We start from the raw sequence: 56,232 nt of genomic DNA, 5'->3' as shown, positions 1-56,232 counted from the left end.
GCGGGCAGACCGCATTACGACACCTTAAGGTGACCCCGTCAGAGCCAGCCCCTAGCGTGGCAAAGGTCTCGCCTGGAGGCCCGCCCGAGGCTCTCCATGCTGCACCGACGTGACTTCCTGCTGGCCGGCGTCGGCCTGGGCCTGGCGCCCGGCGCGGCCTTGGCCGCCAAGCCGCTGGGCGCGGCCAATCCCATCGTCGACGCCTTCGTCAAGGAGCAGGGCTTCAACGGCGTGGTGATGCTGGGCAAGGCCGGCAAGCCGACCTATGCCCGCGCCTTCGGCATGGCCGATCTCGAGGCGGCCAAGCCGGCCACGGTCGACACGGTCTACGCCGTCGCCTCGATCTCCAAGTGGCTGACCTCGGTCACGGTGCTGAAGCTGGTCGAGGCGGGCAAGCTGTCGCTGGACGCGCCGATCACCACCTGGCTGCCCGACTATCGCGCCGACACCGGCGCCAAGGTCACCTTGCGCCGGCTGCTGTCGAACTCCAGCGGCGTGCCCAACGGCTTCACCCCGGCCCTGAAGGCCGATCCCAGCCTGCTGACCACCGACCTGCCGACCGGCGAGGCGGTGAAGCGGTTCTGCCAGGGCGACCTGGCGTTCGAGCCGGGAACGCGCTTCGACTACGTGCTGACCAACTGGATCCTGGTGATCGCGGTGATCGAGGCGGCGACCGGCCGTCCCTATCAGGACGCCATGCGGGAGATCACCCTGGACCGGCTGGGCCTGAAGGCAACCGACGCCAGCACGGCGACCGCGACCCTGCCCAGCGTCGCCGTGGGCTACGCCACCGCCGTCCCGCCCGCGCGGCGGCCCAACAATCGCCTGCCGTACATGGCCGCCGCCGGAGGCTATTTCAGCACCGCCTCGGACCTGATGAAGGCCGCCCACGCGATCTTCGACACCGGCTTCCTGGCGCCGGCCTCGCAGACGGCGCTGCGGACCGTCGAGGTGGCCAGCGACAACTACGCCCTGGGCGGGCGGATCCGCACCCTGTGGGTGGACGGCAAGCCCTATCCGGCCGGCTGGGAGACCGGCAACACCGCCGGCTACCGCTCGGTGCTGGGCCATCGCTTCGACACTCGGGCCACCGTGGTGATCCTCAACAACACCAGTCTGTCGCAGAAGACCCTGGACCTGTTCGCCGACAAGCTGTTCGGCGCGGTCACGCCGGCCTAGCAGGCCGGGCAGGTTCCCGACCTTGCGAGAACACGTTATCCTGGCGGCGAAATCGGGGTGCTCTCTTGATCCGTACCAAGCTTGTCCTCTTGTCGCTGTTGGCGGTCGGCCTGGCCGCTTGCGAGCGGACGCCTGAACCGCCGGCCTCCATCCTGCCGCCGCCGGGCCTGGGCGACCGCGTGCGCGTGCTCAGCGCCGACGCCCTGGTGATCGACGGCAAGCACGTGCGCCTGGCCAACGCCTATGCGCCGCAAGGCGTGCCCGACGCCCGCTGCTGGGCCGAGGCCTCGGCGGCCAAGCAGGCCACCGAATGGGTGCGGTCCCGCATGCACGAGGCGCGCGAGGTGACCGTCCAGCCGACCGGGGGCTTCGACGAGTTCCATCGCGAACTGGCCCAGGTCAGCCTCGACGGCGTCGACCTGGGTCAGCAGATGTATGAGACGGGTCTGGCCAGTCGCCGCAGCGACGGTCGTGACAACCGCTTCCCCTGGTGCGAGCCGATCAGCGCCAAGGCCAAGGACGCTCCAGAGCTGGGTTCGCTGCTCGACAGCGGCAAGCGTTAGAGCGTCAGGCGGTAGAAGACCGTATCGACCGCCATGCGCGGGAAGGCGTCCGGCAGGGCTTCGGGCTCCACGCGGTCGAAGCCGTGCTTTTCGTAGAACCGATGCGCGGCCTGGAAACGGTCGGTCGTGCCCAGCCAGATCTCGGCCACGTCGCGGGCCCGGGCATGGCCGATCGCCGTCGCCAGCAGCGGTCCGGCGACGCCCACGGCGCCGCGAGCCTCGGGGCCGACGAACATCTTGCGCAGGGCCAGCGCGCGCCTCCCATTTTCCTGGGGGCCGATGTCCCTGAGCCCGATCGTGCCGACCAGCGCGCCCTTGCGCTCGGCCACCCAGAACTGCCCCGCGCCGGTCTGGTAGAAGCCAGGCACGTCGGCCAGGTCCGGCTGGTCGGCGGCGGTGATCGCCAGGCCGAACTCGCCGCGCTGGATCGACAGGATCAGCGCCAGCACGGCCGCGGCGTCGCCCGCCGCGAACGGACGGACGACGCCTGAAGTCACAGCCGGTCGACCGGCGACAGCGTCGCCCCGTTGGCCTCGCGCGGGGTGGTCATGCGCGAGAGCTTGGGGGTCAGCCAGTGCTCGATGTCGTCGACGATCTCGTAGACCACCGGCACCAGCACCAGGGACAGCACGGTCGAGGTGATCAGCCCGCCGATCACCGCCACGGCCATCGGCTGGCGGAACTCCGAGCCGGTGCCGATGCCGAGCGCGGTGGGCAGCATGCCGGCCATCATCGCCAGGGTGGTCATGACGATCGGCCGGGCCCGTTCGTGGCAGGCGTCGACGATGGCCTCGCGCTGGCTCATGCCGGCCCGCTCCTGCTCGATGGCGTATTCGACCAGCAGGATCGAGTTCTTGGCCGCCAGACCCATCAGCATCAGGAAGCCGATCAGCGACGGCATCGACAGCGACTGGCCGGTGACCAGCAGGGCCAGGAACGCCCCGCCGATCGCCAGGGGCAGGGCCGACAGGATGGTGATCGGCTTGAAGAAGCTGCGGAACAGCAGCACCAGCACGCCGAACACCAGGCCCACGGCCGAGAGCAGGGCGATGGCGAAGCCGGTGAACAGCTCGACGAACGCCTCCTGGTCGCCGGCCGTGGCCGGGGTGACGCCGGCCGGCAGCTTCTTCATCGTGGGCAGGTTGCCGACGTCGGTCATGGCCTGGCCCAGCTGGGCGCCGTTGTTGAGGTCGGCCTCGATGGTCAGCTGACGCTTGCGCGCGAAGCGGTCGATCTTGGCCGGACCCGCCTGGAACGACAGGTCGGCCACACTATCCAATCGAGTGGTGCCGCCGCCGGCCGTGGGGATGCGCAGGGCGCCCAGGGCGTTGAGGTCGGCGCGGGTCTCGGCCGGCAGGCGCACGCGGATCGGGATCCGGCGCTCGCCCTGGGTCATCTTGGCGACGTTGGCGTCGATGTCGCCCACCGTGGCCACGCGGGCGATGGCGGCGATGTCGGCGGCGCTGACGCCCAGGCGGGCGGCCTCGTCGGCCTTGGGGCGGATGACGATCTCCGGACCGCTGGGCGGCGAGGAGGGACGGGGATCGGCGACGGTGCTCAGGCCCCGCATCTCGCGCTCGACCTGGAAGGCCGTGCGCTCGAGCAGGGGTCCGTCCTCGGCGGTCAGGATGGTCTGGACGTCCGAGGTGCCCCAGTCGCCCAGCAAGTTGACCCGGGCGTCGGGGATCTCGCGCAGGCCGGCGCGAACCACCTGCTTGATCTCGGTCACGGTCAGGTCGCGCTTGCCGTTCAGCACGATGGTGATGGTGGCGTCGCGGATGTCGGCCCCGCTCTGGCCGCCCCAGCCGCTGCCGATGTTCGACCCGACCTGGGCGAAGACGTGGGCGGTTTCCGGACGCTTGCGGAACATGGTGGTCACCGACTGGACGGTGCGGTTCATGTCGGCCGTGGTCGCGCCGGGCGGGCCCTGGACCTTCAGATAGTAGAAGTTGGCGTTGGCGGCCGGCTGGAAGGCCGTGGGAATGAGCGGGACCAGGGCAAACGAGCCCAACAGGATCAGGGTGCCGATGATGATGGCCAGGATCCGGTGGTCCAGCGACCAGTCCAGCACGCCGCGGTAGAAGCCCTTGAACGGCGGGCGCTCATGGGCGTGCTTGGCCGGCTTGAGGAAGTAGGCGGCCAGCAGCGGCGTCAGCAGGCGGGCGACCACCAGCGAGAACAGCACCGCCACGGCGACGGTCAGGCCGAATTCCTTGAAGAACTGGCCGGGCGTGCCGGGCATGTACGACACCGGCACGAACACCGCCACGATGGTGAAGGTGGTGGCCACGACGGCCAGGCCGATGGAGTCCGCCCCTTCCATCGCCGCCGCGAACGGCCTCTGGCCGCGGGCGACGCGTTTCTCGATGTTCTCGATCTCGACCACGGCGTCGTCGACCAGGATGCCGATGACCAGGGTCAGGGCCAGCAGGGTCACGACGTTGAGCGAGAAGCCCATGATCGACATGAAGGCGAAGGTCGGGATCAGCGACACCGGCATGGCGATGGCCGTGATCAGGGTGGCCCGCCATTCGCGCAGGAAGAGGAACACCACCAGCGAGGCCAGCAGCATGCCTTCCAGCAGGGTGTGCTCGGTGGCCGCGAAGCTGGCGCGGGTCTCGTCGACGGTCGAGAAGATCTTCACGAACGTCACGCCCGGCTGCTTGGCCTGCAGGGCTTCCACGGCCTTCTTGACGTTGTCCTCGACGGCGACGTCGCTGGAATCGCGGGTCTTCATCACCTGGAAGGCGACCACGGGCTTGCCGTCGAGGCGGGCGAAGCCGCGCTCTTCTTCCGAGCCCTGGCCGACCTGGGCCACGTCGGTCAGCTTCACATAGCGGCCGCCGGCGATGGGGATGGTGATCTGGCGCAGCTGCTCGACCGTGGTGGCCGCGCCCAGCACGCGCAGGGTCTGCTCGCGGCCGCCGATCTTGGCGCGGCCGCCGGGGGCGTCGACGCTGAAGCTGGCCAGGGCCTGGTTCAACTGGGGCGCGGTGACGCCGAAGCTGGCCATGCGGTCGGGATCGATGACGACGTTGATCTCGCGATCCACGCCGCCGACCCGGGCCACCTGGGCCACGCCCTTTTCGCCCTGCAGCGAGCGGGTGACGGTGTCGTCGATGAACCACGACAGCTCGGTCGCGCTCATGTTCGGGGCCGAGACGGCGTAGGTGATGATCGGGGCGCTGGTGATCTCCAGGCGCTGGACGATCGGCTCGTCGACCTCGCGGGGCAGCTGCGAGCGGGTCTGGTCGACCTTGGAGCGCACCTCGTCGGTGACCTTCTGCAGGTCTTCGCCCAGCTCGAACTCGATGGTGGTGGTCGAGGCGCCCTGGACCACCGACGAGCGGATGGTCTTGACGTTGGAGATGCTGGCGATCGCGTCCTCGATGGGACGGGTGACCTGGGTCTCCATCTCGCCGGGCGCGGCGCCGCTCTGGGTGACCGTCACGGTCACGGCCGGGAATTCGACGTTGGGGAACTGCTTGATGGGCAGGCCCATGTAGCAGCCGATCCCGGCGATGATCAGGGCGATGAACAGGACCGCGACAGGGATCGGGTTCTTGATCGCCCAGGCGGAGATCTTCAGTTCGCCAGTCTTCTCCTGGCCAGGCTTTTGCTCGCTAGCCATCAGCGGGCGGCCTGCTGGGCGGCGGCGGGACGAACGGTGTCGCCGTCCGCCACGAACGACGCGCCGCCCAGCACCACGCGGGTTCCGGCCGGCGGGCCCTGTACCAACTGAGCCCAGCCGCCGCCCTTCTGGCCGACCTTCACGGGGGTCTGGTGGGCGCGGTTGTTGCTGTCGACGGTCATGACGAACAGGCCGTCGGCCTCGTAGCGGATCGCGGCTTCGGGGATGGCCGTCACCGACGTGCCCGACGCGCCGAAGGTGGCGCGGCCGAAGCCGCCGGGGCGCAGATCGGGGCGGACCGGCAGGCGCACGCGCACCTTGCCCAGGCGGCTGGCGCTGTCGACCCGCGGACTGACCAGGCGCACGACGCCCGACACGGCCTGGCCGCTGGGCAGGCTGACCTGGGCCGGCTGGCCGGCGCGGATGCCCGCCAGGTCGGCCTCGTTGACCTCGGCGTCCAGCTCGACCAGGCCGTCGCGGGCGATGGTGAACCAGGGCGTGGTCCCGCCGCCGGCGATCTGGCCCGGCTGCACGCCGCGCTGCAGGACCAGGCCGCCGACCGGGGCGGTGATGGTCATGCGCGAGACGCGGGTGCGCAGCTCCTTCAGGGCCGCTTCCTGGGCCTTGGCCTGGTAGCGGCGGGTCTCGATCTGCTCCTGGCTGATCACGCCCTGGCCGTCGAGGCCGGCGACGCGCTTGGCCTCGGCCTGGGACTGGGCGGTGACCGCGGCCTGCTGCTCGACCTGGGCCCGCAGCAGGGTGTCGTCCAGCTGCGCCAGGGGCTGGCCGGCCCGGACATAGTCGCCCTCGTCGGCATAGAGGCGGGCGACGCGATAGCCGGAGAGCTCGGAGCCGACGGCGGCCTCCTCGCGCGGGACCAGCAGGCCCGACGCCTCGACCCCGCCGCCCAGCGGCCGGGTCTCGACCGAGCCGATGCTGACGGTGCGGGCCAGGGCGGCGGCCGGGGCCTTGGGAGCGGCTTTGTCCTTCTTCTCGCCGCAGGCGGTCAGGCCCGTCGCGGCGATCAGGATCATGGCGGCGAGCGCGGTGCGGGTCGTCATGGGGGAGGGTCTCATTTCGAGGAAACTTGGGTCGGGGCAGAGCCATTTTCGGCGAGATTTGGCGACCAGCCGCCGCCGAGCGCCTTGTAGGTCTGGACGGCGTGCAGCAGGGCGTCGGTGCGGGCGCTGGTCAGGACGGTGCGCGACAGGCGCCAGGACTGCTCGGCCTGCAGGGTGGTGGTCAGGTCGATCAGGCCCAGGCCGTAGCCCTTGCGGTTGGCCTCGTAGGCGCGCTCGGCCCGGGCCACGCCGGCGGTCAGCAGGGCTACGCGGCGCTGGTCGGCGGCCAGCTGCAGCATGGCGTTCTCGGCCTCGCCATAGGCGGTCTGGATCGCCTTTTCGTAAGCGATGGCGGCCTGCTGGGTGCGGGCGTCCTGGGCGTCGATGTCGGCCAGCAGGGCCGGGATGTTCAGCACCGGGATCGAGACGTTGGCGCCGATCGTCCAGGTGGATGTGGAGGTCGAACTGGTGCCGCTGCCTCCGCCGAAACTGGGCGACACGCTCTTCGACAGGCCGGCGCCAGGCGTGATGTTGAAGGTCGGCAGCAGGGCCAGTTCGTTGAGCTTCAGATTGCCGGAGGCGGAGGCCAGGCGGGCCTGGGCTTCGCGCACGTCCGGACGGCGGCCCAGCAGTTCGCCGGGGATCGTGGTGGGCACGGCCGGCGCCAGGTCCAGCTGGGCGTCGACCGGCAGGCTGGCCAGCGGATCGGTCCCGCGCCCGACCAGGATCAGCAGGCTGCGGCGCGCCGCGCCCAGCTGGGCTTCCAGGTTGGCGACCCGGGCCTGGGTGTCGGCCAGGTCGGCCTCGGCGCGGTCGGCTTCGGAGGTGGCGATCAGGCCGGCGTTGGCCTTCTTGGTCGAGAAGTCGCGCAGCGAGGCGTTGATGCGCTCGGTCTGGCGTGCGTCGTCCAGTTGCACGGCCAGGCCGCGCGCCTCGAAGTAGGATTGGGCGACATTGGCGGCCAGCGAGGCGCGCGCGCCTTCATAGGCGAAGCGGGCGGCGGCGAAATCGTTGTCGACCACCCTCATGCCGGCGCGCTTGCGGCCGAACAGGTCCAGCTCCCAGCTGACATCGAAGTTGGCGTTGTAGCTGTCGCTGTCGCCGCCCCTGGTGAAGGGAATGCCGCCGCTTGGAACGGTCTGGCTAAGGATTTCCGTGTGCGTGCGGCCGGCGTTGCCCGTCAAAGGCGTGCCGGGGATCCAGATCTGGCGCACCTGGCCCTTGCGGACGGCGCGCGCCTCTTCCAGCCGCGCGGCGGCGGTGCGGGCGTCGGGCGCCTTTTCCAGGGCCGTCTCGATCAGCTGGGTCAGCTGCGGATCGTTGAAGCTGGTCCACCAGTGGTCCAGGTCCGCCTGGGCCGCGCCGGCGGGCGCCTCGTAGGCGGCCGGCAACTGGGTGTTCGGCGTCGGGCGCGGGGTGTTCACGCATCCGGCCACGGCCAGGCCCGCCAGGCTCAACGCCAGCAGGGAGACCCCGGATCGGAATGGCCGAGGGCGCCCGCGCTCTCTGGTCATGGTTTCACTCATCGACAATCACCTGCAGGCGCGACCGAAGGGGGAGGACGGTCGTGGTTATTTCAACAATGGGGCCCGGGGCCCGACGACGATGGAAGGCCGGCGACGGCGCCGTAGACGTCAACCACCTGATCCAGGAAGCGCTCGATGACCTCCCGCTCGGCGGGGGCCAGGCCGGCGATGACGCCCTCCAGCCCGTCGATCATCGGCGCCAGCTGCGCGAAGGCCCGATCGATCGACGCCTCCACCGGCACGACGCAGACCTTGCGCCGATCCTGGGCCCGCCGCTCGCGCGCGACATGACCGGCCCGCTCCAGGCGGTCGACGATCTGGGTGGCGGCGGCGGTCGTCACCTTCAGATGCACGGCCAGCTGGCCGGGCGTCATCGGGCCGGTGTTCAGAAGCTGCTCCAGCGCGGCCATGTCGGTGACGTTCACGCCCAGGCTCTCGCCGATCTTGCGGCCGATCTGGCGCGTCAGCATCGAGATGGTCTTCAGGCGCTGGCCGATCGGGTCGGTGGGCACGTGCGACGTGCGCCATCGCGGCGAGCCGGGCGCTGAACTGGGATCGTGCGTCGTCATGGACGCGACCCATATTGTTAAGTGACTTAATAGTCAAATTGCTTAGCGATATGGTTGAGCGTGTTGAAGCGCTCGCCGCGCGCCGGTCCGTCAGGGCGCTCATCGCCAGATCCCCAAGAAGGCGGCCGCCCGCCTAACGCGACCGATCATCGTTCGTTCAATTGGGGACGAGGGCGGCGGGATGGAAGGGCGTGGCGGCAACGCTTTTTCTCCTGCCGGCGATTGATGACATGCGCATGCGTCCGCATCCGCCTTCTTGGGAATGACGAGCGAAGCTTCGGCTTTGCGACAGCGGCGCGGCGATTATTTCGCGGGCCCTCGCCGCCCGGCTGCCCCCGAGCGCGACGCGATGCCCGGTTGACGCGGCGTCAAAACATACCGCATCATCGAAACAGATGTTCGACTCCCAGGTCGGGCGTTCGCTCGCGCGGAATGGCGGGCATTCAGTCAAGCGTTTCCAGTACCCGGCCTAGGGGGATCCCACGGTTGTCGGCTCGCGAACACGCATCTTCAGTTTTCGAAACGCGCCGGCGTGGCGACGTGGCGGCGCCAGCCGTCGCGCCGGCTGACCGGCGCGCGAGGCGCGCCGCCGACTAGCTTTCCCGAAGCCCAAAAGACCTGCGTTCAAAAAAAGCAGCACGGGAGGGAAGACCATGAAGAAAGCGATGTTCCTGCGCGGGGCCTCGGCCTTGACGCTTACGTTTTGCGTGGCGGCCGGCGCCGCCCACGCCCAGACAAGGCCACCGGGGGATCAAGGGCCGACTACGGTCGAGGAAGTCATCGTCACAGGTTCGTTCATCAGGGGCACGCCCGAGGACGCCTCGCTGCCGGTCGACGTGATCGGCATCGAGGACCTGCAGAAGCAGGGCTCGCCCTCGACGGTGGAGATGCTGAAGGCCCTGCCGGTCTCGAACGGCGTGTTGGGCGACACCAACCAGTTCGACAGCCGGGCCCAGGGCTCGGAAGGTTCGGGCTCGGTCAACCTGCGCGGCCTGGGTTCGCAACGCACCCTGGTGCTGATGAACGGCCGGCGCCTGGCGATCAACCCGCTGGCCGCGGCCGGGGCGGGCATCGTCGACACCAACATCATTCCCAGCGCCGCCATCGGCCGGATCGAGGTGCTGAAGGACGGCGCGGCGGCGACCTACGGCTCGGACGCCATCGCCGGCGTCGTCAACTTCATCACCAAGAAGAACTTCAACGGGCTGGAAGCCGGGGCCGATTACCGGTTCATCGACGGCTCCAAGGGCGACTACGGCCTGAACGTCACCTACGGCAAGGTGTGGGACAAGGCCAACATCCTGGCCGCCATCGGCTGGCAGCATCGCTCGAAACTGGGCGTGGCCGACCGCGACTGGGCCAACCAGCCCTATCTGACCAACCCTGAGGCGGGCTGGTCGGCGGCGGGCAATCCTTCGACCTTCATCCCCGCGGCGGCCTCGACCACCGGCTTCCGCGATCCCAGCTGCACCAGCCTGGGCGGCTATGCCGGCTTCAGCGGCCTGACCCCGGTCTGCTACTGGCACTACACGCCGTTCGACAACCTGGTCGAGAAGCAGGACGCCATCCAGATGTATGGCGAGGTCAACGCCGAGCTGTCGGAAAAGACCAAGTTCCACATGGAGGCCCTGTACAGCCACACCGACGTTCCCGACTGGAACACCTCGCCGTCCTACGCCGCGCTGGCGGTGCCGACCTCCGAGGTCGCCGTCGCGCCCAGCCTGACGGGCCGCTACTACGTGCCGGCCAACAACCCGGGCCTGATCGCCTTCATGGCCGCCAACCCGACCATCGTCACCACCAGCCTGGTGACCGGCGCCCAGACCACGGTGCCGTCGGCGATCCTGGCGGGCGGGGCGATCAACGCCGCCAACCGGCCCTACGGCCTGGGCGGCAATCCCGCCTTCGGCTACGGCCCATCGATCGGGGCCCGCGCCTATGACGCCTACCGGGTGTCGGGCGACCTGTCGGGCGAGTTCGACAACGGCATCGGCTGGGACCTGGCCCTGACCTATTCGCAGGAGGTCGGGATCCGCACGGGCTACGACACCCTGGTCAACCGCTACCAGCTGGCCCTGCGCGGCCTGGGCGGTCCGCGCTGCGACACCGACGCCGCCACGCCCGGAATCCAAGGGGTGCCCGGGGTCAATGGCTGCCTGTTCTACAATCCGTTCGCCAACGCCATTCCCGGCAACGCCATCACGGGCGTGGCCAACGCGGGCTACAACCCGGCCCTGGCCAATAGCGAGGAAGTCACCCGCTGGTTCTTCCAGAAGCTGACGACCAAGCAGGCCTCGCGCCTGTTCGTCGGCGAGGCGGTGCTGAACGGCAAGACCAACATCACCCTGCCGGGCGGCGACATCGCCTGGGCGGCCGGGGTGCAGTACCGGCGCACCTACTTCAAGTCCGACTACAACGACATCTCCAACGCCCTGATCAATCCGTGCGTCAACACGCCCGACTTCGGAGTGACCAACTGCACCGGCTCGGTCCGCAACGGCCCGTTCATGTTCCTGGGCGTCAACACCCCGGCCGACAAGCAGAGCGACATCATGGCCGCCTTCGGCGAGCTGTCGGTGCCGATCACCGAAGACCTGCAGATGCAACTGGCCGCCCGCTACGAGGACTACGGCGGGGCCACGGGCTCGACCTTCAACCCGAAGGTCGCGCTGCGCTGGCAGGCCACTTCGTGGATGGCGCTGCGCGGTTCGGCCGGCTCGACCTTCCGCGGTCCGCCCGACCCGCAGCTGGTCACCTCGTCGATCACCTCGCTGCAGAGCATCCTGGGCGTGTTCCGCGCCGTCGACATCTACGGCAATCCGAACCTCCAGCCTGAAGAGGCCGACACCTTCAACGCCGGCGTCCTGTTCAACAGCGGGAACTTCAAGGCCAGCATCGACTACTTCCAGTTCGACTTCGAAAAGCCGATCGTCGCCGAGCCGGTGGCGGGGATGGTCAACGCCCTCTATCCGAACGGCGCGACCGGGGCCAACAACTGCGGAAACCCGACCTATGCGGCCCTGCAGGCGCGGTTCACCTACAGCACCAACTGCAGCACGATCTCGTCGCTGGCCCGCCTGAAGACCTATTATGTCAACGGACCGTCGATCAAGAATTCGGGCATCGACTTCTCGGCTGACTACATCTTCGAGGACGTGATCGGCGGCGACTTCCGGCTGGGCGCCAACGCCACCTACATCGCCGAATACAAGGTCGACGCCCAGACCGTCGAAGGCGTGGTGGTCAGCCCGGCGTTCGACGCGGTGGGCCTGCTCAACTACCAGACCATCGCCGTGCCGATCCCGCAGTGGAAGGGCGATATCTTCGGCGAATGGACCCGGGGGCCGCATAACGTCCGCCTGACGGTCCACTACATCGACAGCTACACCGACCAGCGCACCGCCCCGTTCGCGGCCGGGGCCTACAAGGACTCCACCGGCGCGCCGGTGCAGGTGGCGGCCGGCAAAACGATCGACACCCAGATCCTCACCGACCTGGCCTACCGGGTGTTCCTGCCCTGGGACACCACCCTGACGGCGGCGATCACCAACGTCTTCGACCAGGATCCGTCCTACGCCCGCCTGGACCTCGGCTACGACCCGTTCACCGGCGACCCGCTGGGCCGGACCTACAAGCTGGGGATCAGGAAGAAGTTCTAGGCCGCATTGGCCAGGGGGCGGCCTGGGTCGCCCCCTTCTTTATATCCGGCGTCCGCCCCAGAGGGCGAAGGCCCTGGCCGGATTGGTCTGGAGCAGGGTCTTGATATCCGCCGCGCTGAAGCCCTTGGCGCGCAGGGCCGGCGCGAATTGGGTGAAGATCAGCTCGTAGCTGCGGGCCTCGCCGCCGCCGGGCTGGCCGACATTGTACCAACCGGCGTCCTGCGACACGAGCACGTGGTCCAGCAGGCCTTCGTCGCGCATGCGGGTCACCAGCTCGACATGCCGGTCCATCGACTTGGCGTCGATCCCGTCGAACTCGATCCAGGCGCCGCGTCGCGCCGCCGCGATGTGGTTAGCGACGTCCGGTTCGTTCTGGGCGTGGATCCAGATCCAGGCGGACGGATGCACGCGTTCCTTCTCCAGGATGTCCAGCTGCTCGAACGCCGACACGGCAGGACCGGTGTGGGCGCCGATGACCAGGCCGGTCCGCTTGTGGGTCAGGGCGCCGGCGCGGATCAGCTTGCGCTCGACCTCGCTCAGCGGGCCGCCGTTGAAGCCCAGCTTGATGAGGCCGGGCCGGACGGGCGTGTTGTCGATCCCGTCCATGGCTTCCAGGAACCAGCGCTGGGCCAGGGCCTCGGCGGTTTCGGTGAACACCCAGGGCGGCAGGTGGGTGTTGCCGAAGGCGGCGTAGTTGCCGGTCACGGTCAGGATGTTGAGGCCGCTCTCGCGCGACAGGCGCTCCAGCAGGATCACGTCGCGACCCAGGTACGCCGCCGTGGCGTCGACGAAGGTCCTGCAGCCCAGCGCCTTAAGGCTCAGCAGGCGAGGCAGGATGACCTTCACCACCTCGTCGCGGTCATAGGGCAGGGGCGCCTTGGACCACTCGTCATAGGTCTGGAAATTGGCCAGGATATGCTCGTGCACCAGGGTGACGCCCATCGAGGCGGCGTTCATCCAGCCCCGAACGGTCCTGACTTCGGGATCGGGCACGACCTCGTCCCGCAAGGTCCGGGCGCTCGCGCCTGACCCGACGAACAGACCCCCGGCCGCGCCGAGGATCCCCTGAACCACGTCTCGTCTGTGCATGACCGCTCCACCCGCCGGACCACGATCGCGAGTTGAGGCTGAAAATGCGGCAACGGCAAGTCGTGGCGCGGCCTAGAGCGGTTCCCGACCTGATTGCATCAGGCCGAGGCTCCAGGTTTTTGCTTAACGCATTGTCTTCACGCGAACCGATTCCACTTCGCTCGAAAATGCTCTAGCGCGCGAACAGCCCCGTCAGCAGCGGTCGGGCGAACAGCCGGGCGGCTTCCTCGCGCTCCAGGCCGGGAACCCATATCCCCAGCGAGGCGGCGGCGTTGAGCATCGAATTGATCATGTGGGCCGCGATCATCGGGTCCACCGCCCGCACCGAGCCCTCGGCCACGCCGTCGGAGATGATCGCCGCGAAGCGTTCGGAGCCGCGGGCGTAGCCCTGGGCCATTTCGGTGCGGATCTCGATCGGCAGGGCGCCCATCGACGAGGCGCGCAGCAGCGGACCATGGTCCGACAGCTGGTAGGCGACCAGGGCCGCCGTCGCCGACGACAGCTGCTCCCAATTGTCCTTGGCCAGGTCTCGGGCGTCGATCTGGGCCTTGCGGGTGACGGCGAAGGTGCGCTCGAAGCACTCGACCACCAGGGCGTCCTTGTCCACGTGATGGTGGTAGAACGAGCCCTTGGTGACGTTCAGCTGGGCCGAGATGTCCTCGACCGAGGCCCCGCGATAGCCGCGCTGGTTGATCAGCCGGGTGGCGGCGACCAGGAAGGTCTCGCGCCATTCCTGGCCCTCGGGCGACTGCGGCGTCGGATCGGGCAGGGTCACCGGCTTCCAGGCGTCGTCTCCGGCGCCTTTCGGGGCCAGGCCGTTGACCAGGATGTCGTACATCTTGTCGCGCACGCGGCCATAGTCGTCGACGTCGTAGCGACGCAGCCACGAGCCGGACCAGAACACCTGCTCGAGCAGCAGGTGGGTGCGGGCGTTGCGGTCGCGCTTGTCCAGGTGCTCGAACTCCGGGCCCTCGAAGAAGCCGCGAACCCTACGGAACAGGTCGTTGAACGCGCCCTGCACCGAGCCGCGCAGGGGCTCCTTCAGGGCCCGCATCTCGGTGAAGCTGGTCAGGGGCGCGGCCTCGCCCAGGCGCACCCGGCGGTTCAGGTCCAGATAGAGGTCCAGGAAGGCCAGCAGGCGGCTGGGCGCGCCGGGCGCCTTGCCTGCCTCTGTGACCAGGGCGTCGAAGCGCTCCAGGCCGCGCATGAAGCAGGCGGCCGCCAGGTCGTCCTTCTTGCGGTAGTAATAGGTGACGCTGGTGGTGATCAGCCCGACCTTGGCCGCGACGTCGGCCAGGGTCATGCCCTTGACGCCCTGGCGGTTCAGGATGGCGGTCGCGGCGGCGAGGATCGCCTCTTTCTTCTTCGCGTACCGCTCGGTGGCGGGGCTCGCGATCCGGCCGTCGTCCATGTGTCGCCCCCCTCCCTGTTCGCAGCTTGGCGCGGCCTACGCGCGCGTCCCTTGGACCCGTGGGTCCAATTTAGGAAGCCCTGTCTCCACGACAAGGCGCGCGAGTCGCTTCAGCGCCGCTTTCGTGGGCGCGGAATCTTGCAGCCATGTTGCAGAATGGAGGCGGCGGCGTGGTTCGAAGGTCTAGGACGCCAGGGAAGTCGGTTCGGCCGCCGTTTCGCCGAGCACGGCGACGATGGCCTGGACCAGGGCGGCGGGCGACAGAGGCTTGGCCACCGCGCCGTTCATGCCCGCGGCGATGTAGGACGCCTGCTGGTGGGCCAGGGCGTTGGCGGTCATGGCGATGATCGGGGTCGACGCCGCCTCGCCACCCAGGTCGCGGATGCGCCGGGTGGCCTCGACGCCGTCCATGCCGGGCATCTGGATGTCCATGAAGATCAGGTCGAAGCCCTGGCCGTCGCGCTCGACGGCCTCGACGCCCAGGACGCCGTCGTCGGCGGTTTCGACGACCGCGCCCATGGCCTGCAGCAACCGGCCGGCGACCAGGCGGTTGGTGGCGTTGTCCTCGACGATCAGCACGCGCAGTCCGGCCAGCAGGGCGGTGTCGGCCGCTTCGACCGGGGCGGCGGCCTCGAAGGCGGGCGGGGCGGCGATCTCCAGCCAGAAGATCGAGCCGCCTTCCGGCGGGCTGCGGAACCCGACGTCGCCGCCCATCAGCATGGCCAGGCGCCGGGTGATGGCCAGGCCGAGGCCCGCGCCGCCGAAGCGCCGGGTGGTCGAGCCGTCGGCCTGGCTGAAGCGCTGGAACAGGCCGTCGGCCGTGGCCTCGTCGACGCCCACGCCGGTGTCCTGGATCTCGAACCGCAGGCGTTGCGCGCCCGGCGGGCCGGCTGCGGTCAGGCGCGCCTGGACGCCGCCCTCCAGGGTGAACTTCACCGCGTTGCCCAGCAGGTTGAACAGGCCCTGGCGCAGCCTCAGGGGGTCGGCCCCGACCCAGCCGATGCTGGGATCGACCGTGACCGTCAGGGTCAGGCCCTTCTGCCTGGCCTGGGGCCGCAGCAGGTCGGCGACGCTGCGCAGCAAGGCGGCCGGATCGATCGGCTCGGGATTCAGCTCCAGCTTGCCGGCCTCGATCTTCGAGAAGTCGATGATGTCGTTGAGCAGTTCCGACAGCATGGCCCCGCAGCCCAGCGCCTCGTTCAGCAGCTGGCGGCCGTCGTCCGACAGCTTCTCGCGCTTGAGCAGGTGCATCACCCCCAGCACCCCGTTCATCGGGGTGCGGATCTCGTGGCTCATATTGGCCAGGAACTGCGACTTGGCCTCGGCCGCGCCGAGGGCGGCGTCGCGGGCGGCGACCAGTTCGGTGACGTCCTGGCTGATGCCGATCACGTCCCAGGCCTTGGCGCTGGCCCCGCGCACCCCACGCCAGGCGGCCCGCATCCAGATCCAGGTTTGATGGGCCGGATCGAAATAGCGATAGGTCAGCAGGCTGTGGTCGCCGGTCGCCAGGGTCCGGCTGAACGCCTCCCAGACCATTTGCCGATCCTCGACGTGGGTCGAGAGGGTCATCTCCTCGACCGTCATCGTCCGCACCCCGCCCTGGGGCGAGGAGGGCGTCGGGATGTCCTGCTCGAAGACGTAGATCCCCTTGCGCGGATCGAACCGCCAGACATAGACGCCGGCCGTGTTGCGCAGAAGCTCGTTGGCCCGCTCGGCCTGCTGGCGCTCGAGGCGCCGTGCACGGTCCTCGCTGAAGTCCTGGAAGACGATCAGCAACGCTTCGCCCCCGAAGCCGGCCTGCAGCATCTTGGTCTGCGAGCGCACCCACAGCCAGCCGCCGCCCTTGCGGGCCAGGCGATGCTCTGACCGGGCCTGGCCCTCGGCGCGCAGGGTCTTGCCGATGCTGAGGATGGTGTCGGTGTCGTGCAGGTGGAAGAAGTCGCGGATCGGCCGGCCCAGGGTTTCGGCGGGCACCCAGCCGGTCAGGGTGGTCCAGGCCGGATTGACGCGGACGATCGCGTCGTTCTCCAGCACCACGAACATGTCGAGGCTGCTCTCGAAGAACCAGTCGGCGGCGGCCTGCTCGATGCTGGGAGCCGCCGGCGCATCGCGCGTTCCGCTGGGGGTCTTGTCGCGCAAGTGCTTGCCCATCCCCGTTCCCTAGTTTTCAATCGATATGCGCACGAACGGGTAAAGGGCGGGTTTCGACGTACCCCTTCTTCGATCGCCGCCAACAAACAGTACGCCGCCCCGCCTGCGATCCTTCAGGCGGACGGCCGCAGGAGGGATATCGTCTTGAGCACGCCTGAAGCCGTGGGTCTGTCGTCGGATCGACTGAAGCGCATCGACGCCTTCATCCAGGATCGTTATGTCGCACCCGGCAGGCTGCCCTGCGCCCTGGTGCAGGTCTGGCGTCGCGGCCAGCTGGCGCACACCACGATCCTGGGCTCGGCGGACAAGGAGCGCGGGCTTCCGCTCAAGGCCGACAGCCTGTTCCGCATCTATTCGATGACCAAGCCGATCACCTCGATCGCCTTCATGATGCTGGTCGAGGAGGGCAAGGTCGCGCTGGACGATCCGGTGCACCGCTTCATCCCCGCGTGGAAGAGCCTCGGCGTGTTCCAGGCCGGCGTGCTGGGCGCCTTCCAGACCAAGCCGGTCGACCAGCCGATGCGGATCATCGACCTGCTGCGCCATACCGCCGGTTTGACCTACGGCTTCCAGCAGCGGACCAACGTCGACGCCGCCTATCGCAAGCTGAAGCTGGATGGCGTCGACAGCGAGGGCGGGCTCAACAACTTCATCGGCAACCTGGGGACCGTGCCGCTGGAGTTTTCGCCCGGCGAGGCGTGGAACTATTCGGTGGCCACCGACGTGCTGGGCTACCTGGTCCAGCTGATCTCGGGCCAGCCGTTCGAGACCTTCCTCAAGGAACGGATCTTCAACCCGCTGAAGATGGTCGACACCGGCTTCCACGTGCCCGACGCCCAGCGCCACCGCTTCACCGCCTGCTACACACTGAACCCCAAGGGCGAGGTGGTGCTGCAGGACGACCCGACCACCAGCCAGTACCTGTCCGAACCGTCGGTGAAGTCGGGCGGCGGCGGCCTGGTCTCGACCGCCGACGACTACATGCGGTTCTGCCGCATGCTGCTGAACGGCGGCGAGCTGGACGGCGCGCGGATCGTCAGTCCCAAGACGTTGAAGCTGATGACGATGAACCACCTGCCGGGCGGCAAGGAGCTGACGGAGATGTCGCAGTCGCTGTTCAGCGAGGCGGTGTTCGAGGGGCTGGGCTTCGGCCTCGGCTTCGCCATGACCGTCGATCAGGCGCGGACCAAGAACCTGGGCTCGCTCGGCGAATACTTCTGGGGCGGCATGGCCTCGACGGCCTTCTGGATCGATCCGGTCGAGGACCTGGCGGTGGTGTTCATGACCCAGTTGATCCCGTCCTCGGCCTATCCGATCCGCCGCGAACTGCGGACGCTGGTCTATGCGGCGCTGACGGAAAGCAACGCCTAGGCGGTAAAGAAAGCGGCGCGGGAGGGGGGCTCCCGCGCCGAGTGCGCTTCACCTAAGTCGACACGCCGAGGCAGGCGCGCCGCGTGCGCGAAGATGATCGGCTTCGAAGATATGGGACGGGTGCAAGTCGCGTCCCGACGCCGACCCCCTTACGCGTACGCCCTCGACAGTCGGAGCACATTTCGGCGTATCCGCGAGGTTCGCGGGCGCTTCGTTCGGCGGCTTCCCCCCGCCCGCACGGATTGGCTCCGGCTGAAACTTATATTTTCGAATTTCGAGTATGAATGCGGCGACGTCAATGGCCGGCGCCTAAATTCCCGGCGCCCCTACGGACCTCTGGACTTCGGCGACAGGTCGTGCAGGGTTTGCTTCAAACAACCGTTCAAAAGAACGCAACCACAGACTTGAGGGTGGAAAACGCCATGGCCGCGATCAACAACGTCACGGATCTGACCGTCGAAGGCGACATCGGGGTCGTCACGCTCAACTCGCCGCCGGTCAATGCGCTGTCGGCCGCCGTGCGCGAGGGACTGTCCAAGGCGTTCGACGCCGCCATCGCCGATCCGGCGGTCAAGGCCATCGTGCTGATCTGCGAGGGCAAGACCTTCATCGCCGGCGCCGACATCACCGAGTTCGGCAAGGCCATGACCGGCCCCTCGCTGCAGGACGTGCAGAACACCATCGAGAATTCGCCCAAGCCGGTGGTCGCCGCGATCCACGGCACGGTGTTGGGCGGCGGGCTCGAAGTGGCGCTGGTCGCGCACTACCGCGTCGCCGTGCCCTCGGCCAAGGCGGGCCTGCCGGAAGTGAACATCGGCCTGCTGCCGGGGGCCGGCGGCACCCAGCGTCTGCCGCGCGTGGTCGGCGTCGAGAAGGCGCTGGAGATGGTCACCACCGGCCAGCACGTGCCGGCCAAGGCGGCGCTGGCCATGGGCCTGTTCGACTCCATCGTCGAGGAAGGCGCCCTGCGCGACGGGGCCGTCGCCTTCGCCCGCGTGGTCCTGGCCGAGGACAAGCCGCTGACCCGCATCCGCGACCAGAACGCCAAGGTCGAGGCCGCACGCGGCAAGCCCGAGATCTTCAGCGAATTCCGCAAGGCCAACGCCCGCAAGTTCCGCGGCTTCCTGGCGCCCGAGAACAACATCAAGTGCATCGAGGCGGCGGTGAACCTGCCCTTCGACGAAGGCCTCAAGGAAGAGCGCCGGCTGTTCATGGAGTTGATGACCGGCAGCCAGTCGGCCGCCCAGCGCTATGTGTTCTTCGCCGAACGCCAGGCCGCCAAGATCCCCGACGTGCCGGACGACACCCCGATCATCCCGGTCAAGAAGGTCGGCGTCATCGGGGCCGGCACCATGGGCGGCGGCATCTCGATGAACTTCCTCAATGCCGGCATCCCGGTGACGATCATCGAGGCCAAGCCGGAGAACCTGGATCGCGGCGTCGGGGTGATCCGCAAGAACTACGAGAACACCGCCAAGAAAGGCCGTCTGACCCAGGACGACGTCGAAAAGCGCATGGGCCTGCTGACGCCGTCGATGAACCTGGAGGACCTGGCCGACTGCGACCTGATCATCGAGGCCGTGTTCGAGCTGATGGAGATCAAGAAGGAGGTGTTCGGCAAGCTGGACAAGATCGCCAAGCCCGGCGCGATCCTGGCCTCCAACACCTCGTACCTCGACATCGACGTGATCGCCGCCTCGACCTCGCGGCCGGAAAGCGTGATCGGCCTGCACTTCTTCTCGCCGGCCAACGTGATGAAGCTGCTGGAGATCGTGCGCGGCGAGAAGACCGACAAGTCGGTGATCGCCACCTCGATGCAGATCGGCAAGAAGATCGGCAAGGTCGCGGTGCTGGTCGGCAACTGCCACGGCTTCGTCGGCAACCGCATGCTGGCCCAGCGCCAGCGCGAGGCCCAGAAGCTGATCCTGGAAGGGGCCATGCCCTGGGACGTCGACCGCGTGCTCTACGATTTCGGCCTGCCGATGGGCCCGTTCGCGATGAGCGACCTGGCGGGCCTGGACATCGGCTGGGACCCGGCCAAGACCAGCTCGTCCACCATCCGCGAAGTGCTGTGCGAGATGGACCGTCGCGGCCAAAAGAACGGCAAGGGCTTCTACGACTACGACGAGAACCGCGTCGCCAAGCCGTCGAAAGAAGTCGAGCAGGTGATCCTCGACTTCGCCGAGAAGCGCCAGATCCAGCGCCGCGAGATCAGCGACCAGGAAATCCTGGAGCGGTGCCTGTATCCGATGGTCAACGAAGGGGCCAAGATCCTGGAAGAGGGCAAGGCGATCCGGGCGTCCGACATCGATACCGTCTGGATCAACGGCTACGGCTGGCCGGTCTATACCGGCGGCCCGATGTTCTGGGGCGAACTCGTGGGCCTGGACAAGATCCTGGCCAGCATGAAGGCGTTCCAGGCCAAGTTCGGCGACGACTTCAAGCCGTCGGCCCTGCTGGAGCGCCTGGTGGGCGAGGGCAAGGGGTTCAAGGACGCTTAGCGTCCCTCACAAACGTCTGTCATCCCGGGCGGAGCGAAGCGCAGACCCGGGACCGACATGGAACTCAGCGCTTCGGGTCGGTCCCGGATCGGCGCGCTACGCGCTTGTCCGGGATGACAACTTCAGTGGGTGCAGCACCATGACCACCATCGCCAGCATGATGACCGCCGACTACGGCGTGATGGGCGACATCCTGCGGCAGCGGGCGGCCGAGCTGCCTGACCATCCCGCCGTGATCATGGAGACCGGCGAGGCCGTCACCTACGCGCAGTTCGACGCCCTGGCCGACCGGGTCGCCGCCGCCCTGCAGCGCGACGGCATCCGCCAAGGCGAGGCCGTCGCCGTCTGCGCCCTATCGTCGATCCCCTACACGGCGCTGTTCCTCGGCGCGCTGCGGGCCGGGGTGGCGGTCGCGCCCCTGGCCCCGTCGTCGACGCCCGAGGCCATCGCCGGCATGGTCGCCGACTGCGGGGCGCGGCTGTTCTTCATGGACGCCGGCGTGGCCGAGGCCCAGAAGCCGGCGCCGATCGCCGTGCGCTACATCGCGCTGGACGGTTCGGACTTCGGCGAGGCGTTCGACGCCTGGCTGGCCCCGCAGGGCGCGATCCCGGCCGCCGTGGCCATCGCCGCCGAGGACCCGTTCAACATCATCTATTCCAGCGGCACCACCGGCGCGCCCAAGGGCATCGTCCAGTCGCACGGCATGCGCTGGAAGCACGTGTTCCGCGGCGACGCCGTCGGCTACGGCCCCGAGGCCGTCGCCCTGCTGTCGACCCCGCTCTATTCCAACACCACCCTGGTCTGCTTCTTCCCCGCCCTGGCCGGCGGCGGCACGGTGGTGCTGATGAAGAAGTTCGACGCCGGCAAGTACCTGGAACTGGCCCAGCGGCATCGCATGACCCACACCATGCTGGTGCCGGTGCAGTACCGCCGCCTGATGGACCGGCCCGACTTCGGCGACTTCGACCTGTCGTCGACCCACATCAAGTTCTGCACCAGCGCCCCGTTCTCGGCCGAGCTGAAGGCCCAGGTGCTGGCCCGCTGGCCCGGCGGGCTGGTCGAGTATTTCGGCATGACCGAGGGCGGCGGCACCTGCATCCTGTTCGCCCACGAACATCCGGACAAGCTGCACACGGTGGGCCGTCCGGCCCCCGGCCACGACATCCGGCTGATCGACGAGGACGGCGTCCAGGTCGGACCCGGCGTGGTCGGCGAGATCGTCGGCCGCTCGGCCGGCATGATGAACGGCTATCACGGCCAGCCGGGCAAGACCGCCGAGGCGACCTGGGTCTCGCCCGAGGGCTGGAGCTTCATCCGCACCGGCGATGTCGGCCGGTTCGACGAGGAGGGCTTCCTCACCCTGATGGACCGCAAGAAGGACATGATCATCAGCGGCGGCTTCAACATCTATCCCAGCGACATCGAAGCCGAGATCGTCCAGCACCCCGACGTGGTCGAGGCGGCGGTGGTCGGGGTGCCGTCCGACGCCTGGGGCGAATCGCCGGTGGCTTTCGTGGCGGTTAAGCCTGATGCGCGAATTGACGCGGACGGGTTGAGGTCGTGGGTCAATGCTCGCCTCGGCAAGACCCAGCGGCTGGTCGACCTGAGGCTGGTCGAATCCCTGCCCCGCAGCCATATTGGCAAGGTCCTGAAGCGTGAATTGCGCGACGGCTGGACGGCTTCTGCCTAGGTCGAAGATTCCGGACACATTTTTGCCGCGACGGCGCGCCGCATCTGGGCCTGCCGAGTCAGTCGATACGTTTGCTTAACCATAAAGGCGCTGTCGTGTGACAGAGCCGGATTGTTCGGAAGCGACGTCTGATGCAAGCCCTCCCCAAAGTGTCGCCGGAAGCCCGCAAGCAGGCCAAGGCCGAAGCGGCGCTCGCGGCCGCCGGTGTCCCGCTGGATTTCGCGGCCGTGGAGAAGGTGCTCCGACAGGGTCTGACCCCCGGTCTCGACGCCAGGCTGGCCGACCGCTTCGACCGCCCCACCGCCGTCCGCGCCGTCTCCACCCGCGTGGCCGCCCTGACCGCCGCCCTGATCGCCTCGGGCGTACGTCGCGGCGGCGTCTGCATCGTTCCGGCCCTGGCCTCGGCCGCCACCCTTGAAGCCGTCGCCGGCGCCGGCCTGCGGGCCTGGCTGGTCGACGTGGATCCCTACAGCTGGATGTTCGATCCGGCCCACCTGCGCGAGCGCCTGGGCGAGGCCCCGCCACCGATCGAGGCCATCGTCCCCACCTGCGCCTTCGGCCGCGCGCCGGACATGACCGCCTGGGCCGCCTTCCAGCGCGAGACCGGCCTGCCGATCGTGGTCGACGCCACCGACGGCTTCGACGTGATCATGGACGCCCCGGTCCCCGTGGTCGTCGGCCTGCCGGGCGGGCGCGGCGTGTTCGTGGCCAGCCAGGACGCCGACTTCATCGCAAGACTTGATGCGCCGGCCTTCGCCGGCGAGGCGGGGCTCGAGGCCTGGTCCAGCCAGCGCCTGCGCCTGGCCACCGCCGCCCAGCGCCTGCGCATGCTGCTGCTGGGCGCGCCGATCGGCTTCCAGCCGGGCTGGGGCATGAGCTGGGTGTCGGACGCCTGGGTCGTCAGCGTTTCGGAGGGCGCGGCGCCGGTCGTGGCCGAGAAGCTGGCCGAGATGGGCTACGCGACCAACCCGGTCGGTCCGGGCATTGTCATCCGCGACCAGACCCCGGTGGCCGATCGCCTGGCCAAGTCGGTGCTGAGCCTGCCGTTCCATGCGGACCTGGGCATCACGGAACTGGACGAGCTGGCCGAGGCGGTTCGCAAGGCGCTCTAGCGGCTAACACTTGCCCCCTACGGGTCGCTTCGCGACCGTCTTCCCCCACAGGGGAAGAGGAGCCGGGTACGCGTCCTCCGCCCCCTATGGGGGCGGACAGACGGCGAAGCCGTCAGGTGGGGGCAAGTGGGTGAGCCGCTGCCCTACTGCGCCGCGACGTACGCGTCGATCCCCGCCACCCGCTCCGCCTTCTCCGCCTCATCCAGGAACGATCCCGTGAAGCTGTTCTTGGCCAGCGTCACCAACTCGTCTCGGGTCAGGCCGACGGCCTCGGCGGTCTGCAGATAGTTCTCCAGCAGGTACCCGCCGAAATAGGCCGGGTCGTCGGAATTGACCGTGGCCTTCAGGCCAAGCTTCAGCATGCGCTTCAGCGGGTGCGCCTTCAGGTCGCTCACGCCGCACAGCTTCAGGTTCGACAGCGGGCAGACCGTCAGGGTCGTGCCGTCCTGCACCAAGCGGGCGGTCAGGCAGTCGTCTTCCAGCGCGCGGTTGCCGTGGTCGATGCGGTCGACGTCGAGGATGTCCACCGCCTCCCAGACATAGGCCGGCGGGCCTTCCTCGCCGGCGTGGGCCACGACCTTGAGGCCCAGGTCGCGGGCCGCCTGCATCACGCGGGCGAACTTGGCGGGCGGGTGGCCGACTTCCGAGGAGTCCAGGCCCACGCCGGCGATCTTGTCGAGATAGGGCTTGGCCTGCTCCAGGGTGGCGAAGGCGGCGGCCTCGTCCAGGTGGCGCAGGAAACAGAGGATCAGCTTAGAGCTGACGCCGAGCGTCCGCTCGGCTTCGTCCATGCCCGCCGTCAGCCCGTCGATCACCGTGCCGAACGCCACGCCGCGGTCGGTGTGGGTCTGGGGATCGAAGAAGATCTCGGCGTGGGTGCCGCCGTCGGCCTTCAGCCGACGGAAATAGGCCAGGGCCAGGTCCTTGAAGTCGGCCTCGGTGAGCAGCACGCCCGCGCCCTGGTAATAGATGTCCAGGAAGTCCTGCAGGTTGGAGAAGGCGTAGGCGGCGCGGATCTCGTCCACCGTCTTGAACGGCAGGACGACGCCGTTGCGCTCGGCCAGCTCGAACATCAGCTCGGGCTCGAGGCTGCCCTCGATGTGCATGTGCAGCTCGGCCTTGGGCAGGCCGCGGACGAAGGTTTCAAGGGCGAGATCAGTCATCCCAATGTCTTCGGACCGGCGGGGCGCGGGGTCAAGAGCGGGGAGGGCGCCTGAGCCTCTTCAGGCTGGACTGCCCGCGGTTTAGAAGGGCAGCGATGAGCGACGAAGATCCGCCCTCCATGCCCGTCCGTGTTGAGGACATGGGCCCCGACATCGGGTTCGCCCAGGCGCAGGCCTCGGCGCTGTACGGCCGCGACTACCGCAAGGCCCTGGCCAGCGACGACGGCTTCCAGCGGCTGGACGCGGTGGAGCGGCTGGCCCGCGCCCGCGCCGCGCTGTCGGCCCAGGAGGTGGCGGTGATGGACATGGCCGCCGGCCGGGGCCACGCCCTGGACGAGATCGTCCGCCTGACCGGCCGCGAGGCGGCCTTCGTCGAGGCCCTGTTCCTGGGCGCCTGCGCCAGACTGGCGGCCCACTACGAAGCCGTGGGAGAAGCCGACGACGAGGTCGGGCCGGGGCCGCTCAGGCTGCCCGGACCGTTCCTCTAGCCCCTACGACATCGGCGGCGGGGGCGGAGGCGGCTCGGGCAGGGGGGTGAATTCCTGGTCGTCCAGGTCGGGCAGCTTCATGCGCTGGGCCCGCCAGTCGGCCTTGGCCTGTTCGATCCGCTCCTTGGACGAGGAGACGAAGTTCCACTCTATGAAGCGCGGGCCCACCGGCTCGCCGCCCAGCAGCATGACGGTCGAGGGCTCCAGCGCCTCGAAGGTGATCGTCTCGCCCGGCTTGAACACCGCCATCTGGCCGGCGTGCAGCACCTGGCCGGCGGCCTCGACCTTGCCGACGGCCACATAGGCGGCGCGCTCGGGATACTCGGCCGGCAGCCCGGCCTTGGCCCCGGCGGCCATTTCCCAGTGCACATAGAACAGCGGCGAGAACACCGGCACCTTGGCCTCGACGCCGAACGCCTTGCCGGCCACCAGCGCCGCCTTCAGGCCGTTGGCCTCGTAGACCGGCATCTCGTCGCGCGAATGGTGCGAGAAGGCCGGGGCGATTTCTTCCTGGCCGTCGGGCAGGGCCACCCAGGCCTGGATGCCGTGCATGGCGCCGCCGTATTCGCGCAGGGTTTCGAAGCGTTCGGAATGGGTGATGCCGCTGCCGGCCGTCATCCAGTTGACCTCGCCCGGACGGATGATCAGGTCCGAGCCGATGCTGTCCTTGTGGGTGATCTCGCCCTCGAACAGATAGGTCAGGGTCGACAGGCCGATGTGCGGGTGCGGACGCACGTCGACATTGCGCGGGAAGCCGGGCTCGAACTCCACCGGACCCATGTGGTCGAAGAAGGTGAAGGGCCCCACCATCCGCCGGCTGTGGAACGGCAGCACCCGCCCTACCTCGAACCCGCCGAGGTCCTTGCGGCGCTGGTCGATGACGAGGTCGATCATGGGGAGCTCCAGAGGTTTCGCGGGCGGAGATTACGCGCTGGTCGCGGCGGGCGTCTTGTCGAAAAGCGTGCAAGCGGGTCGGCCCTTTTTCTCACACGCCTAGAGTGTCATTCTGCCGTAAGCAACTTAGCAGGGCGGTGATGGCCGGGCTGGCGAACATGCTGAGGCGGGCGGCGGGCGGCGGGCCTCCGCCGCTGACGACCGTGCGCTCGTGGATGGGCATCTTCAGCGCCGACGTCCAGGCCGCCAAGGTCGGCACGGTCGACGAGCTGGCGGCCCTGGTGCAGGCCGGCTGCTACGCCTGCGTCGGCGGCGCCCATTCCTACAACGGCGTGCAGATCGTCCGCGACGCCACCGCCGTAACCCTGAAGGAATCGGGCCTGAAGGGCATCGCCTACGACGCGGCCACGCACGAGGTCAGCGTCGAGCCCTCGGTCACGATCCTGGAGCTGAAGCTGTTCCTGCTCGATCGCGAGCGGCGGCTGATCAGCAGCGGCAACTTCATGGCCCAGACGGTGATCGGGGCGCTGTGCACCGGCACCCACGGCTATGGCCGCGAGGCGGTGATGGCCGAGGGCGTCACGGCGCTGGAGTTCCTGGACGGGCAGGGGCGGCGGGTGGCCCTGCGCAAGGGGCAGCGCGACTTCCGCTACGCGGCTCTGTCGTTCGGGACGATCGGGCCGATCGTTTCGCTGACCATGAAGACCGCGCCGATCGAGAGCTTCGAGGCCGACACCCTCATCTGCCGCCTGTCGCAAAAGTCGGGGCATGTGACCGACGAGCACGCGGCGATGTTCGCGGTGTTCCCCTATAGCGACCGGCACGATCCGACGATCGCCCTGCAGACCATCCGTCCCGCCCGGCCTGGACAGGCGCCCCACCGGATCGCCTCGCCGCTGTTCACCCTGCGCCGGGTGTCGGAGTTCATCATCAAGCGCTACTGGGTCTTCGACAAACTGTTCCCAGCCTTGCGCCGGCCGTTCCAGCGGCTGATCAGCCGCCTGGACGTGCACTATCACAGCCGGCTGATCACCGATCCGCGCGACCTGGACTATCTCTACGATCCCACGCCCGGCCTGGAGAGCAGCCGCCAGCCCAACGTGCTGAAGTCGCTGCTGTCGCCCACCCACACCGCCTACAACCTGGCCTTCTTCGTGCGCCTGGCCGACGCGCCCGAGGTGGTGCGGTTCGTGATGTTCCAGGCCGACCAGTTCCGGACGCTGGGCTTCTATCTGAAGAGCATGATCGGGGTGCGCGAGATCGCCACGAGCTCGGACCTGCCGTTCGCCGCCAACTTCAAGGGCCCGGTAGCGGCGATCGACCTGTTCGCTGACGTGCGCGACTACGCCTGGCTGGAGCGGATCCAGCGCGAGGTGTTCGCCTACTTTCCCGACGTGCGGCCCCATTGGGGCAAGAGCGCGATCGTCGACGAGTGGGCCGACACCCTGGGCTCCAACCACATCACCGCGCTGCGTCGGCTGCACGAGAAGCACTATCCCGGCGGAACCGGGCTGCGCACGACCAGCCGGGTGCGGCGGCTGCTGGGCCTGCCGGTCGTCCCGCCGGGGACGATCACGACAGCGAAGGCCTCGCCGCCCGTCAGCCCGTCGGCATCCCCGTGAACGTCCGCTGGCCCGGCGCGACCGGGTCCCAGGCGTGGCCGCGCGCGGTGAACAGCGTCATCGACGGCGCGTAGCGCTCCGGCGCATCGAGGCTGGCGGCGTGGACGGTGAACAGCTCGGGCATGGCGGGGAAGGCCAGATAGACCGGCGCCCCGCAGGTCGGGCAGAAGGCGTGCGACTTCACCGTGCCCAGGTCGCCGGTCACCTCCCAGCGCCGCGCCTCGCCCTGCAGCGTCACCGCCGCGTCCTTGAAGGTCAGGTACGAGCCGTGGCCCGTGCCGCTCAGCTGCTGGCAGTGGCGGCATTGGCAGTCGGCCATCACCAGCGGCTCGCCGACGATGGAATAGCGCACGGCGCCGCACGCGCAGCCGCCGGTGAACGGGTCGCTCATCGAAATCTCCTGATTTTGAAGGGAGGGCCCTAGTGCTGGGTCGGGTCCTGCTCGGCCGTGAAGGTCTCGAGCCGTTGCATGACGACCTTCCAGCCCTTGCCCATGTTGTCGAAAGCGCTTTCGTTGCGCGGCAGGACGAAGCCCGAATGGACCAGGCGCACGCGCGTGCCGGCCTCGCTGGCCGTGAGGGTCCAGGTGACCACCGTCTCCAGCCGCGAGCCGTAGCCGGTGTTGGCCTCGGCGCCGCCGGTCCAGGCGTAGGTGAAGCGCTCGTTCTCGCGCACTTCCAGCACCTGGCAGTGGATCACCCCGTCCCAGTCGCCGGCCGGCGTGGTCTGGAAGGTGAAGCGATGGCCCTCGACCGGTGCGAAGCCGGTCGGCGCCATCAGCCAGCGGGCCATCAGGGCGCCGTTGGTCAGGGCCTTCCACACCACCTGGGGCGCGTGCGGGAAGACCTCGTCGACGACGATCTCCTGGGTGTCGGGTTCGAGCGCGTGGGCCGGGCTGGTCATGGGTCGATCTCCTGGAGAAGCGTGCGCAGGTCGGCGAACCGCTCGCGCCAGAACACGCCGTAGTGGGACATCCAGTCGACCAGCGGCGTCAGGCCGTCGGGCTGGGCGCGGTAATAGACGTTGCGGCCTTCGGGGCGCTCGACCACCAGGCCGGCGATCTTCAGCGACTTCAGGTGCTGGGAGACCGCGCCCTGACTGACGCCGGCCCCGCGGGTCAGCTCGCCCACGCTGATTTCCTCGGAACGCACGATCCGCTCGTAGACGGCCCGCCGGGTGGGGTCGGCCAGGGCGCGCATGACGGCGTCTATGGCGGCGGCTTCGATCATGGCAGATCAATTAGCGATGGCTAATGCATTAGTCAATACTAATTGTTTGGCGCGTGAGACGCCAAACGCCGCGACCGGCCTTTGGGCTGATCGCGGCGCTGTAGGGAGGAGGCGGGCGCAGTTCTTAGAGGGAGGCGTCGGCTTCGTTCACCGCGAGAATCCGGGTGCAGGCCTCTTCAACGATCGGATAGGCCCAAGCTTGAGCCGCATCATGCTTGAGATCTTCCCTCTCGCGCACGTCCGGATGCCAGAATGCGCGCCGATCGCCGACTGGGATGGCGTCCGTCTCGCTGGCGACGGCGACGAACGCGAGCAGAGCTTCGCGCAATGCTTCGGGCTCGACGGCGGCGTCGTGGTGGCGGCATAGGGCTATCGCCGTCTCGAGCGGCGAGGTCTTTCCGTCCAAGAAGGCCTTTGCGCCTTGGCGGACTTCTTGAAGGGCCTTGCCGTCCAGCAGTTTAGCTCAAGGGGCTGACATACGGGCTGACCAGACCCAGCGGCACGGCCGTGGAGTTCTTGACGCCGCGGATGACGATCCGGCTCTCGATGTTGCTGACCAGGCCCAGCGACAGCAGCTTGTCGCGCAGGAACTCGTCGAAGGCGCGCATGTCGCGGGTGACGATGCGCAGCTCGTAGTCGGCGGCGCCGGTCACGGTGGCGCACTGTACGACCTCGGCCCACTTGCCCACGGCTTGCTCGAACACCTCGAGGTTTTCCTTGGTCGGCAGCGACAGCTTGGCGGTGCAATAGACCTCGAAGCCGAGGCCCAGTTTTTCGCGATCGAGGATGGTCACGCGGCGCTGGATGACGCCCGCGTCCTCCAGCCTTTTGATCCGGCGCCAGCACGGGCTGGACGACAGCCCGACTCGCTCCGCGATCTCCGCGACGGACAGTCCGGCGTCGTGTTGGATGAGATCCAGGATCTTGGCATCCACGGCGTCGAGTTGTTCGGACAAGATTTCCTCCCCCCAGAGGGTGATTGGCGCGTTGATCTTGCGCAAAGCGGCCTTGAGTCGGGCACACCTTGGGCAAACAATTTCCCCGTTTCTATAAGATATTGCTGAGCGGGCAGGAAGACCCGGGAGGAATTTTTTTGCTATGCGGCACTCGGAAGTCACGCTTGACGACAAATATCTGCTCGAAGATGGCCGCGCATTCATCACTGGCGTGCAGGCGCTGATCCGAGTCCTGCTCGATCGCAAGCGTCTCGACACCCGCGCCGGACTCAACACCGCCGGCTTCCTTTCCGGCTATCGCGGCTCGCCCCTAGGCGGGCTGGACCAGCAGGCCGCGCGGATGAGCAAGCTGCTCACCGCCCACGACGTGGTCTTCAAGGAAGGCCTGAACGAGGACCTGGCCGCCACGGCGGTCTGGGGCAGCCAGCAGGCCAACCTGTTCCCGGGCGCGACTCACGACGGCGTCTTCGGCATGTGGTACGGCAAGGCGCCCGGCGTCGACCGCACCGGCGACGTCTTCAAGCACGCCAATTTCGCCGGCAGCTTCCCGACCGGCGGCGTGCTGGCGGTGGCCGGCGACGACCACGCCTGCAAGAGCTCGACCCTGCCGTCGCAGTCGGAGTTCGCCTTCCAGGACTTCGAGATGCCGGTGCTGTCGCCGGCCGACGTCCAGGAAGTGCTCGACTACGGCCTGCTGGGCATTTCCATGTCGCGCTTCTCGGGCCTGTGGACCGGCATGATCGCCCTGGCCGACACCATGGACTCCGGCGTGACCATCGACGTCTCGCTGGACCGCCACAAGCTGGTGGTCCCCGAGTTCGCGGTGCCGCCGGGCGGCCTGGGCATCCGGCTGAAGGACCAGCCGATGGAGAAGGAGCGCCGGCTCCGCCTGCACAAGATCCCCGCCGCCCTGGCCTTCGCCCGGGCCAACGGCATCGACCGCGTGGTGCTGGGCGCCTCGCACGTCCGCGTCGGCAAGGCGCGCCTGGGCATCGTCTGCCAGGGCCAGGCCTACAAGGATGTGCTGGAAGCCTTCACCGCCATGGGCATGAGCCTGGAGGAGGCCGCCGACCTGGGCGTCTCGATCTACAAGGTCGGCATGCCCTGGCCGCTGGAGCCCCTGGGCATCCGCGCCTTCGCCGCCGGCCTCGAAACCCTGATGGTCATCGAGCACAAGCGCGGCCTGATCGAACCGCAGGCCCGGGCCGCCCTTTATGACCTGCCCGCGCATGCGAGGCCGCGCATCATCGGCAAGCTGGACGAACACGGCCATCCGCTGCTGTCGGAGCTGGGTTCGCTGTCGGTGGCCGAAATCGCCCTGGCCGTCTATGACCGCCTGCCGCAAGGCCCGCACATGGAGCGGGCCCAAGCCTATCTGAACCGCGTCTCGGCCGCCGGCGTCGCCGCCGTCAGCCTGGCCGCCGACCAGGCCCGCAAGCCGTTCTTCTGCTCGGGCTGCCCGCACAACATCTCGACCAAGCTGCCGGAAGGCTCGCGCGCCCTGGCCGGCATCGGCTGCCACTACATGGCCGGCTTCAACGACCCGATGACCGACCTCAACACCCACATGGGCGGCGAGGGGCTGACCTGGGTGGGCGCGGCGCCGTTCACCACCGAGAAGCACGTCTTCCAGAACCTGGGCGACGGCACCTACAACCACTCCGGCTCGCTGGCGATCCGGGCGGCGATCGCAGCCGGGGCCAACATCACCTACAAGCTGCTGTTCAACGACGCCGTCGCCATGACCGGCGGCCAGCGCGCCGAGAGCGGCTTCACCCCGGCCCAGATCACCCGCCAGCTGGCCAGCGAAGGCGTGGCCAAGACGGTGATCGTGGTCGACGAGCTGAAGCGCTACCAGGGCGTCACCGACCTGGCCCCCGGCGTCGAGGTCTTCCCGCGCTCGGAACTGATGACCGTGCAGAAGATGCTGCGCGACACGGCCGGCACCACGGTGCTGCTCTACGACCAGACCTGCGCCACCGAAAAGCGTCGCCGCCGCAAGCGCGGCACCATGGCCAAGGCCACCAAGCGCGTCTTCATCAACCCGCTGGTCTGCGAGGGCTGCGGCGACTGCTCGATCAAGTCCAACTGCGTGTCGGTCGAGCCGCTGAACACCGAGTTCGGCCGCAAGCGCAAGATCAACCAGTCGTCCTGTAACCAGGACTACAGCTGCGTCGACGGCTTCTGCCCGTCGTTCATCACTCTGGAAGGCGCGGAAGGCGCCAAGGCCAAGAAGGCCCCGGCCTTGACCGCCGACTCCACGCCCCTGCCGGTGTTCGGCGACTTCCACGGCGTGCGCCGGATCATCTTCACCGGCGTCGGCGGCACGGGCGTCACGACCGTGGCCTCGATCCTGGCCATGGCCGCCCACGTCGACGGCCGGGCCGGCAGCGTGGTCGACATGACCGGTCTGGCCCAGAAGGGCGGCTCGGTGTTCAGCCACGTCAAGATCGGCGAGACCGAGGAGACCGTGGTCGGCGGCCGCGTGCCCGCCGCCAGCGCCGACGTGCTGATCGCCTGCGACATGCTGGTGGCCGCTTCGCCGGAAGGCCTGTCGCTGTACGCCAAGGACCGCACCAGCGCCTTCGGCAACAGCGACTTCGCCCCGACGGCCGACTTCGTCACCAGCCGCGACGTGCGCTTCGACTCGAGCGCCATGGCCCGGCGGATCAAGGGCGCGACCAAGAGCTTCGACGCCTGCCCGGCCCAGCACCTGGCCGAGACCCACTTCGGCGACGCCATCTTCGCCAACATGATCATGGTGGGCTTCGCCTGGCAGCGCGGCGTTATCCCGCTGTCCAGCCGCGCGGTCTATCGGGCGATCAAGCTGAACGGCGTGGACTACGACGCCAACCTGGCCGCCTTCGAGCTGGGCCGCCGGGTGGCGCACGATCCGGCCTCGATGGGTCCCCGCGACGCCGACGTGCCGACGCCGGAGACGATGCCGCTGGACGACCTGATCGCCAAGCGCGCCGCCGACCTGACGGCCTATCAGAACGAGGCCTACGCCAAGCGCTACCTGGCCCGGATCGAGAAGGTCGCGGCGGCGGAGGCGGCCAACGGCGGAGGGGAAGCCCTGACCCGCGCGGCGGCCGTCAATCTCTACAAGCTGATGGCCTACAAGGACGAGTACGAGGTCGCCCGGCTCTATACCGATGGCCGTTTCGCGGCCGAGCTGGCCGGGACCTTCAAGGGCGGCAAGGCCAAGGTCTGGCTGGCCCCGCCGATCATCGGCGCCAAGAACAAGGACGGCACGCCGCGCAAGATGGCCTTCGGCGGCTGGATGCTCGACTACGCCTTCCCCGTGATGGCCAAGATGAAGGGCCTGCGCGGCGGTCCGCTGGACGTGTTCGGCAATACGGAAGAGCGCCGCATGGAGCGCGGCCTGATGGCCGACTACGAGACCACCCTGGACCGCCTGGCCGGCGGCCTGACCGCCGAGCGCCTGCCGCTGGCGGCCCGCATCGCGGCGATCCCGCAGGAAATCCGCGGCTACGGCCACGTCAAGGACGCCTCGGTGGTCAAGGCCAAGGCCCAGGCCGCGACCCTGTGGAGCCAGTGGGAGGGGTAGGGACGCTTACTTCTGCACCGTCCCATCCGCGCGGTCGGGCTTGATCCCCGTCGCGCGGATGTTGGTCACCGACTGCAGGATGCCGAACCAGAACGGTGAGCCCAGCGAGACCGCCAGGCCGGTGATGGCCAGGCCCAGCAGGGTCAGGAAGATCTTCACCGTCGCGCTCCAGGCGCTGCGATAGGGCGTCGCGCAGGTGGTGTGCGGCCGCTTGCTGGGGGGCAGGGACGACAGCGGCTCGTGGACCAGGGCGCAGAGCCCCTCCTGGCTCCAGCCGATCGGCAAGGGCAGGTCCTGGGCCAGGTCGGCGGCGTTCTGGTTGCCGTCGCAGGCGCATTCGGCCGTCGGGTCCGGGATCGCGGCGTCGTCTCCGGCCGACGCGGCCGGCGCGGGCGCGGTCAGCTGGGCCTGGGCGCCGCGCACGTCGTCGGCGCCCTTGGCCGTCACCGAGGCCTGGGCCACCAGGCCGGCGCGGGCCACCGGGTCGCGCCACAGGTTGTCGATCAGCTGCAGCGAATTGACGTTGAAGGCCACCGCCACCGCGAAGCCGGCCCAGAAGGTCAGCCGATGGATCCAGCGCTTGTAGGCCCCGCTGGTGCGGTCCATGGCCCCGTCGAACCAGGTCGCCACGTTCTGCTGGAACACCTCGACCTTGCCCTCGGCCTCGTCGACCATCGGCAGCAGGGCCTTTTTCAAGGCCTCGTTGTTCTCGATGCCGGAAATGGCCGTCTTCAGCTGGGTGAAGGTCAGGTGCGCGGTCTCCGAGGGCTTCAGCGTCTCGGTCAGGGCCACGGCGAAGGTCTTGCCGGGAATGTAGGACGGCGCGTTCTTCAGCAGCGCCCCGCGCTTGGTGCAGTGGTCCTCGGCCGTCTGGTGGGATTTCAGGGCGCTGATCAGGGGGTGGTTCCACACCGAGCACATCTCGGGCGACCACTCGCCGGTCTTCTTCTCCGAGCCGTCGCCGCCCAGCAGGCTCTGCACCCGCGACAGCAGGTACTCGCTGCGCTTGTTGAGGAAGCTGGAGACGTATTCGTTCAGAGCGGTGACGAACAGGCTGACCAGCAGATAGACGAAGATCAGTCCGACCGCGACGTCGAGCGCAGCGCCGAAGTTCATGATGCCCTTCCCTGGGACGCCGGCTTGATGAGCGGCGCGTCCTCAACCTTGTCGGGTAAGGTTTCACAGCTCTCGAAAAAGGGCAATGAAGGCCCGTGCCAAGCTGGCTTCGGCTGGGACCAGCGTCTGGCGCCTTCGTGGAGCCGTGCTAGGCTGACCGCATGAGTAAGCCGGTTCCGCCAAAGCCCGTTGTGGTGACCCTCAGGCCCGAGGACGCTTTCGATCTCGGAGAGCGCGTGGCGCGTGGCGAATTCTCGTCGCTGGACGAAGCGGTGGCCGCCGAACTGGCGGACCTCAACTATCGCCGCGCCGTCGAGATCATGGGCGGGCCCGAAAAGCTCGAGCGCATCCTCGACGAACTCGAGGCCGAAACGGTTGATCCCAAGGATCGCGTGGATGCCGACAGCGCCTTCGCCGAACTCCGCGCCGGTGTGAAGCAGCGCCTGGATGCGTCACGCGGGTGAAGCGGCGGCTGGTGATCTCCCAATGACCCAAGAGTTCGATTTCGACGCCGTCGTGGTGGGCGCCGGCGCCGTGGGCCTGGCCTGCGGCTACGCCCTGTCCCAGCGGGGCTTGATCGTCGCCGTGCTTGAAGGCGAGGGGCACATCGGCCAGGGCGTGTCGTCGCGCAATTCCGAGGTGATCCACGGCGGGCTCTACTATCCGACCGGCTCGCTGAAGGCGCGGTTCTGCGTCCAGGGTCGGCGGCTGCTCTACGCATTCCTCGACAAGCACCACGTCGACTACAAGAAGTGCGGCAAGCTGGTGGTGGCCACCAGCGAAAGCGAGATCCCGCAGCTGGAGGCGATCTTCCAGCAGGCCCTGGACAACGACGTCGAGGGCATGGAGCACCTGACCGGCGCCCAGGCCCGCGCGCTGGAGCCGGGGTTGAACGCCCACACGGCCCTGCTGTCGCCCGAGAGCGGCGTATTCGCCAGCCACGACTACATGCTGGCCCTGCAGGGCGAGATCGAGGCGGCCGGCGGGGCGGTGGTGGTCAACACTCCGTTCGAGGGCGCGACGCCCCTGGCCGGCGGCGGCTTCACCGTGCGGATCGGCGGGGCCGAGGCGGCCAGCCTGACCTGCCGCCTGCTGGTCACCGCGCCCGGGCTCTCGGCCCAGGCCGTGGCCGCGACCATCGAGGGCTTTCCCGCCGATCAGATTCCCGCGGCCCACTATGGCAAGGGCGTCTACTTCCGGCTGGCGGCCAAGGCGCCGTTCCAGCGGCTGATCTATCCGCCGCCGATCCATGGGGCCCTGGGCACCCACTATCGCAACGACCTGGGCGGCCAGGCGGTGTTCGGGCCCGACCTGGAATATGTCCCGGCCCCCGACTATTCGGTCGATCCCGCCAAGGCCGCCGCCTTCGCCGCCTATATCCGCAAGTTCTGGCCGGACGTGCCTGAGGACCTGCTGGTCCCCGACTACGCCGGGATACGGCCCAAGATCCACGGGCCGGACGAACCCCAGCCCGACTTCCAGCTGAGCGGCGTCGAGACCCACGGGCTGGAAGGCCTGATGGCGCTGTTCGGCATCGAGAGCCCGGGCCTGACCAGCTCGCTGGCGATCGGCGAAGAGGTCGCTTCGCGCCTGACGGCGTAAGGGCTTGCCACCAACTCCCTCTTCGCGCGTTGCAATCTTGGCTTTTCAGGAGTGCGCGATGCTGGACGATTTCATCGACAGGCTGATTTCTCGGTTGATGGCCGGGGCGGGGCTGATCATGGCCGCGGCGATCGCCGCCGTGGCCGGGGCAATGGCGGTGTTCGCGTTCCTGACCCAGTGGGTCGGCTCGGCCTGGGCCTACACGATCGTGGCGGTCACCGCGGCGGTGGTCGTCACCATCTGGGCGCTGCTGCACAAGAAGCATCTGGCCCGCACCCGCCAGCCGCCGCTGGACCAGCGGGTCCTGACCATGATGCAGGCCCACCCGACGGCGTCGTTCATGGCCGGCATGGCCGCCGCGACCCTGCTGAAGGGCAAGCCGTCCGTGGCCGCGAGCCTGTGGGAGGCGCGGAAGGGCAAGCCGAAGTAGGGGCGTGGCTCACCCACTTGCCCCCACCTGACCGCTTCGCGGTCTGTCCGCCCCCATAGGGGGCGGAGGAGACGCGCTTCGCTGCGGATCCTCTTCCCCCTTTGGGGGAAGACGGCCGAAGGCCCGTAGGGGGCAGGTGTTCGCCGCCTAGACCTTCGGAACGACCCGCAACACCCGCCCGTCATCCTCGTCCGTCACCAGGTAAAGCGCCCCGTCCGGACCGACCTTCACGTCGCGGATCCGGAAGTTCAGGTCCGACAACAGGCGCTCCTCGCCGACCACCTGCTTGTCCTTCAGCGTCAGCCGCACCAGGTAGCCCTTGAGCCCGCCGACGAACAGGCTGCCCTTCCAGGCGGGGAACAGCTCGGCGTTGTAGAACGCCAGGCCCGAGGGGGCGATCACCGGGTCCCAGTAATAGAGCGGCTGCTCCATGCCCTCGTGCTGGGTGATGCCGTCGCCGATCGGCTTGCCCGAATAGTCCTCGCCGTAGGTGATGGTCGGCCAGCCGTAGTCCTTGCCGGCCTTGGGGGTGTTGATCTCGTCGCCGCCCTTGGCGCCGTGTTCGACGGTCCACAGCTCGCCGGTCCAGGGATTGATCGTCGCGCCCTGCAGGTTGCGGTGGCCCTTGGACCAGATCTCCGGCTTGGCCTGCGGGTTGCCGACATAGGGATTGTCGGCCGGGATCGAGCCGTCGGGGCGGATGCGGATCACCTTGCCCAGGGCCGCGTCCAGCTTCTGGGCCTGCATCCGGCCGGGGAGGATCGAGCGCTCGCCGGTGGTGACGAACAGCGCCCCGTCGCGGGAGAAGGCCAGGCGACCGCCGAAGTGCAGGGGCGAGTCCATGGTCGGCAGCTGCCGCCAGATCACCTGGACGTTCTCCAGCTTCGGCGCGGCGCCGGTCACCAGCTTGGCGCGGGCCGCGGTCGTGCCGTTGCCGCCGTCTCGGGGCTCGGCATAGGTCCAGTAGATCAGGCCGTTCTTGGCGTAGTCGGGGTCCAGCGCCACGTCCAGCAGGCCGCCCTGGCCCTCGGCGAATACCGCCGGCAGGCCGGCGACGGCGGGCGACAGCTTGCCGTCGGTCCCCAGGATCCGCAGGCGGCCGGCCCGCTCGGTGACCAGCTTGGAGCCGTCGGGCAGGAAGGCCAGGCCCCAGGGGTGGTCCAGGCCGGTGGCCAGGGTCTCGACCTGATAAGCCACGCCCAGCTTCTCCTCCGGCGCGCGGGTCTGCTGCGGGAAGGCGGGCTTCTGGTCGGGAGCGTTGGGCGGACCGGTCTCGACCGGCGGATTGGGCGTGGCCTGCACGGTGTTGGCGGGCGCGCACGCCGACAGGACCAGCGCGGCGAGGGCGAGTTGGCGAAGACGCATGGGGAACTGTCCTGGCGAGGGGCGACGATTGGTCAGGTGACTACGTTGTCATCGCAACGCGCCGTTGTCATCCCAGGCTTGACCGAAACGGGAGCGTCGTTGACTTGCGGGGTCCCGCCGACGAAGGTCCGGCCTTGTTTTTCGGGAGCCCGCCTTGACCGCCATCCTGCACGCCATGTTGGGCAAGGGCCTGGGCGGCCTGGAGCAGGTGTTCCTCGACTACCAGCCGATCCTGGAAGCCTACGCCGCCGCGCATGGCGGCCAGGCGACGGGCGTGGCGCGGGCCGGCGGCAAGGTGGCGGCCCAGCAGAGCGGCCGCGTCCCGCCGCTGGCGACCATGCCGGCCTATACCGACTGGGACCCGGTCACGCTGGGCGCCGCCCGCAAGCTGGTCCGGGCGACCGCGCCCGACTTGATCCTCAGTCACGGCCAGAGGCCGGCGCGCCTTATGGCCAAGGTCGCGCCGCCCAAGGCCGTGCTGGCGATCTGCGTGCACAAGCCGGCCTTCGACGTCGAGACGTCCAGCCCCCGCTTTGGCCGCACCCACTATGTCTGCGTCGGCCGGCATCTGGCCGACCTGGCGCTGGAGCGCGGCGTGCCAGCGCAGCGCGTGCACTTCGTGCCCAACGCCGTGAAGCCCCCGACCGTCCTGGCTGAGCCGTTCAGTGATGCCGCTCGCCCGCCGCGCATCGTCGCCGCCGGCCGCCTGCACCCCAAGAAGGGCTTCGACGTGCTGATCGCCGCCCTGGCCCTGCTGCGCGACCAGGACCAGGCCTTCGACTGCGAGATCGCCGGCGAGGGCGACGAGCGCGCCAAGCTGGAAGGCCTGATCGCCCAGCACGGACTGCAGGATCGAGTGCGCCTGGTCGGCTGGCGGGACGCCTCGGCCTTCCTGGCGACCGGCGACGTCTTCGCCTTTCCTTCGTACCAGGAGGGCTTTCCGCTGGTGCTGCTGGAGGCCATGGCCGTCGGCCTGCCGGCGGTGTCGGCCGCGATTCCGGGGCCGGTGGAGATGATCGCGGACGACGCCGACGGCGTCCTGGTCCCGCCCGGCGACCCGGCCGCCCTGGCCCGGGCCCTGGCCGGCGTGATCGCGGCCCCTCGAAAGGCCCGCGCCCTGGGCGCGGCGGCCCGCGCCAAGGTCCTGGCCGACTATGGTCCGCAAAGCCTGCAGCGGCGTCTGGACGCGGTGCTAAATCTGATGCTCGGACGGGCTTGAAGCCGCCCCCGCTTTGCGCTTATAAGCCCGCCTCCGCTTCGTGCGGCTGGGTAGCTCAGATGGTTAGAGCGGTGGATTCATAACCCACAGGTCGGCGGTTCGATCCCGCCCCCAGCCACCACCTCAAACCCGCTCGCGGTTTGGCGGCTTCTACCAGATCAGCATCGTGCAGTCGGGGCAGGTTTCCGATCCGCGCTCCATCTCGCCTTTGCAGATCGGGCACGGCACGGCTTCGGCCGTGTCAGGATGGCGGTTGTCGCGCGCGGGCGACAGCAGCCGGGCGATCAGGCTACGGATCGACCCGGCCAATCCCGATATTTTGGACTGAACCGATGAAGCGGGGCTCGGCGGCTGGGCTCGTCGCTGATGCACAGCCGCATCAGAGGCCTCGCGCAGCGTCTCGTCGTGAGGATACACCCGCGCGGCCGAGCTGTTTGCTTCCAGCCCCGCGGAAACGACCGACCGATAGCCGGGCGCGCAGCGTCCAACGGATTCATGAGACCCCCCTCATTTTCCAGTCACACTGCGCGAACTTGACCATGGGCGCAACCTTCACGCTTGACGGCCGCGCCGTGCTCGCGCGAGTGGTGACCGGCTTAAATCTCAAGTTGAAGGGGCGTCGTCGACCGGAAGCACCGGTCTGAGCGCGGTCTCCCGTCGTTCGGGGAGCCACGCGCGCCGAAATTGTCGCTTGGCGCGGGACGCCGAGGACCGTGGCCCTGCCCAGGGCCGCGACGCGGTGCGCAATCCTCCGGCCAGGCCTTCGCCCAGGCTTCCGCCCGGGCGCACACCCCCTAGTAGTTCTTGAAGTAGCTGTCGTTATCCATGCGGTTGAAGCGCTTCATGCCCATGCCGGCCATCAGCGCATCGGTCATGTCGCTCATGCCGTCGAAGGTTTCGCACTGCACGAGCACGTCGTTGCGGGACACCAGGCCGCGCATGCCTTCGATCACGTTGAGTTCGTGACCTTCGACGTCGATCTTCATCGCCACGAAGCTGTCTGAGACGTCGGTGAACAGGTGGTCGAGGACCACCGAGCGCATGACGCAGCTGCTGTCGGCGGAGGTGGCTTCGCCCAGGATGCCGACGCCGGCCCGGTTGCCGCCCGGATGGTCCAGGCTGCGCAGCATCGACCAATCGGCGACGCGCCCGGAGACCACGGCGTTGTGGGCCTGAACGTCGTACGCGGCCTTGTTCAGGAACAGGTTCGCCTGAAGTTGAGCGTAGTTGTAGGGATCGCTTTCGAACGCGTGGATCTGCTTGAAACCGCCCGTCTTTGCGAACAGCAGGGCATACAGGCCCCAATAGGCGCCGACGTCGAGGAAGTACTTGGGACGGTCCTTGCCGTAGTCCTTAACCTGCTGGCGAAGCGCCTGGATGATGTCGTCTTCCCACCAACTGGCGTCGATCACCGAGTTGTCGACCATGGTGCCGTGTTCGAGCATCAGCACCAGCGGGGTGCCGCTCAGGATGCGATTGTAGATCGCGGCCGGGCGACGTCCCGCGAAGAGGTTTTCTTCGGAGGCCGCTTCAGCTCCGGAGGGCGGTCCGCCCTCGACTTGAGCTTCATCGTTGGCTTGCAAAACAGACTCGGTCACGGGAGAAGCCCCTTGGAGCGGATGGCGGAATAACGTTGCGTGGATACGCCTGCCCGCTGGTCTTCGCAATTACGATCGACAGTTGTGCGCCGTCCTTCTTCATGACAGCCCGCTCAAACACCTTTGCCGCGACATAATTTCGGAACGTGGAAAGCGTTGTCGCGCCGACCGAAGCTGTCGATGCGTGAGGGGCTTTCCTGCGATCCGAGAGGCGTTTCCTACCGCCGCATGCCGAACTTGTAGCTGGGGCTGGACGGCGAGGGGCCGTATTCCAGTTCCAGGATCAGCCTCGGCGCGTCCAGGCATCGCGTGCCGGTATGGAAGACGTAGGGGTCCTCGGCGAAGCCGGAGCCTGCGTCTCCGACCACGCTCTTCAGGTTCGCAGCTCCGTAGTGCTTGAGCACGTCATGTCCGTCGTGCGCCAGGACCAGGGTGAACTGGTGTCGCAGCGCGCGCCGGTCGTGGCTGCCGCTGACGTATTTGTGCGGGCCGGATCGCTCGGTGACGGGCGTGATGTAGAAGAAGAACTTCAGGGTCTGCCAGTCGTTCATGTCGAAATGGAAGCTGTCCTGGGCGGCCGCGTGCAGGTCGGAAGCCTTGATCCTTTCGCCGGGAAAGCTCCACCACAGGCGTGTGCGGATGTGTTCCGCCCGCTTGCCCAGGTAGCTGTCGGCGATTTCGCGCAGCAAGGGATCGCCGGCCAGGTCCGAGATGGCCGGGCAGCGCAGGACGGTGTCGAAATAATAGGCGGCGACCACGTCGTGATCGCGGCCGGCGTTGACGGCGGCGATGTCGCCGGGGAGGAAGCCGGCCCGGGCGCCGTCGCGCTCGAAGCAGGGATGGGTGAGGGCGAAATCGAGGATTTCCGCGCGGTCCTCAGGTTTCAGCCGAAACCCTTCGGCGACGCCGTCGCGGACCAGGTTCGGGATCACGGCCGACGGATCGTCCAGTGCGATCCTGGCGCTGGGATTGACGGCGAGCGGACTGGGTTTTGCCCCGCGAAGGAAGCGTTCGACCCGCCTGATCGGCGCCAGGCGCCCGAAGATCATGAACAGCAGCCAGGCCGGCCGTTCGCGGACATAGGTCAGATAGACAGGGGCTTTGGCGAAGATTCGCGACCAGGTCGAAAGTGAACGCGGTTTGCGCCTGAAAACCGGGGTGCAGGGCGCTGGGGTACTGGGCACTGAACCATGCGTCCTGTGGTTGATCTCGAGGGTCAACGAAACTTGAAGCTTAGGGTTCCCGCTTCCTGCGATGGTTTTTCAAGGCGTGGTTAGATGTTGGGCGGTTGCCTGAAATTTCGTCGAACATGCTCAAGGAATTGGCTTGCTGTCGGCACGGTCTTTCGCGGTCAGTCCTGGAAGTAGCTCCTGCGGCGACGCTCGGAGGAGCGACGACGGCGGCGTATCGAGTCGATGCGCGGGGCCACGCTCGGCCAGGCCAGCATGCCGAGCAGGAACACGATGAAGAACGTCGAAATCCACATAGTCACGCGAACGGCTCCTGGCTACGAGCGCCTCCTCCCTTTGCCGTCTTGTCTTTATGGTTTTGTGTCGGCGGCCCGACCGTCGATGAACGCGTTGGCGAAAATAGGGCTCCTTCACCATACGAGAAACCATGCGGCCTGATTTTTCACGGCCTTGGTGTCGGATTGTGGGCTTCCTGATCGTCCTGGCTACGACAAGGTGCGCAGCCCGATGCTCTATGCCATTCTTTGCTACAACTTCGAGGACGCGGTCGGCGCCTGGACCCCGGCGGAAGACGCCGTGGTCATGGCGCGACTCGGTACGGTCGAGGCCGGCCTGGCCGCCGCCGACCGGCTGGGCGCGGTGGCTCGCCTGTTGCCGACCACGGCAGCCGTCACCCTGCGGAAGGGCCGCGAGCACCTGGTGATCGACGGGCCGTTCGCCGAGACCAAGGAGCAGCTCCTGGGATTCTACGTCGTCGATTGCGGGGACCTGGAGGCGGCGATCGAGGTGGCGCACGACCTGGCCGCGGCCAATCCCGACCGGGGCGCCTATGAGATCCGTCCGCTGGCCGTCTATCGTCCCGGCCATCTGACCGAGGCGCGCGGGACGAGAGCCAACGCAGGAGGGGCGGGAGCATGACCATCGCCAATATAGACGCGGCCTGGATCGACGCCGCCCTGACCGCGGCCCGGCCCCAGGCCGTCGCGGCCCTGCTGCGCTACTTCCGCGACCTGGACACCGCCGAGGAGGCCTTCCAGGACGCCTGCCTGCGGGCCCTGAAGGCCTGGCCCAAGAACGGACCGCCGCGCGACCCGACCGCCTGGCTGATCCTGGTCGGTCGCAACGCCGCCCTGGACGGGGTGCGCAAGCAGAGCAAGTCGGCCCCGCTGCCGCCGGAAGAGCTGATCTCCGACCTGGAGGACGCCGAGGCCGCCCTCGTCGACCGGCTGGACGGCGAGCACTATCGCGACGACGTGCTGCGGCTGCTGTTCATCTGCTGCCACCCGGACCTGCCGGCCACCCAGCAGGTGGCGGTGGCGCTGCGCATCGTCTCGGGTCTGTCGGTGCGCCAGATCGCCCGCGCCTTCCTGGTCGGCGAGTCGGCGATGGAGCAGCGGATCACCCGCGCCAAGGCCCGGATCGGGGCGGCCGACGTGCCGTTCGGCGCGCCGGGCGTCGAGGAGCGGGCCGAGCGCCTGAACACCGTGGCGGCCATGGTCTACCTGGTCTTCAACGAAGGCTATTCGGCCGGCGGCAAGGAACTGCTGACCCGTGGCTCACTGTGCGACGAGGCCATCCGCCTGGCGCGCCTGCTGCTGCGCCTGTTCCCCAGCGAGCCGGAGATCATGGGCCTGACCGCCCTGCTTCTGCTGCAGCACGCCCGCGCTCCGGCCCGGTTCGACGCCGACGGGGCGGTGGTGCTGCTGGAGGACCAGGAGCGCTCGCTGTGGAATCCGCGGATGATCGCCGAGGGCCTGGCCCTGATCGACAAGGCCGTGCGCCATCGCCGGCCCGGGCCCTATCTGGTGCAGGCCGCCATCGCCGCCGAGCACGACCGCGCCGAACGCGCCGAGGACACCAACTGGACGCGGATCGACCTGCTGTACGGCGACCTGGAGCAAGTGGCCCCGTCGCCGGTGGTCACCCTGAACCGCGCCGTGGCGGTGTCGAAGGTGGCCGGACCCGAGGCGGCGCTGGAGATGATCGAGCCCCTGGCGCCCAAGCTGTCGGGCTACTTCCACTTCTTCGGCCTGAGGGGCGGGCTGCTGTTCCAGCTGGGGCGGCGGGACGAGGCGCGCGTGGCCTTCGACCAGGCCATCGCCCTGGCCAACACCGCCGCCGAGGCCGCCCACATCCGCCTGCACCTGGACCGGTTGCTGAAGGAGGGGACGGGCGGTTAGCCGTCGAAAAAAAGTTCGCGACGACTGTCGGGTCGGCGACGCGACGTGCGTCCTTTGGTCGAACCGTGGAACGGGAGACCGACATGCCCAACATCGCCGCCGACGAGGTCGCGATCCGCCGCGCGATCGACGCCTGGACGCAAGGCTTGCACGACAAGGACGCCAAGGGCGTGGCGGCCTGCCTGGCCGATGACCTGGTCGTCTACTCCCTGGCGCCCCCGCTTGTGGCGACCGAAGACGGTGGGGGCTTGCAGGCCTGGTTCGACACATGGTCGAGCCCCATCGGCTACGATCTGGCCGACCTCGCGATCGCCGCCGCGGACGACGTGGCCTTTGCTCACGGCCTGGCCCACATGTCCGGGACCAAGACGGACGGCGAGGTGGTCGATCTGTGGTTCCGCTGCACCCTGGGCCTGCGCGAGCGCGGCGGGGCCTGGAAGATCGTCCACACCCACGAGTCCGTACCGTTCCTGATGGATGGCAGCTTCAAAGCCGCCATCGACCTGAAGCCCTGACCAAACCCCGTAGCCAGGAGAGCATCACCATGACCGACGCCCAACAGCAGCCGCCCGCGCTGCCGCCCGTCTCCGGCGGCATCGTGCCCTATCTGTCGCCGAGCAACGCCGGCCAGGCGGCCGACTTCTACGCCAAGGCCTTCGGCGCCCAGGACCTCTACCGCATGCCGCCCGACGAGAAGGGCCGGACGATGCACATCCATCTGCTGATCAACGGCAATTCGCTGATGCTCAGCGACTTCTATCCCGAGCACGGCTACCCCGAGGAAAAGCCCGCCGCCTTCACCCTGCACCTGCAGGTCGACGACGTGGACAAGTGGTTCGAGCGGGCGGTCGCGGCCGGTTGCGAGGTGACCTTGCCGGTGCAACTGATGTTCTGGGGCGACCGCTACGGCCAGCTGAAGGACCCCTACGGGTTCTCGTGGTCGATCGCCACCACGCCCAAGGCCTGACGCCGGATCGGATGGAGCCGGCGGCCGAGGAGGCGGCCGGTTCCGCCTACAAAAACAAGGAGGGGACAACCATGCTCAAGATCATCGCCATCGTCGTCGTCGTCGCGATCGTCGCCCTGCTGGGCTTGGCGGCGACCAAGCCCAATCACTTCCGCGCCGCCCGCTCCATCGTGATCAAGGCGCCGCCGGAAAAGATCTACGCCCTGCTCGACGGCTTCCATAGGTGGGGCGCCTGGTCGCCTTACGAGAAGCTCGATCCGGCCATGAGCCGCACCTATGGCGGTCCGGCCAGCGGGGTCGGTTCGACCTATGCCTGGAGCGGAAACGGCAAGGCCGGGGCGGGCCGCATGGAGATCGTCGAGGTCGCCGCGCCGTCGAAACTGGTCATCAACCTGGACTTCTCCAAGCCGTTCGAGGCCCACAACAAGGCGATCTTCACCCTGGTCCCCGAGGGCGACGCCACCCGCGTCACCTGGGCCATGGAAGGCCCGTCGCCCTTCGTATTCAAGGTGATGGACGTGGTCTTCAACATGGACAAGACGCTCGGCAAGGACTTCGAGGCCGGCCTGGCCAACCTCAAGGTCGAAGCCGAGAAATAGGTCTCGCTGGGGACATGCGCATGCGCGTGTCCCCATCCCTGCCTAGCAGTCGAGGAACTTCACGTCCGAGGCGGCGTAGTGCATGTCGCTGGGGCTGAACAGGCTGGACAGGCCCAGCAGGGCCGGGCGGCCGGGCATGCGGAACACCGGCACGTCGGCCAAGTAGTAGCTCATCCGCCCCTTGGCCCGGTAGCGGCGCGCGAAGGCTTCAAGGTCCAGCAGGCCGTTGATCGACTCCAGCAGCGGGCTGCAGAGGAACACTCCGCCTCGGGCCGCGAACAGCAGGGCCATGTCGCCGGCGAAGCCGCCCAACAGGCCGCTGAAGATCGAGATCGCCTCCAGGGCCTTGGCGTCGCCCGCCCGCGCCCGCTCGATGATAACGTTGTCATTTTCGGGCGCGACGAGAGGATCCCCGTCGCCGACCAGCGCGCAGTGGATGTCGCTGAGGCCTTCCTTGGACAGCAGGCGTTCGGCGGAGACCTCGCCGCGTCGGGCGCGGACGGCCGAGAAGATCGGGGCCTCGCGGGCCTCGACCGGACAGAAGTCCATGTGGCCGCCCTCGCTGGGCACCGCCAGCCAGCCGTCGCCCCGCAGCGGAACAAGGCCCGCCACCCCCAGGCCGAGGTTGGGCCCGAGCACGGCGATGGCGGCGTTGCGCGCGGCCTTGCCCGGATGGATCACGCTCAGCTCCGCCTCGGCGACCATGGGCGCGCCCATGGCGCAGGCGGTGAAGTCGTTGACCAGATATACCCGCGGCGTGCGCAGGACGCTGCGCAGCCAGGTCAGGGAAAGGCTGAGGTCCGTGCTGGTCACGAGGATCGTTCCGTCGATCTCGGGGCCGGCGGCGCTGATCGCGGCGCCGACCAGCGCGTCCGGACCCAGTTCGGCCAGAACCGATTTGAGGCCGGCCTCCAGCTCCAGCGGCGTGGAGCCGGGCAGGACGCGATGCTCGCCGGGCGCGTCGCCTGGCCGGGCAACGGCGACAATCAGGTCGCGGCCGTTCACGTCGGCCAACAGCGCCACGCCGTGGGTCATCGGGCAGTCCTTCTGGTTTCCTCGGGCGGCCGGTCTGCGCCAGCCTGGGCGCATCATAGCGGAAAGCGGGTTACTGGCTAAATAACCGTGTTCGCCACGAGTTCCGTCAGGGCGCTTTTGCGGGGATAACCAGGCACCGCGGCGTGGTCAGCGGCAAATAAACCGTCCCGCTGCACCACCGATTAACGTCGCCGCGCGTTGTTAGGGGCATGTCGAAGTTTGGTTCTGACGGGGCTCTCGACCGGCGCGCCGGTCCCCGCACCGCGATGCAACATCCCGGGAAGGTGCTCTGCGGCGCCTTCGCGTGGGACTGCGTCGTGCGCGACCAGTCCGACACGGGCCTGCGCATCCAGATGCTGTCGAGCGCGACCCCGCCGGCCAGCGTCCAGCTGGTCGACCTGGTCACCGGCTACGCCCACGACGTGAAGGTGGTCTGGCAGAAGGACCGCGAATTCGGCCTCAAGACCCTTCGCAGCCACGACCTGCGGGGCCTGGCCCCCGCCGCGCTGCAGACGGCCAAGCGCATCTGGCAAGCCAGCCAGCGCCGGGTTTCGGCCAGCTGATCCCCTGAACGCGATCGGGCCCCGGCGAGGGGGATCGCCGGGGCCCGAACGGACTAGATCACTGTGTCGCCGACTTAAGCGGCGGCGTTTTCGGTGCGGGCGGCTTCTTCAGCCATGGCGCGGACCAGGTCGAGGACCTGACGACGCACGCGGCCGCGGCCGATCTTCGGGAACACTTCGGCCAGTTCCAGACCCTCGGGGGTGGTCAGGAATTCCTGCACGATGCGCTCGGCCTGTTGGCCGATCTCGTCGCCGTCGGAACCGTCCATCGGATCGGCCAGGCCGTCGAAGAAGAACGACACCGGGACCTGTAGGGTCTTGGCGATTTCATACAGCTTGGAGGCGCTGACGCGGTTGGCGCCACGCTCGTACTTCTGCACCTGCTGGAAGGTCAGGCCCAGCGAGTCGGCCAGTTGTTCCTGGCTGACGCCCAAAAGCTTGCGACGCATCCGGACACGGCCACCGACGTGCAGATCGACGGGATTCGGGCGTCGGCCCTCGGTTTCTTCGCTCAAGTTTCGCCTCCAAAGGTTGTCCAATCACCATGCCACGTCCGACGCGTTCATGGAACGTTACAGCGGCAAGGCGCGGCGTTAGGTCGCTGAGGTTTAGCTGATTAACCCCAAGCTTGCGCTAACGCACGGACGTACACGCCTAGATCGAGGCGATTTCCAGGCAAAATTGTTTCGGTGTCGCAGCAGGCCCTAGGCGTTGAGTCGCTCCGGGGGCGGATCAGTGTCGCGTTCGGCCCAGATCCGGCGGGTCGCGCTGGAGGTGTCGTTGAGCCGGTAGAGGGTCTCGGCCGACAGCGCCTCGTCGCGGGCCGAGCCGGGGCCGCACTGGGGAACCTGGGCGCGTTTCACCTGGCGCTGGACGTTGGCCAGGCCGCCGAACGCCCGCAGGTCCAGCGCGTCGACATGGTAGCCGACGGGACCCACGACCCCGAGCGCCTCGTGCAGGCGGGCGACCAGCGCCCCGGAGAGCGCCAGCTCCACGCCCGCCGCCACGCCCAGCGCGTAGGGGCGGGGCAGGCCGACCAGCCGGGCCTCGATCGGCGCGTCCAGGGCGCTTGGATAGCAGGCCATGTCGATCACCCCGACGATGCGCCGGGCGCCGTTGACCAGGGCCAGCTCCATCGCCGCTGTCCACAGGGCCCAGACGCGCGAGCGGTCGCGACAGGCCTTCGTCGTGAACAGGCTCGTGGCCTCCCAGAGGTCGGGGCCCGTCTTGGGCGGCTCGTCGGGCGCGATCAGGTCCGCGAACCGTTCGGTCAGCAGGCAGCGCTGCTGGGTCGGGTCCAGTCGCAGGGCGCCCTCCAGCCGCATCTCGTCGTCGAACGCCAGCAGGTGGACGGTTCCGGCCTCGTCGCGGTCGTCGTCGTCCAGAACGATCAGGTCGACCCAGCCGTCCTTGCCGGCCGGCCGCTCGCGGCGCTGGGCGCGCATCGCGGCCAGCTCGGGCGCGTAGAGGCCCCGGTTCTCCGAGGTGACGATATGGATCATGGCCAGCCCCTAGCTTGGAGAGGGCATTAGGCGGCGACTTCCGTCGCGCGGGCGATAGGCCGAACGGCCTATGTCACGGCAACGGCTCTCCGAGTTTCCCTTCGCAGCGGCGATATTGCGTCGCAGCAAAACCCGGTTCATGATCGTTGGTAATTAAGAACGATAAGACGATCGGGAGCGCAGGATGTCAGGCAAGCCGTATCAGCACGCGCCGGACGCGCCGTGGATCTTCCGGACCTATGCCGGCCACTCCACGGCCGAGAAGTCCAACGCCCTCTATCGCGCCAACCTGGCCAGGGGCCAGACCGGCCTCTCCGTCGCCTTCGACCTGCCCACCCAGACCGGCTACGACGCCGACCACATCCTGGCGCGCGGCGAGGTCGGCAAGGTCGGCGTGCCGATCGCCCACCTGGGCGACATGCGCCAGCTGTTCGACCAGATCCCGCTGGAGCAGTCCAACACCTCCATGACCATCAACGCCCCGGCCGCCTGGCTGCTGGCGATGTACGTGGCGCTGGGCGACGAGCAGGGGGCCGACCGCAAGCTGCTGCAGGGCACCACCCAGAACGACCTGATCAAGGAATATCTCAGCCGCGGCACCTACATCTTCCCGCCGGGCCCGTCCTTGCGGCTGATCGGCGACATGATCGCCTGGTGCTACATCGAGGTGCCCAAGTGGAACCCGATGAACGTCTGCAGCTACCACCTGCAGGAGGCGGGCGCGACGCCGGAGCAGGAGCTGGCCTTCGCCCTGGCCACGGCGATCAGCGTGCTCGACACCGTCAAGGCCGGCGGCCAGGTGCCCGACGAGGACTTCGAGATCGTCGCCTCGCGGATCAGCTTCTTCGTCAACGCCGGCGTGCGGTTCGTGACCGAGCTTTGCAAGATGCGCAGCTTCACGCGGCTGTGGGACCAGATCCTGATGGAGCGCTACGGCGTGCAGGACAAGAAGGCCCGGCGCTTCCGCTACGGCGTACAGGTCAACAGCCTGGGCCTGACCGAGCAGCAACCCGAGAACAACGTCTACCGCATCCTGATCGAGGCCCTGGCCGTCACGCTCAGCAAGGACGCCCGCTGCAGGGCCCTGCAGTTGCCGGCCTGGAACGAGGCCCTGGGCTTGCCGCGCCCGTTCGACCAGCAGTGGTCGCTGCGCCTGCAGCAGGTGCTGGCCTACGAGACCGACCTGCTGGAATACGAGGACCTGTTCGACGGCAGCCACGTGGTCGAGGCCAAGGTCGCCGAGCTGTCGAAGGGCGCGCTGGAGCAACTGGCCCTGATCGACGCGATGGGCGGAGCCTCCAGCGCCATCGACTACATGAAGACCGAGCTGGTCTCGTCCAACGCCGCGCGGGTGCGCTCGGTCGAGACCGGCGACCTGACCGTGGTCGGGGTCAACCGCTGGACCGACAGCGAGGCCTCGCCGCTGGCAGCGGGAGGCAAGGCGATCGAGACGGTCGATCCGCTGCTGGAGGCCGGCGTCGTCGAGCGGCTGAAGGCCTGGCGCGCGGCCCGCGACCCGGTCGCCGCCGAGGCCGCCCTGGCCGACCTGCAGGCCGCCGCCGCCGACGGCCGGAATATCATGGAACCCTCGATTACCGCCGCCAAGGCCGGCATCACCACCGGCGAGTGGGCCGGGGCCCTGCGCGAGGTGTTCGGCGAGTATCGCGGCCCCACCGGCGTGGCGATCGTGGTCTCCACCGGCGACGCCGAGGACGTGGAATCGGTGAAGGCCGAAGTCGAGCGGGTCTCCCAGGTGCTGGGCCGCACCCTGACCTACCTGGTCGGCAAGCCGGGCCTGGACGGTCATTCCAACGGCGCCGAGCAGATCGCCACCCGGGCCCGCGCGTGCGGCATGGAGGTGATCTATGACGGCATCCGCTCGACGCCGGACGAGATCGTCCGCCGCGCCAAGGAAGGCCGCGCCCACGTGGTGGGCCTGTCGATCCTGTCGGGTTCGCACCTGGACCTGGTGCAGGAGGTCATCCGCGTCATGCGCGCCGAGGGCCTGGGCCACATCCCCGTCGTGGCCGGCGGCATCATCCCCGAGGGCGACGCCCTGATCCTCAAGCAGATGGGCGTGGCGCGGATCTACACGCCGAAGGACTTCAAGATCACCGAGATCATGAGCGACGTGGTCAAGCTGGTGGAAGAGGCGGCGCTGGCGGAAGCTTGAGTGGGCACGGCGTCGTGCTACCTTGGCGCGCATGAACCCCTTGGCCAAGGTGACCGACGGCGAAGACGCATCCGCTCTCATGCGAGCGGGCGCGTTCAATTTCTTCCTGGCCGCGCCGTGGATCGCCCTGTGGTTCGGGGTGCACGCGACGGGCGGCGGCTGGTTCGCGGTGTTCCTGGCCGGGACGCTCTTGGCCGGCGGCGTCTATCTGTTTTCCCGGATCCCGAACCGCGAGGAGACGCCCTCGCCGGGCGTCTGGCTGACGACTCGTCAGGGGCGATGGCGCCGTCAAGCGGCGGCCAGGGCGCCCCTGCTCGGGATGTTGGTCATGCTGATGATGGCCATCGTGGCGACTGTGTGGAAAGAGCCCGCCTGGGAAATCGTCTATGCGTTTTGCGTGGCGGCGGCGTTCGGCGTCCAGGCTTTCCTGGCCGCGCTGAAGGCGCGGCTGGTCGACGAGGTCGAACTGCGGATCGACGGGGCGGGACTTTACAGCCACGATCTTGGCGGGACCCTGACCTGGGACCAGGTCCTGGAAATCCGGCCGCGCTTGCGCGGCGACGAGGCGATCCTGCGCCTGGCCGTCGGGCCGAACGCGGCGCCGGGGCTTTCGGCGGGCCAGCGCGAGCAAGGCGGCAAGATCATCGTGAACCTGCGCGACGCCGGCGTGCATCGCGACGTCGTGGTCGCGGCCTTGACGGCTCATCGTCCTTCTCTCGATCCGACAGCGCGCGTGGAGAAGACGGCCGACGCCGTGTTCGTGCTGCCCATCGAGGGGGTCTATGTGGAGCCGTCGACCGAAGGGGATGGGTCGACGCTGGGTCCTGTCCTGGTCGGCATCGCGATCGGGGCGGCGATCTCGAGCTGAGGCCGGGTCTAGTCCCGTCCCAGCCGCCATGCCGCCGCCAGGCCCACGAGCGCCAGCGGGATGAAGGCGCAGAACAGCCACAGGCCGTGGGTCAGGCCGTTCGCCGGTTCGACGCCGTGGGCGAAGCCCAGGGCGTTGGCCAGGGCCCCGGCCGCCGCCGCACCCGTGGCTCCGCCGATCAGCTGGGTGGTGGGCACGGCGGCCGAGGCCAGGGGCTGTTCGTCGAGCGGCGCGCCGCCGATCACCCGCTTGGCCAGGAACGCCCAGCAGATCCCGAAGCCGCTGCCCAGCAGCACCATCGACAGGGTGATCCCGACCAGGCCGCCATGGACCATCTCATAGGCGCCCCAGGCGACGCCGGCCACGATGACCACGGCCCCGATGCGGATCGCCCGGCCCTCGTGCCGAGGCTTCAGCCCCGCGACCACGAACGAGAAGGCCGTCCAGCCCGCCGCGATGCCGCCGATCACATAGCCGCTGAGCAGAGGCTCGGCCCCGTGCAGCACCTGGATGAAGGTCGGGCCATAGACCGAGAAGCCGACCGTCGCGGCCTCGCAGAAGAAGATCACCACCAGGCCAAGGCCGGTGGCGGTGGCCAGGTCGGAGGCCGAGCGGGGCAGCAGGCGGTCGCTCGTGCGGCCGTTGACCAGCATCATGGCCGCCATGGCCAGGGCCCCGAACACCGCGCAGAGGGCGGCCGTCAGCCCACCCGGCACGACGCCGGCGGCGGCGATCAGGGTCACGCCCAGAGTCAGCAGGGCCAGCTGGCGTCCGGGAATGCGTCCGCCCTCGAGGGCCTTGGGCGCGGACGGCACCATGACCAGCACCGCGCCCACGAAGATCACGGCCTGGACCACGAAGAACCAGAAGGCCCCGCGCCAGTAGCCGGCTTCCGCGAACAGCCCGCCGCACAGCGGGCCCAGCAGGGTCGCCGCGCCCCACACCCCGGCGATCGCGCCATAGACCCGTGGCCACAGGCTTTCGGGGAACATGGCGCTGATCGCCACGTAGCACAGCGAGACGATCGCCCCCGCGCCCAGGCCCTGGACCAGGCGTCCGGCCACGAAGACCAGGAAGTCCGGCGCCAGGGCGCCCATGGCGCAGCCGATCGCGTAGACCACGCCCGCCAGGGCGGTGGCCCGGCGCAGGCCGAAGCGGATCGACAGCTTGCCCGCGCAGGCGCCGGCCAGGATCGAGCCCAGCAGGAAGGCGGCGATCGACCAGCCGAAGTACTGCCAGCCGCCGATCTCCTTGGCGACGCTGGGCATGATCGTCACCGTCACCAGGGTGTCGGCGGCGTTCAGCCAGATGCCCAGGCACAGCAGGGCGAAGCGCGGAGCCAGTTCGGCGTTCAGCAGGCCGCGCCAGCTGTTCGAGGGGGTCATGGGCGTCTCCAGGGACGCGCTAGATGCCCCTTTGGGCCAGTCAAGCCAAGCCTTGGGCTGAACTTCACGGCGGTCGCGCCGTTGGATAAAGAGTGAAACTGGTCCTGCGCGAACCCTCTCCCGAAGCCCGGTCGCTGGCCAGCGCGGCGGGCTTCCTGCTGGATCTGCTGCTGGCGGGCCTGCTGGTGTTCGCCCTGGTCGACCGCCTGGCGCCGCCGCAGGACCTGCCCTGGAAGCCGTTCTCGCTGAACCAGCCGATCGGCCTGGCCACGGCCGGCAAGCTGGCGCGGATCGGCGCCGACCCGGCCGCCTGCCGCGCCGCCCTGCGCGAGGGCGGGGTGCGGTTCACCGAAGGGGAGACGCGGGAGGCCGGCTACTGTTCGACGCGCGACACCGTGCGGGCGTCCGGCCGCCTGGCGCCCGCCGCGCCGGTCATGACCTGCCCGCTGGCCCTGGGCTACGCGTTGTGGGAGCGGCAGTTCCTGGCCCCGGCCGCGACCGAGATCATGGGCAGCCGGCTGACCCGGGTGGAGCACTACGGGACCTATGCCTGCCGCACGATCTACGGCCGGCCCGGCGAACGGCCCAGCGCCCATGCCCGCGCCCAGGCGCTGGACGTGGCCGGCTTCCGCTTCGCCGACGGCCGCCGGGCCACGGTGGCGGCCGACTTCCGGGCCGACAGCGCCGAGGGTCATTTCGTCCAGGCGGCGCGCAACAGCGCCTGCCGGGTGTTCGGAACCGTTCTGAGCCCGGACTACAACGCCGCCCACCGCGACCACCTGCATCTGGAGGGCAGCGGCTACAGACTGTGCCGATAGGTGTTTCCGATTGACCCGCCACGCGGCTAAGGCAAGGCTTGGCCGTTAACCCCTTTCAGGCGCTCCCTCCGCCCATGGCCTATCGCGTCCCGCGCCATCCGCGCGTCGAGCACCGCACGCGCCACCAGAACCGCCTGGCGGGGCTGACGGCGCTCGTCCTGCTGTGGTCGCTGGTGCTGGTCATGGCCCTCGTGGCCGAGCGCGGCATCGCCCGCCAGCACCTGCCGTGGAAACCGCTGAGCATCGTCGACCCGGTGGGCATGGCCACGCGGATCAAGGCGGCGCGGGCCGGCAACGACCCGGCGGTCTGCCGGGCCATCTTGCGCAAGGCCGGCCTGACCTATGTCGACCTGCCGGAAAAGACGGATGGCGGCTTCTGCACCGTGCGCGACGCGTTGTTGATCGACAGCGGCATGGCGCCTCTGGCGCCGACCGACGCGCCGATGGTCTGCAAGGAGGCCCTGGCCCTGTCGATCTGGGAGCGCCAGGTGGTGCAGCCGGCCGCCTACGAGGTGCTGGGCCAGGGGGTGGTCGGGCTCGAGCACTACGGCACCTATTCCTGCCGGCGGCAGTACGGCAAGACGGCGGGCCCGGTCAGCGAGCACGCCAGCGCCGACGCCATCGACCTGGCCGGCTTCAAGCTGGCCGACGGCCAGACGGTCTACGTGGCCCGCGACTGGAACGATCCGGGGCCTAAGGGCCAGTTCCTGCGCCGGGTGCGCGACGGGGCCTGCCGGGTGTTCATCACCACCCTGAGCCCCGACTACAACGCCGAGCACCACGACCACTTCCATCTGGACATGCACGGCTGGAACAAGTGCGCGTGAGCGGCTGACGCGTTTGGGGACAGGCGCATGCGCCTGTCCCCAGCCGTTGCTCAGAACGTCTTGGCCACTTCGGCCAGCTGGTCGGCGACGATGCCCCAGCCTTCGTGGAAGCCCATCTGCTCGTGGGCCTGGCGATCCTCGACCGTCCAGTGGCGGGCGGTGGCGGTGTAGCGGGTCGTGCCGTCGCCCAGGTCCTCGAACTCGACGATCGCGACCATGAACGGCTTGCCCGACGGGACCCAGGCCGAGGTGAAGGCGTCGGTGAAGACCAGGCGCTTGTTCGGGACGACCTCGAGATAGACGCCGGGATTGGGCATCTCCTCGCCGTTGGGGCCTTGCATGACGATCAGGCTGGAGCCGCCGGCCCGGATGTCCATCTCGGCGTGCGAGACGGTCCAGGGCTTGGGGCAGAACCACTCGTGCATGCGCTCGGGCGTGGTCCAGCACTTGTACAGCTTGTCGGCCGGGACATCGATGATGCGGGTCAGCACCAGTTCGCGCTCGGCGATCGGGGAAGGGGCGGGGGCGTTCATGGCGTTTCTCCAAAGGGCAGCGGTTTGTGCCCAGAGGACGGCCGCACGGTCGGCGATCCGACATCGCCCGCGAACTTTTGTCGATGCCTGACATCCATCTGGCGTCGATAGCGGCAAGCCGAGCGTCCTCTAGGGAATTCACCTGATTTACCCCCCGCTTGGACGGTTCAGGCTCTGCCCGGGTCTCAAGGGAGCTGTCCGATGAGGGTTGCGGTGGTTGTGGGCTTTGCCGTGGCGCTGGCGGCGGGCGCCGTCGAGGCCAGGGCCGACGACGTGACGTTCCGCATGGGCACCTATGTCTGGCTGCCCAGCGTCGAGGGGCCGCTGGGGCTGCAGGCCGACCGGCCGACCCCCGTCGTCGACGGCAACTTCCTGGATCACTTGGAGTTCTTCGGCTTCGGGGTGGCCGAGATCAGCGGCGACCGGTTCGGCGCGCTCGTGGATTTCGCCTATGTCGACATCGGCTTCGGCGACAATATCGAACTGCCGCCGGCGATCCCCCTGACCCCGAGTCTAGGCACCAAGGCGATGGTGGGGTCGGTGAACGGCTACTACCGCCTGGTCGACGGCGACAAATGGGACCTGGACCTGACGGCCGGTGTCAGGGGCTACTGGCTCGAGACCGATTTCACGCTCAGCGGACCCAATGGCGAGCTGATCGACGCCAGCGGAGACACCAGCTGGGCCGACGGGGTGATTGGCGCGCGGGCCCGGGGCCAGTACGGTCGGTGGGGCCTGACCGGCCAGGCCGACGCGGGCTGGGGCAGCGACACCTCCAGCTGGCAGGGCCAGGCCCTGGTCGAATATGATCTCTCCAGCCGCTGGC

General features: G+C 68.7%; 51 protein-coding genes and 1 tRNA gene (1 of these 52 only partly in view). 26 read left to right on the top strand and 26 right to left on the bottom strand.

Annotated elements, in window-relative coordinates; genetic code table 11:
- Positions 1-96: 96 nt before the first annotated feature.
- Together AC1DMQ_RS06410 and AC1DMQ_RS06405 are read left to right on the top strand one after the other, a co-directional pair.
- Positions 97-1,179, top strand: coding sequence for a serine hydrolase domain-containing protein (locus AC1DMQ_RS06410; protein WP_477032713.1), 1,083 nt, complete (start codon positions 97-99; stop codon positions 1,177-1,179).
- A 65-nt stretch (positions 1,180-1,244) separates the two neighbouring features.
- A complete protein-coding gene (locus tag AC1DMQ_RS06405) occupies positions 1,245-1,742 on the top strand; it encodes a thermonuclease family protein (RefSeq protein WP_477032712.1) in 498 nt (165 codons plus the stop codon).
- Here AC1DMQ_RS06405 and AC1DMQ_RS06400 read toward each other — a convergent pair.
- The 5 genes from AC1DMQ_RS06400 to AC1DMQ_RS06380 form a co-directional block, all read right to left on the bottom strand.
- The gene (locus tag AC1DMQ_RS06400; RefSeq protein WP_477032711.1) at positions 1,739-2,239 is read right to left on the bottom strand and encodes a GNAT family N-acetyltransferase; all 501 of its coding nucleotides are present in this window, start codon (positions 2,237-2,239) and stop codon (positions 1,739-1,741) included. The two genes, AC1DMQ_RS06405 and AC1DMQ_RS06400, sit on opposite strands and share 4 nt — an antisense overlap.
- Positions 2,236-5,373 (bottom strand): efflux RND transporter permease subunit, encoded by a 3,138-nt coding sequence (locus AC1DMQ_RS06395; RefSeq protein WP_477032710.1) that lies wholly within the window; start codon positions 5,371-5,373, stop codon positions 2,236-2,238. Before AC1DMQ_RS06395 ends, AC1DMQ_RS06400 begins: the two co-directional genes overlap by 4 nt.
- A complete protein-coding gene (locus AC1DMQ_RS06390) occupies positions 5,373-6,449 on the bottom strand; it encodes an efflux RND transporter periplasmic adaptor subunit (protein WP_477032709.1) in 1,077 nt (358 codons plus the stop codon). Before AC1DMQ_RS06390 ends, AC1DMQ_RS06395 begins: the two co-directional genes overlap by 1 nt.
- On the bottom strand, positions 6,446-7,948 hold the full coding sequence (locus AC1DMQ_RS06385; protein ID WP_477032708.1) for an efflux transporter outer membrane subunit: 1,503 nt from the start codon (positions 7,946-7,948) through the stop codon (positions 6,446-6,448). Before AC1DMQ_RS06385 ends, AC1DMQ_RS06390 begins: the two co-directional genes overlap by 4 nt.
- Before the next feature lie 62 nt (positions 7,949-8,010).
- The gene (locus AC1DMQ_RS06380; protein WP_477032707.1) at positions 8,011-8,529 is read right to left on the bottom strand and encodes a MarR family winged helix-turn-helix transcriptional regulator; all 519 of its coding nucleotides are present in this window, start codon (positions 8,527-8,529) and stop codon (positions 8,011-8,013) included.
- Between the two features lie 653 nt (positions 8,530-9,182).
- On the opposite strand from AC1DMQ_RS06380, the gene AC1DMQ_RS06375 reads away from it, so the two are divergent.
- On the top strand, positions 9,183-12,188 hold the full coding sequence (locus AC1DMQ_RS06375) for a TonB-dependent receptor (RefSeq protein WP_477032706.1): 3,006 nt from the start codon (positions 9,183-9,185) through the stop codon (positions 12,186-12,188).
- 39 nt (positions 12,189-12,227) lie between these two features.
- Here AC1DMQ_RS06375 and AC1DMQ_RS06370 read toward each other — a convergent pair whose 3' ends face one another.
- The 3 genes from AC1DMQ_RS06370 to AC1DMQ_RS06360 form a co-directional block, all read right to left on the bottom strand.
- Positions 12,228-13,277, bottom strand: coding sequence for a phosphotriesterase family protein (locus AC1DMQ_RS06370; RefSeq protein ID WP_477032705.1), 1,050 nt, complete (start codon positions 13,275-13,277; stop codon positions 12,228-12,230).
- A gap of 172 nt (positions 13,278-13,449) precedes the next feature.
- Positions 13,450-14,688 carry a TetR/AcrR family transcriptional regulator gene (locus AC1DMQ_RS06365; RefSeq protein WP_477032704.1) on the bottom strand — a complete coding sequence of 413 codons (1,239 nt, stop codon included), beginning with the start codon at positions 14,686-14,688 and terminating at the stop codon, positions 13,450-13,452.
- A gap of 183 nt (positions 14,689-14,871) precedes the next feature.
- Entirely contained in the window at positions 14,872-16,839 is a 1,968-nt protein-coding gene (locus AC1DMQ_RS06360; protein WP_477032703.1) for a hybrid sensor histidine kinase/response regulator, read from the bottom strand.
- Positions 16,840-16,983: 144 nt separating this feature from the next.
- On the opposite strand from AC1DMQ_RS06360, the gene AC1DMQ_RS06355 reads away from it, so the two are divergent.
- The 4 genes from AC1DMQ_RS06355 (at position 16,984) to AC1DMQ_RS06340 (ending at position 23,513) form a co-directional block, all read left to right on the top strand.
- Complete coding sequence (locus AC1DMQ_RS06355) at positions 16,984-18,210, top strand: serine hydrolase domain-containing protein (RefSeq protein WP_477032702.1); 1,227 nt, start codon at positions 16,984-16,986, stop codon at positions 18,208-18,210.
- 410 nt (positions 18,211-18,620) lie between these two features.
- Positions 18,621-20,711, top strand: coding sequence for a 3-hydroxyacyl-CoA dehydrogenase NAD-binding domain-containing protein (locus AC1DMQ_RS06350; RefSeq protein ID WP_477032701.1), 2,091 nt, complete (start codon positions 18,621-18,623; stop codon positions 20,709-20,711).
- A gap of 139 nt (positions 20,712-20,850) precedes the next feature.
- Positions 20,851-22,401 carry a class I adenylate-forming enzyme family protein gene (locus tag AC1DMQ_RS06345; RefSeq protein ID WP_477032700.1) on the top strand — a complete coding sequence of 517 codons (1,551 nt, stop codon included), beginning with the start codon at positions 20,851-20,853 and terminating at the stop codon, positions 22,399-22,401.
- Positions 22,402-22,532: 131 nt separating this feature from the next.
- Positions 22,533-23,513: a DegT/DnrJ/EryC1/StrS family aminotransferase gene (locus AC1DMQ_RS06340; protein WP_477032699.1), complete on the top strand. Its 981-nt coding sequence runs from the start codon at positions 22,533-22,535 to the stop codon at positions 23,511-23,513.
- Positions 23,514-23,656: 143 nt separating this feature from the next.
- Here AC1DMQ_RS06340 and AC1DMQ_RS06335 read toward each other — a convergent pair whose 3' ends face one another.
- On the bottom strand, positions 23,657-24,676 hold the full coding sequence (locus AC1DMQ_RS06335; protein WP_477032698.1) for an adenosine deaminase: 1,020 nt from the start codon (positions 24,674-24,676) through the stop codon (positions 23,657-23,659).
- Between the two features lie 119 nt (positions 24,677-24,795).
- Between AC1DMQ_RS06335 and AC1DMQ_RS06330 the strand changes: the two genes are divergently transcribed.
- Complete coding sequence (locus AC1DMQ_RS06330) at positions 24,796-25,164, top strand: hypothetical protein (RefSeq protein ID WP_477032697.1); 369 nt, start codon at positions 24,796-24,798, stop codon at positions 25,162-25,164.
- 3 nt (positions 25,165-25,167) lie between these two features.
- Here the strand turns inward: AC1DMQ_RS06330 and AC1DMQ_RS06325 are convergent, their stop codons facing one another.
- Entirely contained in the window at positions 25,168-26,058 is an 891-nt protein-coding gene (locus AC1DMQ_RS06325; protein ID WP_477032696.1) for a pirin family protein, read from the bottom strand.
- A gap of 140 nt (positions 26,059-26,198) precedes the next feature.
- Here AC1DMQ_RS06325 and AC1DMQ_RS06320 point away from each other — a divergent pair, with 140 nt between their 5' ends.
- Positions 26,199-27,680: an FAD-binding protein gene (locus AC1DMQ_RS06320; RefSeq protein ID WP_477032695.1), complete on the top strand. Its 1,482-nt coding sequence runs from the start codon at positions 26,199-26,201 to the stop codon at positions 27,678-27,680.
- On the opposite strand, the gene AC1DMQ_RS06315 is transcribed toward AC1DMQ_RS06320, so the two are convergent.
- The 5 genes from AC1DMQ_RS06315 to AC1DMQ_RS06295 all read right to left on the bottom strand — a co-directional run bounded on the left by AC1DMQ_RS06315 (position 27,658) and on the right by AC1DMQ_RS06295 (position 29,865).
- A complete protein-coding gene (locus tag AC1DMQ_RS06315) occupies positions 27,658-28,071 on the bottom strand; it encodes a GFA family protein (RefSeq protein ID WP_477032694.1) in 414 nt (137 codons plus the stop codon). The two genes, AC1DMQ_RS06320 and AC1DMQ_RS06315, sit on opposite strands and share 23 nt — an antisense overlap.
- Before the next feature lie 29 nt (positions 28,072-28,100).
- On the bottom strand, positions 28,101-28,583 hold the full coding sequence (locus AC1DMQ_RS06310) for an SRPBCC family protein (protein ID WP_477032693.1): 483 nt from the start codon (positions 28,581-28,583) through the stop codon (positions 28,101-28,103).
- Positions 28,580-28,909, bottom strand: coding sequence for an ArsR/SmtB family transcription factor (locus AC1DMQ_RS06305; RefSeq protein WP_477032692.1), 330 nt, complete (start codon positions 28,907-28,909; stop codon positions 28,580-28,582). The genes AC1DMQ_RS06310 and AC1DMQ_RS06305 overlap by 4 nt, the downstream gene beginning before the upstream one ends.
- A gap of 124 nt (positions 28,910-29,033) precedes the next feature.
- Positions 29,034-29,315, bottom strand: a complete 282-nt coding sequence (locus tag AC1DMQ_RS06300) for a hypothetical protein (RefSeq protein ID WP_477032691.1) — start codon at positions 29,313-29,315, stop codon at positions 29,034-29,036.
- 52 nt (positions 29,316-29,367) lie between these two features.
- Positions 29,368-29,865: an Lrp/AsnC family transcriptional regulator gene (locus AC1DMQ_RS06295; RefSeq protein ID WP_029914476.1), complete on the bottom strand. Its 498-nt coding sequence runs from the start codon at positions 29,863-29,865 to the stop codon at positions 29,368-29,370.
- A gap of 142 nt (positions 29,866-30,007) precedes the next feature.
- Here AC1DMQ_RS06295 and AC1DMQ_RS06290 point away from each other — a divergent pair, with 142 nt between their 5' ends.
- Positions 30,008-33,436, top strand: a complete 3,429-nt coding sequence (locus tag AC1DMQ_RS06290) for an indolepyruvate ferredoxin oxidoreductase family protein (RefSeq protein WP_477032690.1) — start codon at positions 30,008-30,010, stop codon at positions 33,434-33,436.
- Positions 33,437-33,442: 6 nt separating this feature from the next.
- Here AC1DMQ_RS06290 and AC1DMQ_RS06285 read toward each other — a convergent pair whose 3' ends face one another.
- Positions 33,443-34,552, bottom strand: coding sequence for a hypothetical protein (locus AC1DMQ_RS06285; RefSeq protein WP_477032689.1), 1,110 nt, complete (start codon positions 34,550-34,552; stop codon positions 33,443-33,445).
- Positions 34,553-34,713: 161 nt separating this feature from the next.
- Here AC1DMQ_RS06285 and AC1DMQ_RS06280 point away from each other — a divergent pair, with 161 nt between their 5' ends.
- From AC1DMQ_RS06280 to AC1DMQ_RS06270, 3 genes are read left to right on the top strand one after another with little or no spacing between them, the layout of a single operon-like run.
- The gene (locus AC1DMQ_RS06280; protein ID WP_477032688.1) at positions 34,714-35,016 is read left to right on the top strand and encodes a hypothetical protein; all 303 of its coding nucleotides are present in this window, start codon (positions 34,714-34,716) and stop codon (positions 35,014-35,016) included.
- A gap of 22 nt (positions 35,017-35,038) precedes the next feature.
- Positions 35,039-36,154 carry an NAD(P)/FAD-dependent oxidoreductase gene (locus AC1DMQ_RS06275; RefSeq protein ID WP_477032687.1) on the top strand — a complete coding sequence of 372 codons (1,116 nt, stop codon included), beginning with the start codon at positions 35,039-35,041 and terminating at the stop codon, positions 36,152-36,154.
- 58 nt (positions 36,155-36,212) lie between these two features.
- Positions 36,213-36,584 (top strand): hypothetical protein, encoded by a 372-nt coding sequence (locus AC1DMQ_RS06270; RefSeq protein WP_477032686.1) that lies wholly within the window; start codon positions 36,213-36,215, stop codon positions 36,582-36,584.
- 147 nt (positions 36,585-36,731) lie between these two features.
- Here the strand turns inward: AC1DMQ_RS06270 and AC1DMQ_RS06265 are convergent, their stop codons facing one another.
- On the bottom strand, positions 36,732-37,949 hold the full coding sequence (locus AC1DMQ_RS06265; RefSeq protein WP_477032685.1) for a PQQ-dependent sugar dehydrogenase: 1,218 nt from the start codon (positions 37,947-37,949) through the stop codon (positions 36,732-36,734).
- A gap of 154 nt (positions 37,950-38,103) precedes the next feature.
- On the opposite strand from AC1DMQ_RS06265, the gene AC1DMQ_RS06260 reads away from it, so the two are divergent.
- Positions 38,104-39,168, top strand: a complete 1,065-nt coding sequence (locus tag AC1DMQ_RS06260) for a glycosyltransferase (RefSeq protein WP_477032684.1) — start codon at positions 38,104-38,106, stop codon at positions 39,166-39,168.
- A gap of 44 nt (positions 39,169-39,212) precedes the next feature.
- Positions 39,213-39,289 (top strand) — tRNA-Met (locus AC1DMQ_RS06255).
- A 29-nt stretch (positions 39,290-39,318) separates the two neighbouring features.
- Here AC1DMQ_RS06255 and AC1DMQ_RS06250 read toward each other — a convergent pair.
- From AC1DMQ_RS06250 to AC1DMQ_RS06235, 4 genes are all read right to left on the bottom strand, one after another.
- Complete coding sequence (locus tag AC1DMQ_RS06250) at positions 39,319-39,477, bottom strand: hypothetical protein (RefSeq protein ID WP_477032683.1); 159 nt, start codon at positions 39,475-39,477, stop codon at positions 39,319-39,321.
- Between the two features lie 485 nt (positions 39,478-39,962).
- Positions 39,963-40,766, bottom strand: coding sequence for an FkbM family methyltransferase (locus tag AC1DMQ_RS06245; RefSeq protein WP_477032682.1), 804 nt, complete (start codon positions 40,764-40,766; stop codon positions 39,963-39,965).
- Positions 40,767-40,984: 218 nt separating this feature from the next.
- The gene (locus AC1DMQ_RS06240; RefSeq protein WP_477032681.1) at positions 40,985-41,950 is read right to left on the bottom strand and encodes a phytanoyl-CoA dioxygenase family protein; all 966 of its coding nucleotides are present in this window, start codon (positions 41,948-41,950) and stop codon (positions 40,985-40,987) included.
- Between the two features lie 167 nt (positions 41,951-42,117).
- Positions 42,118-42,258, bottom strand: coding sequence for a hypothetical protein (locus AC1DMQ_RS06235; RefSeq protein WP_477032680.1), 141 nt, complete (start codon positions 42,256-42,258; stop codon positions 42,118-42,120).
- Between the two features lie 205 nt (positions 42,259-42,463).
- On the opposite strand from AC1DMQ_RS06235, the gene AC1DMQ_RS06230 reads away from it, so the two are divergent.
- From AC1DMQ_RS06230 to AC1DMQ_RS06210, 5 genes are all read left to right on the top strand, one after another.
- Positions 42,464-42,874, top strand: a complete 411-nt coding sequence (locus AC1DMQ_RS06230) for a YciI family protein (protein ID WP_477032679.1) — start codon at positions 42,464-42,466, stop codon at positions 42,872-42,874.
- The gene (locus tag AC1DMQ_RS06225) at positions 42,871-44,136 is read left to right on the top strand and encodes an RNA polymerase sigma factor (RefSeq protein WP_477032678.1); all 1,266 of its coding nucleotides are present in this window, start codon (positions 42,871-42,873) and stop codon (positions 44,134-44,136) included. The genes AC1DMQ_RS06230 and AC1DMQ_RS06225 overlap by 4 nt, the downstream gene beginning before the upstream one ends.
- Positions 44,137-44,219: 83 nt before the next feature.
- Positions 44,220-44,651 carry a YybH family protein gene (locus AC1DMQ_RS06220; protein ID WP_477032677.1) on the top strand — a complete coding sequence of 144 codons (432 nt, stop codon included), beginning with the start codon at positions 44,220-44,222 and terminating at the stop codon, positions 44,649-44,651.
- Positions 44,652-44,680: 29 nt separating this feature from the next.
- Positions 44,681-45,103, top strand: a complete 423-nt coding sequence (locus tag AC1DMQ_RS06215) for a VOC family protein (protein WP_477032676.1) — start codon at positions 44,681-44,683, stop codon at positions 45,101-45,103.
- A 71-nt stretch (positions 45,104-45,174) separates the two neighbouring features.
- Entirely contained in the window at positions 45,175-45,702 is a 528-nt protein-coding gene (locus AC1DMQ_RS06210; protein ID WP_477032675.1) for an SRPBCC family protein, read from the top strand.
- 42 nt (positions 45,703-45,744) lie between these two features.
- Here AC1DMQ_RS06210 and AC1DMQ_RS06205 read toward each other — a convergent pair whose 3' ends face one another.
- Positions 45,745-46,737 carry a glucokinase gene (locus AC1DMQ_RS06205; RefSeq protein WP_477032674.1) on the bottom strand — a complete coding sequence of 331 codons (993 nt, stop codon included), beginning with the start codon at positions 46,735-46,737 and terminating at the stop codon, positions 45,745-45,747.
- Positions 46,738-46,946: 209 nt separating this feature from the next.
- Between AC1DMQ_RS06205 and AC1DMQ_RS06200 the strand changes: the two genes are divergently transcribed.
- The gene (locus tag AC1DMQ_RS06200) at positions 46,947-47,300 is read left to right on the top strand and encodes a PilZ domain-containing protein (protein WP_477032673.1); all 354 of its coding nucleotides are present in this window, start codon (positions 46,947-46,949) and stop codon (positions 47,298-47,300) included.
- A 74-nt stretch (positions 47,301-47,374) separates the two neighbouring features.
- Here AC1DMQ_RS06200 and AC1DMQ_RS06195 read toward each other — a convergent pair whose 3' ends face one another.
- Positions 47,375-47,815 carry a helix-turn-helix domain-containing protein gene (locus AC1DMQ_RS06195; RefSeq protein ID WP_018062268.1) on the bottom strand — a complete coding sequence of 147 codons (441 nt, stop codon included), beginning with the start codon at positions 47,813-47,815 and terminating at the stop codon, positions 47,375-47,377.
- A 189-nt stretch (positions 47,816-48,004) separates the two neighbouring features.
- Positions 48,005-48,802 (bottom strand): GNAT family protein, encoded by a 798-nt coding sequence (locus tag AC1DMQ_RS06190; RefSeq protein ID WP_477032672.1) that lies wholly within the window; start codon positions 48,800-48,802, stop codon positions 48,005-48,007.
- Positions 48,803-48,986: 184 nt separating this feature from the next.
- Here AC1DMQ_RS06190 and AC1DMQ_RS06185 point away from each other — a divergent pair, with 184 nt between their 5' ends.
- On the top strand, positions 48,987-50,975 hold the full coding sequence (locus AC1DMQ_RS06185; protein WP_477032671.1) for a methylmalonyl-CoA mutase family protein: 1,989 nt from the start codon (positions 48,987-48,989) through the stop codon (positions 50,973-50,975).
- Between the two features lie 79 nt (positions 50,976-51,054).
- Positions 51,055-51,843 carry a hypothetical protein gene (locus AC1DMQ_RS06180; protein WP_477032670.1) on the top strand — a complete coding sequence of 263 codons (789 nt, stop codon included), beginning with the start codon at positions 51,055-51,057 and terminating at the stop codon, positions 51,841-51,843.
- A gap of 8 nt (positions 51,844-51,851) precedes the next feature.
- Here AC1DMQ_RS06180 and AC1DMQ_RS06175 read toward each other — a convergent pair whose 3' ends face one another.
- Positions 51,852-53,228 carry an MFS transporter gene (locus AC1DMQ_RS06175; RefSeq protein ID WP_477032669.1) on the bottom strand — a complete coding sequence of 459 codons (1,377 nt, stop codon included), beginning with the start codon at positions 53,226-53,228 and terminating at the stop codon, positions 51,852-51,854.
- Positions 53,229-53,320: 92 nt separating this feature from the next.
- Here AC1DMQ_RS06175 and AC1DMQ_RS06170 point away from each other — a divergent pair, with 92 nt between their 5' ends.
- Complete coding sequence (locus AC1DMQ_RS06170; protein ID WP_477032668.1) at positions 53,321-54,046, top strand: extensin-like domain-containing protein; 726 nt, start codon at positions 53,321-53,323, stop codon at positions 54,044-54,046.
- A 74-nt stretch (positions 54,047-54,120) separates the two neighbouring features.
- Entirely contained in the window at positions 54,121-54,873 is a 753-nt protein-coding gene (locus AC1DMQ_RS06165) for an extensin-like domain-containing protein (protein WP_477032667.1), read from the top strand.
- A gap of 50 nt (positions 54,874-54,923) precedes the next feature.
- Here AC1DMQ_RS06165 and AC1DMQ_RS06160 read toward each other — a convergent pair whose 3' ends face one another.
- Entirely contained in the window at positions 54,924-55,406 is a 483-nt protein-coding gene (locus AC1DMQ_RS06160) for an SRPBCC family protein (RefSeq protein ID WP_477032666.1), read from the bottom strand.
- A gap of 213 nt (positions 55,407-55,619) precedes the next feature.
- On the opposite strand from AC1DMQ_RS06160, the gene AC1DMQ_RS06155 reads away from it, so the two are divergent.
- A protein-coding gene (locus AC1DMQ_RS06155; RefSeq protein WP_477032665.1) for a porin family protein crosses the window boundary here: on the top strand, positions 55,620-56,232 show its 5' portion. 107 nt of this gene lie beyond the right edge of the window; only the first 613 of its 720 coding nucleotides appear in the window; it begins with the start codon at positions 55,620-55,622; its stop codon lies off the right edge, out of view.

Source organism: Caulobacter sp. 05L422 (genome assembly GCF_056397765.1).
Note: the sequence above shows the minus strand (reverse complement) of the source record. Positions and strands in the feature narration are given on the sequence as shown.

Bases quoted from the DNA above. Each gene is read 5' to 3' on its own strand.
- AC1DMQ_RS06165 (WP_477032667.1), top strand. From the start codon at position 54,121: ATGGCCTATCGCGTCCCGCGCCATCCGCGCGTCGAGCACCGCACGCGC.
- AC1DMQ_RS06200 (WP_477032673.1), top strand. From the start codon at position 46,947: ATGTCGAAGTTTGGTTCTGACGGGGCTCTCGACCGGCGCGCCGGTCCC.
- AC1DMQ_RS06185 (WP_477032671.1), top strand. From the start codon at position 48,987: ATGTCAGGCAAGCCGTATCAGCACGCGCCGGACGCGCCGTGGATCTTC.
- AC1DMQ_RS06315 (WP_477032694.1), bottom strand. From the start codon at position 28,071: ATGAGCGACCCGTTCACCGGCGGCTGCGCGTGCGGCGCCGTGCGCTAT.
- AC1DMQ_RS06225 (WP_477032678.1), top strand. From the start codon at position 42,871: ATGACCATCGCCAATATAGACGCGGCCTGGATCGACGCCGCCCTGACC.
- AC1DMQ_RS06325 (WP_477032696.1), bottom strand. From the start codon at position 26,058: ATGATCGACCTCGTCATCGACCAGCGCCGCAAGGACCTCGGCGGGTTC.
- AC1DMQ_RS06380 (WP_477032707.1), bottom strand. From the start codon at position 8,529: ATGACGACGCACGATCCCAGTTCAGCGCCCGGCTCGCCGCGATGGCGC.
- AC1DMQ_RS06395 (WP_477032710.1), bottom strand. From the start codon at position 5,373: ATGGCTAGCGAGCAAAAGCCTGGCCAGGAGAAGACTGGCGAACTGAAG.
- AC1DMQ_RS06280 (WP_477032688.1), top strand. From the start codon at position 34,714: ATGAGTAAGCCGGTTCCGCCAAAGCCCGTTGTGGTGACCCTCAGGCCC.
- AC1DMQ_RS06305 (WP_477032692.1), bottom strand. From the start codon at position 28,909: ATGATCGAAGCCGCCGCCATAGACGCCGTCATGCGCGCCCTGGCCGAC.
- AC1DMQ_RS06275 (WP_477032687.1), top strand. From the start codon at position 35,039: ATGACCCAAGAGTTCGATTTCGACGCCGTCGTGGTGGGCGCCGGCGCC.
- AC1DMQ_RS06220 (WP_477032677.1), top strand. From the start codon at position 44,220: ATGCCCAACATCGCCGCCGACGAGGTCGCGATCCGCCGCGCGATCGAC.
- AC1DMQ_RS06265 (WP_477032685.1), bottom strand. From the start codon at position 37,949: ATGCGTCTTCGCCAACTCGCCCTCGCCGCGCTGGTCCTGTCGGCGTGC.
- AC1DMQ_RS06385 (WP_477032708.1), bottom strand. From the start codon at position 7,948: ATGACCAGAGAGCGCGGGCGCCCTCGGCCATTCCGATCCGGGGTCTCC.
- AC1DMQ_RS06210 (WP_477032675.1), top strand. From the start codon at position 45,175: ATGCTCAAGATCATCGCCATCGTCGTCGTCGTCGCGATCGTCGCCCTG.
- AC1DMQ_RS06410 (WP_477032713.1), top strand. From the start codon at position 97: ATGCTGCACCGACGTGACTTCCTGCTGGCCGGCGTCGGCCTGGGCCTG.
- AC1DMQ_RS06310 (WP_477032693.1), bottom strand. From the start codon at position 28,583: ATGACCAGCCCGGCCCACGCGCTCGAACCCGACACCCAGGAGATCGTC.
- AC1DMQ_RS06370 (WP_477032705.1), bottom strand. From the start codon at position 13,277: ATGCACAGACGAGACGTGGTTCAGGGGATCCTCGGCGCGGCCGGGGGT.
- AC1DMQ_RS06290 (WP_477032690.1), top strand. From the start codon at position 30,008: ATGCGGCACTCGGAAGTCACGCTTGACGACAAATATCTGCTCGAAGAT.
- AC1DMQ_RS06215 (WP_477032676.1), top strand. From the start codon at position 44,681: ATGACCGACGCCCAACAGCAGCCGCCCGCGCTGCCGCCCGTCTCCGGC.
- AC1DMQ_RS06270 (WP_477032686.1), top strand. From the start codon at position 36,213: ATGCTGGACGATTTCATCGACAGGCTGATTTCTCGGTTGATGGCCGGG.
- AC1DMQ_RS06190 (WP_477032672.1), bottom strand. From the start codon at position 48,802: ATGATCCATATCGTCACCTCGGAGAACCGGGGCCTCTACGCGCCCGAG.
- AC1DMQ_RS06345 (WP_477032700.1), top strand. From the start codon at position 20,851: ATGACCACCATCGCCAGCATGATGACCGCCGACTACGGCGTGATGGGC.
- AC1DMQ_RS06205 (WP_477032674.1), bottom strand. From the start codon at position 46,737: ATGACCCACGGCGTGGCGCTGTTGGCCGACGTGAACGGCCGCGACCTG.
- AC1DMQ_RS06160 (WP_477032666.1), bottom strand. From the start codon at position 55,406: ATGAACGCCCCCGCCCCTTCCCCGATCGCCGAGCGCGAACTGGTGCTG.
- AC1DMQ_RS06175 (WP_477032669.1), bottom strand. From the start codon at position 53,228: ATGACCCCCTCGAACAGCTGGCGCGGCCTGCTGAACGCCGAACTGGCT.
- AC1DMQ_RS06390 (WP_477032709.1), bottom strand. From the start codon at position 6,449: ATGAGACCCTCCCCCATGACGACCCGCACCGCGCTCGCCGCCATGATC.
- AC1DMQ_RS06360 (WP_477032703.1), bottom strand. From the start codon at position 16,839: ATGGGCAAGCACTTGCGCGACAAGACCCCCAGCGGAACGCGCGATGCG.
- AC1DMQ_RS06340 (WP_477032699.1), top strand. From the start codon at position 22,533: ATGCAAGCCCTCCCCAAAGTGTCGCCGGAAGCCCGCAAGCAGGCCAAG.
- AC1DMQ_RS06330 (WP_477032697.1), top strand. From the start codon at position 24,796: ATGCCCGTCCGTGTTGAGGACATGGGCCCCGACATCGGGTTCGCCCAG.
- AC1DMQ_RS06375 (WP_477032706.1), top strand. From the start codon at position 9,183: ATGAAGAAAGCGATGTTCCTGCGCGGGGCCTCGGCCTTGACGCTTACG.
- AC1DMQ_RS06285 (WP_477032689.1), bottom strand. From the start codon at position 34,552: ATGAACTTCGGCGCTGCGCTCGACGTCGCGGTCGGACTGATCTTCGTC.
- AC1DMQ_RS06365 (WP_477032704.1), bottom strand. From the start codon at position 14,688: ATGGACGACGGCCGGATCGCGAGCCCCGCCACCGAGCGGTACGCGAAG.
- AC1DMQ_RS06320 (WP_477032695.1), top strand. From the start codon at position 26,199: ATGGCCGGGCTGGCGAACATGCTGAGGCGGGCGGCGGGCGGCGGGCCT.
- AC1DMQ_RS06230 (WP_477032679.1), top strand. From the start codon at position 42,464: ATGCTCTATGCCATTCTTTGCTACAACTTCGAGGACGCGGTCGGCGCC.
- AC1DMQ_RS06180 (WP_477032670.1), top strand. From the start codon at position 51,055: ATGCGAGCGGGCGCGTTCAATTTCTTCCTGGCCGCGCCGTGGATCGCC.
- AC1DMQ_RS06335 (WP_477032698.1), bottom strand. From the start codon at position 24,676: ATGACTGATCTCGCCCTTGAAACCTTCGTCCGCGGCCTGCCCAAGGCC.